Annotated in this window: 54 protein-coding genes and 2 tRNA genes (2 of these 56 running past the window's edge); 53 read left to right on the top strand and 3 right to left on the bottom strand. The window is 41.7% G+C overall.

Annotation, left to right across the window (positions count from 1 at the left end):
* From HMPREF8571_RS08010 to HMPREF8571_RS07995, 4 genes are all read left to right on the top strand, one after another.
* Nucleotides 1–481: the 3' end of a BMP family lipoprotein gene (locus tag HMPREF8571_RS08010; RefSeq protein WP_001036118.1), read on the top strand. The gene continues 575 nt to the left of window position 1, outside the view; the window shows 481 of its 1,056 coding nt (coding positions 576–1,056); the start codon falls outside the window, past its left edge; the stop codon is at nucleotides 479–481.
* Between the two features lie 136 nt (nucleotides 482–617).
* Complete coding sequence (locus HMPREF8571_RS08005; RefSeq protein ID WP_000929831.1) at nucleotides 618–2,153, top strand: ABC transporter ATP-binding protein; 1,536 nt, start codon at nucleotides 618–620, stop codon at nucleotides 2,151–2,153.
* Complete coding sequence (locus HMPREF8571_RS08000; RefSeq protein WP_000038692.1) at nucleotides 2,146–3,204, top strand: ABC transporter permease; 1,059 nt, start codon at nucleotides 2,146–2,148, stop codon at nucleotides 3,202–3,204. Before HMPREF8571_RS08005 ends, HMPREF8571_RS08000 begins: the two co-directional genes overlap by 8 nt.
* A gap of 2 nt (nucleotides 3,205–3,206) precedes the next feature.
* The gene (locus HMPREF8571_RS07995) at nucleotides 3,207–4,163 is read left to right on the top strand and encodes an ABC transporter permease (protein ID WP_000029141.1); all 957 of its coding nucleotides are present in this window, start codon (nucleotides 3,207–3,209) and stop codon (nucleotides 4,161–4,163) included.
* A 34-nt stretch (nucleotides 4,164–4,197) separates the two neighbouring features.
* Here the strand turns inward: HMPREF8571_RS07995 and plsY are convergent, their stop codons facing one another.
* Nucleotides 4,198–4,839, bottom strand: a complete 642-nt coding sequence (gene plsY / locus HMPREF8571_RS07990) for a glycerol-3-phosphate 1-O-acyltransferase PlsY (protein ID WP_004240225.1) — start codon at nucleotides 4,837–4,839, stop codon at nucleotides 4,198–4,200.
* A gap of 135 nt (nucleotides 4,840–4,974) precedes the next feature.
* On the opposite strand from plsY, the gene parE reads away from it, so the two are divergent.
* From parE to HMPREF8571_RS07885, 21 genes are all read left to right on the top strand, one after another.
* A complete protein-coding gene (gene parE / locus HMPREF8571_RS07985; protein ID WP_000037265.1) occupies nucleotides 4,975–6,918 on the top strand; it encodes a DNA topoisomerase IV subunit B in 1,944 nt (647 codons plus the stop codon).
* 137 nt (nucleotides 6,919–7,055) lie between these two features.
* Nucleotides 7,056–8,222 carry a hypothetical protein gene (locus tag HMPREF8571_RS07980; protein WP_001284524.1) on the top strand — a complete coding sequence of 389 codons (1,167 nt, stop codon included), beginning with the start codon at nucleotides 7,056–7,058 and terminating at the stop codon, nucleotides 8,220–8,222.
* 158 nt (nucleotides 8,223–8,380) lie between these two features.
* Nucleotides 8,381–9,121, top strand: coding sequence for a DUF6261 family protein (locus HMPREF8571_RS07975; RefSeq protein ID WP_000875589.1), 741 nt, complete (start codon nucleotides 8,381–8,383; stop codon nucleotides 9,119–9,121).
* Between the two features lie 37 nt (nucleotides 9,122–9,158).
* Complete coding sequence (locus HMPREF8571_RS07970) at nucleotides 9,159–10,247, top strand: hypothetical protein (RefSeq protein WP_000287881.1); 1,089 nt, start codon at nucleotides 9,159–9,161, stop codon at nucleotides 10,245–10,247.
* A 161-nt stretch (nucleotides 10,248–10,408) separates the two neighbouring features.
* Entirely contained in the window at nucleotides 10,409–11,236 is an 828-nt protein-coding gene (locus HMPREF8571_RS07965) for an aminoglycoside 6-adenylyltransferase (RefSeq protein ID WP_001258604.1), read from the top strand.
* Between the two features lie 29 nt (nucleotides 11,237–11,265).
* Nucleotides 11,266–11,826, top strand: a complete 561-nt coding sequence (locus HMPREF8571_RS07960) for a GTP pyrophosphokinase (protein ID WP_000570836.1) — start codon at nucleotides 11,266–11,268, stop codon at nucleotides 11,824–11,826.
* A 207-nt stretch (nucleotides 11,827–12,033) separates the two neighbouring features.
* Nucleotides 12,034–14,514 carry a DNA topoisomerase IV subunit A gene (parC, locus tag HMPREF8571_RS07955; RefSeq protein WP_004240224.1) on the top strand — a complete coding sequence of 827 codons (2,481 nt, stop codon included), beginning with the start codon at nucleotides 12,034–12,036 and terminating at the stop codon, nucleotides 14,512–14,514.
* A gap of 113 nt (nucleotides 14,515–14,627) precedes the next feature.
* Entirely contained in the window at nucleotides 14,628–15,665 is a 1,038-nt protein-coding gene (locus tag HMPREF8571_RS07950) for a branched-chain amino acid aminotransferase (protein WP_303742777.1), read from the top strand.
* 112 nt (nucleotides 15,666–15,777) lie between these two features.
* Nucleotides 15,778–16,008, top strand: a complete 231-nt coding sequence (locus HMPREF8571_RS07945) for a DUF2969 domain-containing protein (RefSeq protein WP_000037107.1) — start codon at nucleotides 15,778–15,780, stop codon at nucleotides 16,006–16,008.
* Nucleotides 16,009–16,057: 49 nt separating this feature from the next.
* Nucleotides 16,058–16,138: transfer RNA gene (locus HMPREF8571_RS07940), tRNA-Tyr, on the top strand.
* An 8-nt stretch (nucleotides 16,139–16,146) separates the two neighbouring features.
* Nucleotides 16,147–16,218, top strand: a tRNA-Gln gene (locus tag HMPREF8571_RS07935).
* Nucleotides 16,219–16,381: 163 nt separating this feature from the next.
* Complete coding sequence (gene rpsA, locus HMPREF8571_RS07930; protein WP_001001616.1) at nucleotides 16,382–17,584, top strand: 30S ribosomal protein S1; 1,203 nt, start codon at nucleotides 16,382–16,384, stop codon at nucleotides 17,582–17,584.
* Between the two features lie 82 nt (nucleotides 17,585–17,666).
* A complete protein-coding gene (locus HMPREF8571_RS07925; RefSeq protein WP_000887134.1) occupies nucleotides 17,667–18,164 on the top strand; it encodes a GAF domain-containing protein in 498 nt (165 codons plus the stop codon).
* Nucleotides 18,164–19,822: a DNA polymerase III subunit gamma/tau gene (gene dnaX / locus HMPREF8571_RS07920; RefSeq protein WP_000283850.1), complete on the top strand. Its 1,659-nt coding sequence runs from the start codon at nucleotides 18,164–18,166 to the stop codon at nucleotides 19,820–19,822. Before HMPREF8571_RS07925 ends, dnaX begins: the two co-directional genes overlap by 1 nt.
* 27 nt (nucleotides 19,823–19,849) lie before the next feature.
* Nucleotides 19,850–20,044: a DUF3272 family protein gene (locus HMPREF8571_RS07915; protein WP_001081604.1), complete on the top strand. Its 195-nt coding sequence runs from the start codon at nucleotides 19,850–19,852 to the stop codon at nucleotides 20,042–20,044.
* 149 nt (nucleotides 20,045–20,193) lie between these two features.
* Nucleotides 20,194–20,964: a Fe-S cluster assembly ATPase SufC gene (gene sufC / locus HMPREF8571_RS07910; RefSeq protein WP_000114489.1), complete on the top strand. Its 771-nt coding sequence runs from the start codon at nucleotides 20,194–20,196 to the stop codon at nucleotides 20,962–20,964.
* A 27-nt stretch (nucleotides 20,965–20,991) separates the two neighbouring features.
* Complete coding sequence (sufD, locus tag HMPREF8571_RS07905; RefSeq protein ID WP_000159854.1) at nucleotides 20,992–22,254, top strand: Fe-S cluster assembly protein SufD; 1,263 nt, start codon at nucleotides 20,992–20,994, stop codon at nucleotides 22,252–22,254.
* Between the two features lie 10 nt (nucleotides 22,255–22,264).
* Nucleotides 22,265–23,491, top strand: a complete 1,227-nt coding sequence (locus HMPREF8571_RS07900; protein WP_000887692.1) for a cysteine desulfurase — start codon at nucleotides 22,265–22,267, stop codon at nucleotides 23,489–23,491.
* Nucleotides 23,478–23,918 carry a Fe-S cluster assembly sulfur transfer protein SufU gene (gene sufU, locus HMPREF8571_RS07895; RefSeq protein WP_001218465.1) on the top strand — a complete coding sequence of 147 codons (441 nt, stop codon included), beginning with the start codon at nucleotides 23,478–23,480 and terminating at the stop codon, nucleotides 23,916–23,918. Before HMPREF8571_RS07900 ends, sufU begins: the two co-directional genes overlap by 14 nt.
* A gap of 35 nt (nucleotides 23,919–23,953) precedes the next feature.
* On the top strand, nucleotides 23,954–25,366 hold the full coding sequence (gene sufB / locus HMPREF8571_RS07890) for a Fe-S cluster assembly protein SufB (protein WP_000797061.1): 1,413 nt from the start codon (nucleotides 23,954–23,956) through the stop codon (nucleotides 25,364–25,366).
* A 126-nt stretch (nucleotides 25,367–25,492) separates the two neighbouring features.
* The gene (locus HMPREF8571_RS07885; RefSeq protein ID WP_001020289.1) at nucleotides 25,493–26,890 is read left to right on the top strand and encodes an APC family permease; all 1,398 of its coding nucleotides are present in this window, start codon (nucleotides 25,493–25,495) and stop codon (nucleotides 26,888–26,890) included.
* A 27-nt stretch (nucleotides 26,891–26,917) separates the two neighbouring features.
* Here the strand turns inward: HMPREF8571_RS07885 and HMPREF8571_RS07880 are convergent, their stop codons facing one another.
* Complete coding sequence (locus tag HMPREF8571_RS07880; protein WP_000619967.1) at nucleotides 26,918–27,766, bottom strand: YitT family protein; 849 nt, start codon at nucleotides 27,764–27,766, stop codon at nucleotides 26,918–26,920.
* Between the two features lie 144 nt (nucleotides 27,767–27,910).
* Between HMPREF8571_RS07880 and HMPREF8571_RS07875 the strand changes: the two genes are divergently transcribed.
* Nucleotides 27,911–28,747: a DegV family protein gene (locus HMPREF8571_RS07875; protein WP_000195459.1), complete on the top strand. Its 837-nt coding sequence runs from the start codon at nucleotides 27,911–27,913 to the stop codon at nucleotides 28,745–28,747.
* Between the two features lie 107 nt (nucleotides 28,748–28,854).
* Nucleotides 28,855–29,130, top strand: coding sequence for an HU family DNA-binding protein (locus tag HMPREF8571_RS07870; protein WP_001284636.1), 276 nt, complete (start codon nucleotides 28,855–28,857; stop codon nucleotides 29,128–29,130).
* Between the two features lie 128 nt (nucleotides 29,131–29,258).
* On the opposite strand, the gene HMPREF8571_RS07865 is transcribed toward HMPREF8571_RS07870, so the two are convergent.
* A complete protein-coding gene (locus HMPREF8571_RS07865; RefSeq protein ID WP_000204734.1) occupies nucleotides 29,259–30,245 on the bottom strand; it encodes an L-lactate dehydrogenase in 987 nt (328 codons plus the stop codon).
* A 193-nt stretch (nucleotides 30,246–30,438) separates the two neighbouring features.
* Here HMPREF8571_RS07865 and gyrA point away from each other — a divergent pair, with 193 nt between their 5' ends.
* The 26 genes from gyrA to HMPREF8571_RS07735 all read left to right on the top strand — a co-directional run.
* Nucleotides 30,439–32,907, top strand: a complete 2,469-nt coding sequence (gene gyrA, locus HMPREF8571_RS07860) for a DNA gyrase subunit A (protein ID WP_001153005.1) — start codon at nucleotides 30,439–30,441, stop codon at nucleotides 32,905–32,907.
* Nucleotides 32,907–33,653: a class A sortase gene (locus HMPREF8571_RS07855; RefSeq protein ID WP_000087628.1), complete on the top strand. Its 747-nt coding sequence runs from the start codon at nucleotides 32,907–32,909 to the stop codon at nucleotides 33,651–33,653. Before gyrA ends, HMPREF8571_RS07855 begins: the two co-directional genes overlap by 1 nt.
* Before the next feature lie 199 nt (nucleotides 33,654–33,852).
* Nucleotides 33,853–34,650 (top strand): formate/nitrite transporter family protein, encoded by a 798-nt coding sequence (locus HMPREF8571_RS07850; RefSeq protein WP_000254771.1) that lies wholly within the window; start codon nucleotides 33,853–33,855, stop codon nucleotides 34,648–34,650.
* A gap of 150 nt (nucleotides 34,651–34,800) precedes the next feature.
* Complete coding sequence (locus tag HMPREF8571_RS07845; RefSeq protein ID WP_000196305.1) at nucleotides 34,801–36,081, top strand: O-acetylhomoserine aminocarboxypropyltransferase/cysteine synthase family protein; 1,281 nt, start codon at nucleotides 34,801–34,803, stop codon at nucleotides 36,079–36,081.
* 94 nt (nucleotides 36,082–36,175) lie between these two features.
* Complete coding sequence (locus HMPREF8571_RS07840) at nucleotides 36,176–37,450, top strand: DUF2130 domain-containing protein (protein WP_001002594.1); 1,275 nt, start codon at nucleotides 36,176–36,178, stop codon at nucleotides 37,448–37,450.
* Nucleotides 37,451–37,460: 10 nt separating this feature from the next.
* A complete protein-coding gene (gene truB, locus HMPREF8571_RS07835; RefSeq protein WP_001013265.1) occupies nucleotides 37,461–38,339 on the top strand; it encodes a tRNA pseudouridine(55) synthase TruB in 879 nt (292 codons plus the stop codon).
* A 111-nt stretch (nucleotides 38,340–38,450) separates the two neighbouring features.
* On the top strand, nucleotides 38,451–39,089 hold the full coding sequence (udk, locus tag HMPREF8571_RS07830; RefSeq protein ID WP_001181362.1) for a uridine kinase: 639 nt from the start codon (nucleotides 38,451–38,453) through the stop codon (nucleotides 39,087–39,089).
* A 128-nt stretch (nucleotides 39,090–39,217) separates the two neighbouring features.
* Nucleotides 39,218–40,558, top strand: a complete 1,341-nt coding sequence (xseA, locus tag HMPREF8571_RS07825; RefSeq protein WP_000417473.1) for an exodeoxyribonuclease VII large subunit — start codon at nucleotides 39,218–39,220, stop codon at nucleotides 40,556–40,558.
* Nucleotides 40,536–40,748, top strand: a complete 213-nt coding sequence (locus tag HMPREF8571_RS07820; RefSeq protein WP_000043227.1) for an exodeoxyribonuclease VII small subunit — start codon at nucleotides 40,536–40,538, stop codon at nucleotides 40,746–40,748. The genes xseA and HMPREF8571_RS07820 overlap by 23 nt, the downstream gene beginning before the upstream one ends.
* The gene (locus tag HMPREF8571_RS07815) at nucleotides 40,745–41,620 is read left to right on the top strand and encodes a polyprenyl synthetase family protein (protein ID WP_000743833.1); all 876 of its coding nucleotides are present in this window, start codon (nucleotides 40,745–40,747) and stop codon (nucleotides 41,618–41,620) included. The genes HMPREF8571_RS07820 and HMPREF8571_RS07815 overlap by 4 nt, the downstream gene beginning before the upstream one ends.
* Nucleotides 41,613–42,428 (top strand): TlyA family RNA methyltransferase, encoded by an 816-nt coding sequence (locus tag HMPREF8571_RS07810; RefSeq protein WP_001041066.1) that lies wholly within the window; start codon nucleotides 41,613–41,615, stop codon nucleotides 42,426–42,428. Before HMPREF8571_RS07815 ends, HMPREF8571_RS07810 begins: the two co-directional genes overlap by 8 nt.
* Entirely contained in the window at nucleotides 42,421–42,852 is a 432-nt protein-coding gene (locus HMPREF8571_RS07805; RefSeq protein ID WP_001034393.1) for an arginine repressor, read from the top strand. Before HMPREF8571_RS07810 ends, HMPREF8571_RS07805 begins: the two co-directional genes overlap by 8 nt.
* 6 nt (nucleotides 42,853–42,858) lie before the next feature.
* Nucleotides 42,859–44,526, top strand: coding sequence for a DNA repair protein RecN (recN, locus tag HMPREF8571_RS07800; protein ID WP_000923561.1), 1,668 nt, complete (start codon nucleotides 42,859–42,861; stop codon nucleotides 44,524–44,526).
* A complete protein-coding gene (locus HMPREF8571_RS07795; protein WP_000133314.1) occupies nucleotides 44,527–45,255 on the top strand; it encodes a metallophosphoesterase family protein in 729 nt (242 codons plus the stop codon). It begins immediately after the preceding gene.
* 78 nt (nucleotides 45,256–45,333) lie between these two features.
* A complete protein-coding gene (gene lepA, locus HMPREF8571_RS07790; protein ID WP_001047195.1) occupies nucleotides 45,334–47,157 on the top strand; it encodes a translation elongation factor 4 in 1,824 nt (607 codons plus the stop codon).
* Nucleotides 47,158–47,319: 162 nt separating this feature from the next.
* Nucleotides 47,320–48,168 (top strand): DNA-processing protein DprA, encoded by an 849-nt coding sequence (dprA, locus tag HMPREF8571_RS07785; protein ID WP_000705343.1) that lies wholly within the window; start codon nucleotides 47,320–47,322, stop codon nucleotides 48,166–48,168.
* A gap of 116 nt (nucleotides 48,169–48,284) precedes the next feature.
* Entirely contained in the window at nucleotides 48,285–50,372 is a 2,088-nt protein-coding gene (gene topA, locus HMPREF8571_RS07780) for a type I DNA topoisomerase (RefSeq protein ID WP_000179629.1), read from the top strand.
* Nucleotides 50,373–50,478: 106 nt separating this feature from the next.
* On the top strand, nucleotides 50,479–50,838 hold the full coding sequence (locus tag HMPREF8571_RS07775) for a YbaN family protein (protein WP_001220361.1): 360 nt from the start codon (nucleotides 50,479–50,481) through the stop codon (nucleotides 50,836–50,838).
* Between the two features lie 92 nt (nucleotides 50,839–50,930).
* Complete coding sequence (locus tag HMPREF8571_RS07770; protein WP_000638765.1) at nucleotides 50,931–51,563, top strand: copper homeostasis protein CutC; 633 nt, start codon at nucleotides 50,931–50,933, stop codon at nucleotides 51,561–51,563.
* A gap of 43 nt (nucleotides 51,564–51,606) precedes the next feature.
* Entirely contained in the window at nucleotides 51,607–52,263 is a 657-nt protein-coding gene (locus HMPREF8571_RS07765; RefSeq protein WP_000461528.1) for an MmcQ/YjbR family DNA-binding protein, read from the top strand.
* Between the two features lie 314 nt (nucleotides 52,264–52,577).
* Nucleotides 52,578–54,140, top strand: a complete 1,563-nt coding sequence (locus HMPREF8571_RS07760) for a 2-isopropylmalate synthase (protein ID WP_001233212.1) — start codon at nucleotides 52,578–52,580, stop codon at nucleotides 54,138–54,140.
* 11 nt (nucleotides 54,141–54,151) lie between these two features.
* Nucleotides 54,152–55,189: a 3-isopropylmalate dehydrogenase gene (gene leuB / locus HMPREF8571_RS07755; protein ID WP_000592048.1), complete on the top strand. Its 1,038-nt coding sequence runs from the start codon at nucleotides 54,152–54,154 to the stop codon at nucleotides 55,187–55,189.
* Entirely contained in the window at nucleotides 55,186–55,455 is a 270-nt protein-coding gene (locus HMPREF8571_RS07750; protein WP_000700097.1) for a DUF1294 domain-containing protein, read from the top strand. The genes leuB and HMPREF8571_RS07750 overlap by 4 nt, the downstream gene beginning before the upstream one ends.
* A 3-nt stretch (nucleotides 55,456–55,458) precedes the next feature.
* Complete coding sequence (leuC, locus tag HMPREF8571_RS07745; protein WP_000907555.1) at nucleotides 55,459–56,841, top strand: 3-isopropylmalate dehydratase large subunit; 1,383 nt, start codon at nucleotides 55,459–55,461, stop codon at nucleotides 56,839–56,841.
* Nucleotides 56,842–56,850: 9 nt separating this feature from the next.
* Nucleotides 56,851–57,444 carry a 3-isopropylmalate dehydratase small subunit gene (gene leuD / locus HMPREF8571_RS07740; protein WP_000410632.1) on the top strand — a complete coding sequence of 198 codons (594 nt, stop codon included), beginning with the start codon at nucleotides 56,851–56,853 and terminating at the stop codon, nucleotides 57,442–57,444.
* A 27-nt stretch (nucleotides 57,445–57,471) separates the two neighbouring features.
* Nucleotides 57,472–57,671, top strand: partial view of an L-threonylcarbamoyladenylate synthase gene (locus HMPREF8571_RS07735; RefSeq protein WP_000160504.1) — the start only. It continues 580 nt past the right edge of the window; the window shows 200 of its 780 coding nt (coding positions 1–200); it begins with the start codon at nucleotides 57,472–57,474; its stop codon lies off the right edge, out of view.

The raw sequence follows: 57,671 nt of genomic DNA, 5'->3' as shown, positions 1-57,671 counted from the left end.
CTCATCTATCAAAGTACAAGTAGACTACGCTGGTTCATTCGGTGACGCTGCTAAAGGTAAAACAATCGCTGCTGCACAATACGCTGCAGGTGCTGACGTTGTATACCAAGTAGCAGGTGGTACTGGAGCAGGTGTCTTCTCTGAAGCGAAATCACTCAACGAAAGTCGTCCAGAAAATGAAAAAGTTTGGGTTATCGGTGTAGACCGTGACCAAGCAGAAGAAGGTAAATACACATCTAAAGACGGTAAAGAATCAAACTTCGTACTTGCTTCATCTTTGAAACAAGTTGGTACAGCCGTAAAAGACCTTGCCAACAAGGCTGAAAAAGGGGAATTCCCTGGTGGTCAAGTTATCGTTTACTCATTGAAGGATAAAGGTGTTGATTTGGCAGTGACAAACCTTTCTGAAGAAGGTAAAAAAGCTGTTGAAGATGCAAAAGCTAAAATCCTTGATGGTAGCATCAAAGTTCCTGAAAAATAATTGAAGGAAGTCATTTCTTAGGAAGCGGCCATCGGTCGCTTCTTTAAGAATTGAGGCAATTTTTGTCTCAATAGAGCTTGTTAATGAGATTAGCAGGTTTTATTGAAATAAAATAAACCTCTGAAAGGAAGAGCATATGGCACACGAAAATGTCATTGAGATGCGGGATATTACCAAGGTGTTTGGTGAATTTGTAGCAAACGACAAAATCAACTTGCAACTGCGAAAAGGTGAAATCCATGCACTTTTAGGAGAAAATGGAGCGGGTAAATCCACTCTGATGAACATGCTGGCAGGACTTCTTGAGCCAACGAGTGGTGAAATTGTGGTGAATGGTCAGGTTGTAAAACTAGACTCGCCATCTAAAGCCGCTGGTCTTGGAATTGGGATGGTTCACCAACATTTTATGTTGGTTGAAGCTTTTACAGTAGCTGAGAATATCATTTTAGGGAGTGAAATCACTAAGAATGGTGTGCTAGATATAGCTGGTGCTACTAAAGAAATCAAGGCTCTTTCTGAACGTTATGGTCTAGCAGTGGATCCTGCTGCCAAAGTGGCGGATATTTCCGTTGGTGCCCAACAACGTGTAGAAATTTTAAAGACACTCTATCGTGGTGCTGATATCCTTATCTTTGACGAGCCAACAGCGGTATTAACTCCTTCGGAGATTGATGAGTTGATGGCCATTATGAAAAACCTTGTTAAAGAAGGTAAATCCATCATCTTGATTACCCACAAGTTGGATGAAATCCGTGCAGTCTCTGATCGTGTTACGGTTATCCGTCGAGGAAAATCTATTGAAACTGTTGAGATTGCAGGAGCAACCAATGCAGATTTGGCAGAAATGATGGTTGGACGTTCCGTATCCTTTAAGACAGCCAAACAAGCAGCCCAGCCGAAAGATGTGGTCTTGTCTATCAAAGACCTAGTTGTCAATGAAAACCGTGGCGTACCAGCTGTTAAGAATCTTTCTTTGGATGTTCGTGCTGGTGAAATTGTTGGTATTGCGGGTATTGACGGAAATGGTCAGTCAGAACTGATTCAAGCTATCACAGGTCTTCGGAAAGTTGAGTCTGGTAGCATTGATTTGAAAGGAAAGTCAGTTGTCGGTATGCATCCTCGACAAATTACTGAGATGAGTGTCGGCCACGTTCCAGAAGACCGCCATCGTGATGGTTTGATTTTGGATATGATGATTTCGGAAAACATTGCTCTTCAAACCTATTACAAAGAACCGCTCAGTAAAAATGGTATCTTGAACTATGCCAATATTACTTCTCATGCTAAGAAATTGATGGAAGAATTTGACGTTCGTGCTGCTAGTGAGTTTGTTCCAGCAGCAGCTCTCTCAGGGGGAAATCAACAAAAGGCCATTATCGCCCGTGAGATTACCCGTGACCCAGATCTCCTCATTGTTAGCCAACCAACACGTGGTTTGGACGTTGGTGCCATTGAGTACATTCACAAACGCTTGATTGAAGCCCGTGATAATGGCAAGGCTGTCCTTGTTGTCAGCTTTGAATTGGATGAGATTTTGAATGTCTCTGACCGCATCGCTGTTATCCACGATGGGAAGATTCAAGGTGTTGTGACACCAGAAACAACCAATAAACAAGAACTTGGTGTCTTGATGGCTGGCGGAAGCTTGGGAAAGGAGAAGAGTGATGTCTAAAAAATTACAACAAATTTCGGTTCCCTTGATTTCTGTATTCTTAGGAATCCTGCTTGGAGCTATTGTCATGTGGGTTTTCGGCTACGATGCTATTTGGGGTTATGAGGAATTATTCTACACAGCCTTTGGTAGTCTTCGTGGAGTTGGTGAAATTTTCCGTGCCATGGGGCCTCTAGTCTTGATTGGACTTGGTTTTGCTGTTGCCAGTCGTGCAGGTTTCTTTAACGTCGGTTTGCCAGGTCAAGCTCTTGCAGGTTGGATCCTCAGTGGTTGGTTTGCCTTGTCAAATCCTGATATGCCACGTCTCATTTTGGTTCCATTAACAGTGATTATCGCTTTGATTGCAGGTGGAATTGTTGGTGCGATTCCAGGTATCCTCAGAGCCTATCTGGGTACGTCAGAAGTTATCGTGACCATCATGATGAACTACATTGTACTGTATGTGGGAAATGCCTTTATTCATGCCTTCCCTAAAGATATCATGCAAAGTACAGACTCAACGATTCGTGTCAGTGCAAATGCAACTTACCAGACGCAATGGTTGTCTGAGTTGACTGGAAACTCTCGTATGAATATCGGGATTTTCTTTGCAATCATTGCTGTGGGAGTCATCTGGTTCTTGCTCAAGAAAACAACTCTCGGTTTTGAAATTCGTGCAGTTGGTCTTAACCCAAATGCTTCTGAATACGCAGGTATCTCTGCAAAACGTACAATCATTCTTTCGATGATTATCTCAGGAGCTTTGGCAGGTTTAGGTGGAGCAGTTGAAGGTCTAGGAACTTTCCAAAACGTATATGTCCAAGGATCTTCATTGGCTATCGGATTTAATGGTATGGCAGTTAGTCTACTAGCTTCAAATTCACCAATTGGAATTCTATTTGCAGCCTTTCTATTTGGTGTTCTCCAAGTTGGAGCACCTGGTATGAATGCGGCGCAAGTACCATCAGAGCTTGTTAGTATCGTAACAGCATCAATTATCTTCTTTGTCAGCGTTCACTACCTAATCGAGCGCTTTGTCAAACCTAAAAAACAAGTAAAAGGAGGTAAGTAAGTATGTCTATTACAACAATGCTAACCCTCTTGGTATCATCCATGTTGATTTATTCAGCACCGCTTGTATTTACAAGTATCGGAGGCGTTTTCTCTGAACGTGCTGGTGTTGTCAATGTCGGCCTTGAAGGAATTATGGTTATGGGTGCTTTTTCTGGAGTAGTCTTTAACCTTGAATTTGCAGAACAACTTGGAGCAGTAACTCCATGGATCTCCTTATTAGTTGGGGGACTTGTTGGAGCAATCTTCTCCATCATTCACGCAGCAGCGACTGTTCACTTCCGTGCGGACCATGTTGTCAGTGGTACGGTATTGAACTTGATGGCGCCCGCTTTAGCAGTCTTTTTGGTCAAGGTTCTTTATAACAAAGGACAAACGGATAATCTAACCCAGACTTTTGGACGTTTTGATTTCCCAGTCTTGGCCAATATCCCAGTGATTGGTGATATCTTCTTCAAGTCAACAAGCCTACTTGGCTACTTAGCCATTGCCTTCTCATTCCTTGCTTGGTTTATCCTCTTCAAGACCCGCTTTGGTCTTCGCCTTCGCTCGGTTGGTGAACACCCTCAAGCAGCGGACACCTTGGGAATTAACGTCTACAAGATGCGATATCTTGGAGTTATCATTTCAGGATTCCTTGGTGGAATTGGGGGAGCGATTTATGCTCAATCAATTTCTGTCAACTTCTCAGTGACAACTATTGTCGGTCCTGGATTTATCGCTCTTGCTGCGATGATCTTTGGTAAATGGAATCCAATCGGTGCTATGCTTTCAAGTCTCTTCTTTGGACTCTCTCAAAGTTTGGCCGTTATTGGATCTCAACTTCCTTTCTTGCAAGGAGTTCCTACGGTATACCTTCAAATCGCGCCTTATGTTTTGACAATTCTTGTCTTGGCAGCCTTCTTCGGAAAAGCAGTTGCTCCTAAGGCAGATGGTATCAACTACATCAAATCAAAATAAGCATACAAAAAAACGCCAGTTTCAAACTGGCGTTTTACTTTTTAGGATTTTGATGTGTCAAGTTTAGTCCCCAAGGAACGAGGTTTTCAGTTTTGTTTTTGATGCGTGTGATATTATCCTTGTGACGAATGATAATTAAGCTAGCAAGAGCTAGGATAATCACGATAAAAAGAAGGTCATAGCTACTTAAGATAAACCCAAATAGTGGGAAAATCAGAACTCCAATTACAGCAGCAATAGAAGCAACAACGCTAGACAGTGAAATCATACTACCTAGATAGAGGCTTCCAAAGAATACGATTGCTAGATAGAGACAGAAAACAGGCGCAAATCCGAAAATCACTCCAGCACTGGTTGCGACAGCCTTACCACCTTTAAATCCTGCAAAGATAGGAAAGGTATGTCCAATTACGGCCAAAAGACCAAAGACGAGAGGTGATACACCTTGAAGGTGGAAAAGGATTGGAAGGAGAGTGGCCAAGGTTCCTTTAAAGAAGTCAATCACAAAGGTTGCCATACCCGCTTTCTTACCTAAAATTCGGAAAGTATTGGTTGTTCCGGTGTTTCCAGAGCCGTGTTCACGCAGATTTGTTTGAAAGAAGATTTGTCCAATCCAAAGACCAGACGGAATCGAACCTAGCAAATAAGCTAAAATTAATAATACAAATGTCATCATAGAACTATTATACCATGAAACGGTATAGAAAGTCAGAGAATATCCTGTGAAATTGTGACAGCTGAAAGGGAAAAGCTTTGCAAAATCGCTAGAAAACCTGTAAAATAGAAAAAATGAACAAATAGGAGGTTCCTTGTGTCAAAAAAGGAAATCAATATTAATAACTACAATGATGACGCCATTCAGGTGCTAGAAGGGTTGGATGCGGTTCGTAAACGTCCGGGGATGTATATTGGATCGACTGACGGTGCTGGTCTCCATCACCTAGTCTGGGAAATTGTGGATAATGCAGTCGATGAAGCCTTATCTGGTTTTGGTGATCGCATCGATGTGACGATTAATAAAGACGGCAGTTTAACGGTTCAAGACCATGGGCGTGGGATGCCAACTGGGATGCACGCCATGGGAATTCCAACTGTTGAAGTTATCTTTACCATTCTCCACGCTGGAGGAAAATTCGGTCAAGGTGGCTACAAGACATCAGGTGGTCTTCACGGAGTGGGATCTTCAGTCGTGAATGCCTTATCTAGCTGGTTAGAAGTGGAAATTACCCGTGATGGTGCAATATATAGACAGCGTTTTGAAAATGGTGGGAAACCCGTCACAACCTTGAAGAAAATTGGGACAGCAGCTAAGTCCAAGACAGGTACCAAGGTTACCTTCATGCCAGATGCCAGTATCTTTTCTACGACTGACTTCAAGTACAATACCATTTCAGAACGACTCAATGAGTCAGCCTTTCTCTTAAAAAATGTTACCTTGTCGCTAACTGACAAACGAACAGATGAAACGATTGAATTCCATTATGAGAACGGGGTACAAGACTTTGTTTCTTACCTCAACGAAGACAAGGAAACCTTGACGCCAGTTCTATACTTTGAAGGCGAAGACAATGGTTTCCAAGTGGAAGTAGCTCTCCAGTACAATGATGGATTTTCAGATAACATTCTGTCCTTTGTCAATAACGTTCGCACCAAGGATGGTGGAACGCATGAGACAGGACTCAAGTCAGCCATTACCAAGGTCATGAATGACTACGCTCGTAAGACAGGTCTTCTCAAGGAAAAAGATAAAAATCTTGAAGGATCAGACTATCGTGAGGGACTAGCGGCCGTTCTTTCTATCCTAGTTCCTGAAGAACACCTCCAGTTTGAAGGACAGACCAAGGACAAACTTGGAAGTCCACTAGCTCGCCCGATTGTGGATAGCATTGTTGCAGAAAAATTAACTTTCTTCCTCATGGAAAATGGAGAACTAGCTTCCAATCTTATCCGTAAGGCTATCAAGGCTCGTGACGCTCGTGAAGCAGCACGTAAGGCGCGTGATGAGAGTCGAAATGGTAAGAAAAATAAAAAAGATAAGGGCTTATTGTCTGGTAAATTAACACCAGCTCAGTCTAAAAACCCTGCCAAGAATGAACTCTATCTGGTCGAGGGGGACTCTGCTGGTGGTTCTGCCAAGCAAGGTCGTGACCGTAAGTTTCAGGCTATTTTGCCTCTTCGTGGTAAGGTTATCAATACAGCCAAGGCTAAGATGGCGGATATTCTCAAAAATGAAGAAATCAATACCATGATTTATACTATCGGAGCGGGTGTCGGAGCAGACTTCTCTATTGAAGATGCCAACTATGATAAGATCATTATCATGACCGATGCGGATACAGATGGTGCCCATATTCAGACCTTGCTCTTAACCTTTTTCTACCGTTACATGCGTCCCCTAGTTGAGGCAGGACATGTCTATATAGCCCTTCCGCCTCTTTACAAGATGTCCAAAGGCAAAGGCAAGAAAGAAGAAGTGGCCTACGCTTGGACGGACGGAGAGCTAGAAGAACTCCGCAAGCAGTTCGGTAAAGGGGCTACCCTCCAACGCTATAAAGGTCTTGGTGAGATGAACGCGGACCAGCTTTGGGAAACAACCATGAATCCAGAAACCCGTACCCTCATCCGTGTTACGATTGAAGACTTAGCACGCGCCGAACGTCGCGTCAATGTCCTCATGGGTGACAAGGTCGAACCACGCCGTAAGTGGATTGAGGACAATGTCAAGTTTACGCTTGAGGAAAGTGGGGCGTTTTAACGGAGTACTTTTCATTGGAGCAAAAGCTCCTAATGAAAAGATGCTTGCTGCTATCAGGCGGATAAGCTAACTCCCTTACTAGCTCGAAGAGCAAAAAATAACGTTTTGCTATTCTCACGTCGTAGGAGGAGAAGTGTATGGCAAATAAAAAGAAAAAACAAAAGAGTATTCCAGAAAAAGATATTAAAAAAGAATTTGTTGCGAAGGTTAATCTATCTAGTAAAACTAATCAAAAAAAGGGAAATACAAGTGATATTGAAAACAAAACGGATAACGCAAGTTTCATCATTCCTCAACCTTTACTGATAAAAAATAAGGATAATGATAAAACTGTTTTTGAAAAGATTATTCAGTTTTTGCCTTTGGTAATTTCTATAATATCGTTAGGCTTTACGATGTTTCTAGGATTTAGGACAATTGAAAATAATGAAAAGAACCAAGAGAATAATATCAAAAATCAGGAAAATAATAAAATTAATCAGGATAGAAGCAAATATCTTGATACAACAAATTTTAATATTGTTCAAAATTTCTGGCAAGAGAATCCAAGCTATACATTGTATAACGAATCTACAAAACCATTAACTATACCGCCCAAACCGTCTTACTATATGTATATCCCTGCTAAACTATTTTGGATTTTTAAAGACGGTACGCGTTTCTCGAATTTAATTTTATTACCTGTATCTTATGATAATGTTATCAGTCAATCAAGTACAGGTAAAACTATTGACGAAATTACTACCTCAGTTCTTCCGAAAAATTTTTATGGAAAACTAGGAGCCAGGGATTTAAGGTCTAGATTTTATGGTCATCCTGGTATTGATAATATCGCTTATGAGTTACGAGTGTATCCGTTTTTGGCTATAGCTACAAAATTAAATTATTCTTACAAAGATAAACCGGAAATACCTATATCAGAGAATTTTGTGACTACTCCGTGGAGTAAGGAGCCTCTTTCAGATACTAGATATAATGATTTAGAAAATTATACAAGAAATATTGCTCATTTTCCTGAGAACGAAATAAAAATTGTTGGAGATGATAATATTTATGATACTGCTTTTGCATATTTAGATTCACAATTTTCTAAATTCATTCCAATGCTAAAGGAGGGGTTTAAGAACAATGAAGAACAGCAAAGGTATTATACTCTTATGGGAAATCGCTGGGATATGAAATATGATCCCCAAAAGGATATTCTTGATTATGCGAAGCCGAGTGAGGATAACTTTCATTCTCTCGGTAGGGAACTTTCTGATAAGGTTATCCCTGCTAAAGATCCTCTTTACCCTGACTATTAGAGGAAAGAATTCACTAAAAAAGACCCCAGCCGCCTCGTCGGGAAATCCGACAAGTTAGTTTAAGTGGCAGGGAGAACAGCGGAAAATCCGACATCCATTCTGCCAAGTGGGAGACTTTCACCTAAATAAACAATTTAATGAAATTTTAGGAGAAAAAAATGAAATATAAGATTACAAATTTAGATATAACTCGATTGGAAGGACAAAGTTTCTTTCAACTGTTGAGCGACAGTCTTGCTGCTGTTGATAGTTTTGCAAAAGCGAATAAGACGGAATTAGTCTATATCAGCAAGACCTCCGTCATGGAGCCTTTATTGGAACAATTCCAATCATGCCTTCATAACATTCGTGCAGGAAAATTCACAGAAAACATGGAGAAAACAGACCGTGAGCGTGATGATGCTCTAGTGACTTTGTTATCCTTTATCAAGGCTTTTTCGCGTGTGAAAGTTCCAGCTATTCAGACTGCCTATGAACAGCTAAATCCGCTTTTCAAACAATACAAAGGCATTATGACGACCAGTTATGAAAAAGAAACGGAAAGTATTAACCACCTCTTGAAACAGTTGGCACAGAGCGACTACCAATCCTCCATACAAGTACTAAATTTGACGGAACACGTCCAAAACTTAAAAGCTGCCCAAGCAAAATTTGAGAAGGTCTACAAGGAGCGCTTGGCTGAGCAAGCTGGGAAAACACCTAGCCAAGCAAAGGCTTTGCGTGTTGAATTGACAGAGTTGTACGAGTTTCTTGTTGATTTCACAGCAATCAATGCCTACGCCTACCCAGACAAAGCCTACTTTGCCAGCCTCCGTGACCATCTCAACGCTATCCGTAGTCGCTATAAAAAACTCAAACCAGCTAAGAAGGCGAAGGAAGAAGCGACGGAGGCGAATTAAAAGTTTATCGTAAATACTTTTTTGCAAGGAGGATGTTATGTATACTGAACAAAGAATATTACAAAGACTTGGATTAGAAAATCAAGAAGAATTACTTGGTTTTTTAGACCTTAGCAATAGACTTGATAAGATTAAATACTTCTATCCCGAATTTCAATTCAGCACAAATAATTTAATTGAAATTTCATGGGAAAATGATGGATATTTTAAGCTAATCGGCTCCGATAATAAAAAAACAAAGGGAACTACTTCTTTTAGAAGAGGATGGGAAACGATTTTAAAGTTTCCTGTTAGAAACAATAATAGTGATGATTTGGGACCATTAAATGACACTCCGGATGCTTTTCCGAAAGGAAATATTCCAAAAGGGGATAGTGATGATTGGTACTTTCACAGAGGTCATGTTTTTGCTAGAAGATTCCATAAATATGTAGTTGGATATGAAATTTTAAATGCTGAACGTCAGCATACCCAAGAAAAGTGGTCTAAATTTTCTATCGATTCTCGGGATAAAAATCTTTTTACACAATTTTCTAAAGCAAATAAAGCGCAAGCAGAAATCGAAGAAAAAGTGTACCAGTTATTGCAAAGTGAAGAATCAGTCTATTATGAAGTGAAACTAGTCTTTAAAAATTCAAGTGACAAATATCCTATTGGAACTGAAATATTTTTTTTACCCATATTATCACCAGACGAGTTTGACCACTATTTTATTCCAAATGTTGATTCTGGTTTTGATTTGGAAAACTCACAAACGGACTATGCTGATTTTTATAAGAATGGATATAGTGAAGAAGATCATAGAGAGTTTTTTGCTGATAGTGATAGAAAACATAAAAATTGGCAGATTAGCGAGAATGAATCTTGTAGTATAGAGTCGAATGGTGGTAATTTTTCTATTAGAGAATTACCTAAGATAGCGGTAGATAGTCTCATTGAAAATCTGAAAACTGATCGGGAAATTAAATCGTATAAGGATGTTCAAGATGGGAAGCAATTGAAATTTTCGGGTGTAACATTAACTCATTATCCTTCTACAGGTACGCTGTTATTACAGGGGAATAAATTGCAAGAGTTTGAAGAGGTCAAACAATACCTTTTAGACTATCTGTCTAAGGAAGACTGACAGTACAATCTTGATATTAACTGATTCTAATAGACCAAATTAGAAAAGAAAGAAGAGTAATATGTAAAACAATTCGATAAAAAATCTGATTGATTATTTCTGTTATTTTATAGTCATATTCTTTTCAAAACTAATATAAATAAAAATTAGCAGGTATTCCCATGAGAACTGAAACCGAGATGTTTAATGTGATTTTGCAAACCGCAAAAGTGCTACAGGTTGACGCTGTCGCCATGTCCGGCTCACGGACAAATCCAAACGCCCCCAAGGACGAGTTCCAAGATTATGATGTGGTCTACATTATGGAGGATTTGGATGGTCTGACGGCCGACCTTGCTTGGTTGGAAGAATTTGGCAAGCGCATGATTGAGCAGCATGTCCTACTAGACCATCGCCGCCTCTATCTCATGCTCTTTGAAGATGGCAATCGGATAGATTTGACCCTCTGCCCCAAAGATCACATTCAAGAGTGGGTGGATAGTGAAGCTGATTTCACGGTGCTAGAGGACACTAAGGGCTTATTTGCGCCATATTCTCCAAATCCTCAGCGTTACTGGACAAGTCCAGCTAGTGAGATAGATTTTGAAAAAGCCTGCAATGAATTTTGGTGGGTCTCTGCCTATGTAGTGAAGGGCATTTGTCGGAATCAGCTCATCTATGCGACTGACCATCTCTACGATATTTGCCAACAAGAACTCTTGAAGGTCTTAGCTTGGCAGGTCGCAAGTGATAAGGGGACTGTCGACGTCGGCAAGAACTACAAGTATCTCTTTAACTATTTACCTCCTGAGAAAGAGAAGGGATTCTCAGCTCTACTTGATTTTTCAAGTAAAGAGAAAATCACTCAGTCTTTGTTTGCTACGATGCAACTTTTCCACCAAGAGGCTCAATCCCTTGCTCACAAGATGGGTTTTGACTACAAGAAGGACGTGGCTGAGAAGATGATTGAGTATGCTGAGGAAAGAGTGAAGAAGTTTGGGAATAACTAGAAAAATGAAAAAGCGAGAGGAGAAGACTCATGATTGAAAAAGTGGAACGCCTCATTACAGAGATTAATCGTATTCATCTAGAATATTCTAAAGATTATTTTGAAACAGGTAAAGTGGAGAAAATCAATCTCAAGCATACCTTTTCAAAAGTTCCGACTAAAGCGATTTTGGCCTACCGTCTGAATTTACATGAGTCAATTAATGACTATCTGATGAAAGCGGATGTCCAAGATATTGCCTATGTTTATCGTGTCAAAACTTCTGAGTCTATTTTAGATAAAATTACACGTTTTTCCGAGCGTCAAGAGGGCTATCCTGTGAATTCCATTCTTAATGATATTTTTGGTGCTCGTATGATTTTAAGTTCTAAAGAGATAGCTCAAGTCATGGACAAATTAGATGATTGGCAAGAGATGTACGGACTAAAAAATTGGTATTTACGTGATAAAGATGGCTATGTCGGTATTCATATCTATTTTAAAAATAAAAGTAATTTTTACTACCCATGGGAACTCCAACTTTGGGATAAGAAAGATGTAGATAGCAATATCGCCAGTCATATCAAGTATAAACGAGGATTTGTGGAGTAGATATTTCAAGTGGAAATGATGACACAGGAATTGGGTGAAACTCACTTACCATATATTTTTTCCCTTTTCCATAAAACCTATTCTATATTCTTTGAAAGGAGTTGAACACGCCCTAAATACTGTGTGAAAAAGATAAATTCTCTTGTGAGCATCGCTCGCTTTAAGAATTTCCTATTTTCACTTTGCATTTTACGGGCTTAGTATCCTATGTCTAACATTCAAAACATGTCCCTGGAGGACATCATGGGAGAGCGCTTTGGTCGCTACTCCAAGTATATTATTCAAGACCGGGCTTTACCAGACATTCGGGATGGTTTGAAGCCGGTTCAGCGCCGTATTCTTTATTCTATGAATAAGGATGGTAATACCTTTGACAAGAGCTACCGTAAGTCGGCCAAGTCTGTCGGGAACATCATGGGGAATTTCCACCCACACGGTGACAGTTCCATCTATGATGCCATGGTTCGTATGTCACAGGACTGGAAAAATCGTGAGATTCTAGTTGAAATGCACGGTAATAACGGTTCTATGGATGGGGATCCGCCTGCAGCTATGCGTTATACTGAGGCGCGTTTGTCTGAGATTGCTGGTTATCTTCTTCAGGATATCGAGAAAAAGACAGTTCCCTTTGCTTGGAACTTTGACGATACCGAGAAAGAGCCGACGGTTTTGCCAGCAGCCTTCCCCAACCTTTTAGTCAATGGCTCGACTGGGATTTCAGCTGGATATGCCACAGATATTCCACCGCATAATTTGGCTGAAGTTATCGATGCGACTGTTTACATGATTGACCACCCAACAGCCAAGGTGGACAAGCTCATGGAATTCTTGCCTGGACCAGATTTCCCGACAGGAGGGATTATTCAGGGTCGTGATGAAATCAAGAAGGCCTATGAAACTGGGAAAGGGCGAGTGGTCGTTCGATCTAAGACGGAGATTGAAAAGCTAAAAGGTGGTAAGGAACAAATCGTTATCACTGAAATTCCTTATGAAATCAATAAGGCCAATCTAGTCAAGAAAATCGATGATGTTCGTGTCAATAACAAGGTGGCAGGGATCGCTGAAGTTCGTGATGAGTCTGACCGTGACGGTCTTCGTATCGCTATTGAACTCAAGAAGGATGCTAATACCGAGCTGGTTCTCAACTATCTCTTCAAATACACTGACTTGCAAATAAACTACAACTTTAACATGGTGGCGATTGACAATTTCACACCTCGTCAGGTTGGGATTGTGCCAATCTTGTCTAGCTACATTGCCCACCGTCGCGAAGTCATCTTGGCGCGTTCACGGTTTGACAAGGAAAAGGCTGAAAAACGTCTCCATATCGTTGAAGGTTTAATTCGCGTGATTTCGATTTTGGACGAAGTCATTGCCCTTATCCGTGCTTCTGAGAATAAGGCTGACGCCAAAGAAAATCTCAAGGTCAGCTATGAGTTTACAGAAGAGCAGGCTGAGGCCATTGTAACCTTGCAACTGTATCGTTTGACCAATACAGACGTGGTTGTCTTGCAGGAAGAAGAAGCAGAGCTTCGTGAAAAAATTGCCATGCTTGCGGCCATTATCGGTGATGAACGGACCATGTACAATCTCATGAAGAAAGAGCTTCGTGAGGTCAAGAAGAAATTTGCGACTCCACGTTTGAGTGCTTTAGAAGATACAGCAAACGTCATTGAGATTGATACAGCTAGTTTGATTGCCGAGGAAGATACCTATGTCAGCGTGACCAAGGCTGGTTACATCAAGCGTACTAGCCCACGTTCCTTTGCGGCTTCTACGCTGGAAGAAATTGGCAAACGTGATGATGATCGTCTGATCTTTGTTCAATCTGCCAAGACAACCCAGCATCTTTTGATGTTTACAACTCTTGGGAATGTCATCTATCGACCAATCCACGAATTGGCAGATATTCGTTGGAAGGATATCGGAGAGCATCTGAGCCAGACTATTACAAGCTTCGAAACTAACGAAGAAATCCTTTATGCAGAAGTCGTGGATCAGTTTGAGGATGCTATAACCTACTTTGCTGCAACTCGTCTTGGTCAAATCAAACGCGTAGAACGCAAAGAATTCTCTCCATGGCGAACCTATAAGTCGAAGTCTGTCAAGTATGCCAAACTCAAAGACGAGACAGACCAGATTGTAGCCGTGGCTCCGATCAAACTGGATGATGTTCTCTTGATTAGTCAAAACGGTTATGCCCTCCGTTTCAATATCGAAGAGGTTCCTGTTGTCGGTGCCAAGGCTGCAGGTGTCAAGGCCATGAACCTGAAAGAAGATGATGTCCTCCAATCCTCCTTTATCTGTAACACTTCATCCTTCTACCTCTTGACCCAACGCGGTAGTTTAAAACGTGTTTCTATCGACGAAATTCCAGCGACTAGCCGTGCCAAACGAGGCCTACAAGTCTTGCGTGAGTTAAAAAACAAACCGCATCGTGTCTTCTTGGCAGGAGCAGTTGCAGAACAAGGCTTGATTGGTGATCTCTTTAGTACAGAAGTGGAAGAGAACGACCAAACACTTCTTGTCCAATCTAACAAGGGGACAATCTATGAAAGCCGATTGCAAGATTTGAACTTGTCAGAACGCACTAGTAACGGAAGCTTCATCTCAGACACCATTTCAGATGAAGAAGTTTTTGATGCTTACCTGAAAGAAGTCTTGAAAGAGAAAAAAGCAAATCTGTAAAGAATCAGTCCAAGTGACTGATTTCTTTTTATCGAGAAAATTTTCAGAAAATTACAAATACTACTTGAAATTTTACTAGAAAAGTGTAGAATAGAACACATAGCTTGAATAGTATAAAGGAGAAACACATGACAGTTGCAATTGATTGGGAAAATCTTGGCTTTGCTTATATGAAATTACCTTACCGTTATATCGCTCATTACAAAAATGGAAAATGGGATCAAGGAGAATTGACAGAGGATGCAACCTTGCATATTTCAGAGTCTTCTCCAAGTCTCCACTATGGACAGCAAGCATTCGAGGGCTTGAAAGCCTATCGTACCAAGGATGGCGGTGTTCAACTGTTCCGTCCTGATGAAAATGCTAAGCGTTTGCAACGCACCTGCGACCGTCTCTTGATGCCTCAAGTACCAACAAAAATGTTTGTGGAAGCCTGTAAAGCGGTTGTGCGTGCAAATGAAGAATACGTACCACCATACGGAACAGGTGGAACCCTCTATCTTCGTCCGCTTTTGATTGGTGTTGGAGACATCATCGGGGTAAAACCTGCAGAGGAGTATATTTTCACTATCTTTGCCATGCCAGTTGGCAACTACTTCAAAGGTGGCTTGGTTCCAACTAATTTCTTGATTCAAGATGAATTTGACCGAGCAGCCCCACATGGTACAGGAGCTGCCAAGGTAGGCGGTAACTACGCTGCCAGTCTTCTACCAGGTAAAATGGCAAAATCACGTAATTTTTCAGATGTTATTTACCTAGATCCTGCTACCCACACCAAGATTGAGGAAGTCGGATCAGCCAACTTCTTTGGAATTACAGCGAATAACGAATTTGTAACGCCATTAAGCCCATCTATCTTACCTTCTATTACCAAGTACTCATTGCTTTACTTGGCTGAACACCGCTTGGGCTTGACACCGATCGAAGGTGATGTTCCGATTGATAATTTGGATCGTTTTGTAGAGGCAGGTGCTTGTGGAACAGCAGCAGTCATCTCTCCAATTGGGGGCATCCAACATGATGATGAATTCCATGTTTTCTATAGTGAAACAGAAGTAGGTCCTGTTACACGAAAACTCTATGATGAATTAACTGGTATCCAATTCGGTGATGTTGAAGCGCCTGAAGGATGGATTGTCAAAGTGGACTAAAAGACATGAAGTAAAGAAGAACTCCGTAGCAGTTGTAATGGCTGAAATGGAGTTTTTTCTTGCTAGTTTGAGCATTTTCTTGTACAATAGAAAAAGTGAAAAGAGGTAGAGTATGAGTAAAAAAGATAAGAAAATTGAAATTCAATTAACGGATGCAAAAGTGACTGTTGGAAAAGACAGCTATGAAGGATACGTTTTGACGATCGGGAAAAAGGTTATTGGGGAAATTGCCGAATTAGATAGCCAATTTGCCATCATAAAGAATGGAAATGTCGATAGTTTTTATAAAAAACTTGAAAAAGCTGTGGAAATTTTGATTGAAAACTATAATTTAACAAAATAATACTTGTTTTATTGAAAATTTCATGTTATAATAGTTCTCGTTAAACATTGGAGAGATAGCGAAGAGGCTAAACGCGGCGGACTGTAAATCCGCTCCTTCGGGTTCGGGGGTTCGAATCCCTCTCTCTCCATTTATCAATGGGGTATAGCCAAGCGGTAAGGCAAGGGACTTTGACTCCCTCATGCGTTGGTTCGAATCCAGCTACCCCAGTTCTTAGGTAATAAATTCAAGATAAAAAGAAAAATATCTTAGGGTATTTTATTTTTATAATTGATAGACGTGAACGATATGAACATGTCCTTGTGGGTGCTTAGGAAAAAAATTATAAGTATGTCAAGTTTAGAAAAAACTTGATCGTTGGAGGATTTTTTAGATGAACGAATTTGAAGATTTGCTAAATAGCGTTAGCCAAGTTGAGCCTGGTGATGTTGTTAGTGCTGAAGTATTGACAGTTGATGCGACTCAAGCTAACGTTGCAATCTCTGGGACTGGTGTTGAAGGTGTCTTGACTCTTCGCGAATTGACAAACGATCGCGATGCAGATATCAATGACTTTGTTAAAGTAGGAGAAGTATTGGATGTTCTTGTACTTCGTCAAGTAGTTGGTAAAGATACTGATACAGTTACATACCTTGTATCTAAAAAACGCCTTGAAGCTCGCAAAGCATGGGACAAACTTGTAGGACGCGAAGAAGAAGTTGTTACTGTTAAAGGAACTCGTGCCGTTAAAGGTGGACTTTCAGTAGAATTTGAAGGTGTTCGTGGATTCATCCCAGCTTCAATGTTGGATACTCGTTTCGTACGTAACACTGAGCGTTTCGTAGGTCAAGAATTTGATGCTAAAATCAAAGAAGTTGACGCTAAAGAGAACCGCTTCATCCTTTCACGTCGTGAAGTTGTTGAAGCAGCTACTGCAGCAGCTCGTGCTGAAGTATTCGGTAAGTTGGCTGTTGGTGATGTCGTAACTGGTAAAGTTGCTCGTATCACAAGCTTTGGTGCTTTCATCGACCTTGGTGGTGTTGACGGATTGGTTCACTTGACTGAATTGTCACACGAACGTAACGTTTCACCTAAATCAGTTGTAACTGTTGGTGAAGAAATTGAAGTGAAAATCCTTGATCTTAACGAAGAAGAAGGACGCGTATCACTTTCACTTAAAGCAACAACACCTGGACCATGGGATGGCGTTGAGCAAAAATTGGCTAAAGGTGATGTAGTAGAAGGAACAGTTAAACGTTTGACTGACTTCGGTGCATTTGTTGAAGTATTGCCAGGTATCGATGGACTTGTTCACGTATCACAAATTTCACACAAACGTATCGAAAATCCAAAAGAAGCTCTTACTGTTGGTCAAGAAGTTACTGTTAAAGTCCTTGATGTTAATGCTGATGCAGAACGTGTATCACTTTCTATCAAAGCTCTTGAAGAGCGTCCAGCTCAAGAAGAAGGACAAAAAGAAGAAAAACGTGCTGCTCGTCCACGTCGTCCAAAACGTCAAGAAAAACGTGATTTCGAACTTCCAGAAACACAAACAGGATTCTCAATGGCTGACTTGTTCGGTGATATCGAACTTTAATCAAATTGATAATCACAAAATCCTTTGTTTAAAACAAGGGATTTTTCTTTTGTCTCTTTCCCATTTTTGATATAATAGTTCTATGTTAGATTCAGAAAAACAATCACAATATCAATTGTTAAATGAGGAACTCTCTTATTTACTTGAAGGTGAGAGCAATATTCTTGCCAATCTTTCTAATGCTAGTGCCCTTCTAAAATCTCGATTCCCCAATACTGTATTTGCAGGTTTTTACCTGTTTGATGGTAGCGAGTTGGTTTTAGGTCCTTTTCAGGGCGGCGTTTCTTGCATTCGCATCCCGCTTGGAAAAGGCGTTTGTGGGGAAGCTGCTGAGTTTCAAGAGACTGTTTTAGTTGGCGATGTGAGTACCTATCCAAACTACATTTCTTGTGATAGTATGGCCAAGAGTGAAATCGTAGTTCCCATGCTTAAGAATGGAAGATTAGTCGGTGTATTAGATCTAGACTCTTCTCTGATTGATGATTACAATGCCATTGACCGTGATTACTTGGAACAATTTGTCGCTATTTTGCTTGAGAAGACAGAATGGGACTTTACGATGTTTGAGGAGAAAGCCTAATGTATCAAGCACTTTATCGAAAATATAGAAGTCAAACTTTTTCACAACTGGTAGGTCAAGAAGTTGTGGCGAAAACCCTAAAACAAGCGGTTGAGCAGGAAAAGATTAGTCACGCTTATCTTTTCTCAGGCCCTCGTGGAACTGGGAAAACCAGTGTAGCCAAGATTTTTGCCAAGGCTATGAACTGTCCGAACCAAGTGGACGGAGAACCATGTAATAGCTGCTATATCTGCCAAGCTGTGACAGAAGGTAGTTTAGAAGATGTTATCGAAATGGATGCAGCTTCGAATAACGGAGTCGATGAAATCCGTGAAATTCGTGATAAATCTACTTACGCTCCTAGTTTAGCACGTTATAAGGTCTATATCATAGACGAGGTTCACATGTTGTCTACAGGAGCCTTTAATGCGCTTTTGAAGACCCTAGAAGAACCAACACAAAATGTGGTCTTTATTTTGGCGACCACCGAATTGCACAAGATTCCAGCAACTATTTTATCGCGTGTCCAACGTTTTGAGTTTAAGTCGATTCGAACGCAAGATATCACAGCGCATATTCATCATATTTTAGAAAAAGAAAATATCAGTTCTGAACCAGATGCTATAGAAATCATTGCCAGACGAGCTGAAGGTGGGATGCGGGATGCCTTGTCTATTCTGGACCAAGCTTTAAGTTTGACGCAAGGGAATGCTTTAACCACAGCTATCTCTGAGGAGATTACAGGCACCATTAGTCTATCAGCGCTTGATGACTATGTAGCTGCCTTATCTCAGCAGGATGTTCCAAAAGCTCTTGATTCTTTGAATCTTTTGTTTGAAAATGGTAAGAGTATGACTCGTTTTGTGACGGACCTCTTGCAGTATTTGCGTGATTTACTAGTTGTTCAGACAGGTGGCGAAAATACTCATCATAGTCCAGTTTTTATGGACAATCTAGCTCTTTCCCAAGAAAGTCTCTTTGAAATGATTCGTCTAGCGACAGTGAGTTTAGCAGATATGAAGGCCAGTTTGCAACCTAAGATTTATGCTGAAATGATGACCATTCGTTTAGCAGAAATTAAGCCTGAATCTGCGGTTTCGGGAGCTGTTGAAAGTGAAATTTCTGCACTGAGACAGGAAGTTGCCCGTCTCAAACAAGAGCTTGCTAATGTTGGAACAGCTCCTAAACAAGTTGCCCCAGTCCCTAGTCGTCCAGCCACTTCCAAGACAGTCTATCGAGTGGATCGCAACAAAGTTCAGTCTATTCTGCAAGAAGCTGTTGAAAATCCTGATTTGGCACGACAAAACTTGATTCGCCTCCAGAATGCGTGGGGAGAAGTGATTGAAAGTTTAGCTGGACCAGATAAGGCTCTTCTCGTAGGTTCTCAACCAGTTGCGGCGAATGAACACCATGCTATTTTAGCCTTTGAGTCTAATTTCAATGCAGGGCAAACCATGAAACGGGATAACCTCAATACCATGTTTGGCAATATTCTCAGCCAAGCTGCTGGATTTTCACCTGAGATTCTGGCTATTTCCCTAGAGGAATGGAAAGAGGTTCGAGCAGCATTTTCAGCTAAAAACAAGTCTCCTCAAGCTGACCAAGAGGTGGAAGAAGAGAGCTTGATTCCAGAAGGATTCGAATTTCTAGCTGATAAAGTCATGGTTGAAGAAGACTAAAAGTGGATTTCATGATACAATAATCTTATGAATAGACAACAATTTATCATAATAGCGTTATTCACGGCAGCTGAGACTTATTTTTTCAATGAATCCTTGATGACTGGTCGCTACGTTATGGCAGCTTTTTGGGCGATTCTACTCTTTCGAAACTTTAGGTTAAGTTACCTGATGGGAAAAATTGTAGACGCTATTGATCAGCACCTAAACCGCAAGGATTAGCCCCAGCTTCTAGACAAAATCAAAGCCTTTTAGGCTTTTTTTTGTTATACTAGTAGAGTATATTTATTGACCTTTTGTCCTATTTTTTAGGGATTGTAAGCAATTTCCTAAAGTATTGAGCAAAATGTTTGAAAAAGAAAGGAACTATCATGTCAGTATTAGAGATCAAAGATCTTCACGTTGAGATTGAAGGAAAAGAAATTTTGAAAGGAGTCAATCTGACTCTGAAAACAGGAGAAATCGCAGCCATTATGGGACCAAATGGTACTGGTAAATCGACTCTTTCTGCAGCTATCATGGGAAACCCTAACTATGAGGTTACCAAAGGTGAGGTCTTGTTTGATGGTGTAAATATCCTTGAATTGGAAGTGGACGAGCGCGCACGTATGGGACTTTTCCTTGCTATGCAATACCCATCTGAAATTCCAGGAATTACTAACGCAGAGTTTCTTCGTGCAGCCATGAATGCTGGTAAAGAAGATGATGAAAAGATTTCAGTTCGTGAGTTTATCACTAAACTAGACGAGAAAATGGAATTGCTCAACATGAAAGAAGAAATGGCAGAGCGTTACCTCAACGAAGGCTTCTCTGGTGGTGAGAAAAAACGTAATGAAATTCTTCAACTCTTGATGTTGGAACCAACTTTTGCCCTTTTGGATGAGATTGACTCAGGTCTTGATATTGATGCCCTTAAGGTTGTATCGAAAGGTGTGAATGCTATGCGTGGTGAAGGCTTTGGTGCCATGATCATCACTCACTACCAACGTCTTTTGAACTACATCACACCAGACGTGGTACACGTGATGATGGAAGGTCGTGTGGTTCTTTCTGGTGGTCCAGAATTGGCAGCCCGATTGGAACGTGAAGGATACGCAAAATTAGCTGAAGAACTTGGCTATGACTACAAGGAAGAATTGTAATTCCCTCGTATCTTTTAGGAGAAGTAAATGACTAAAGAAACTATTAAACTTTTTTCAGAAATGCACGCTGAACCAAGCTGGTTGTCCGAACTCCGTCAAAAAGCTTTTGATAAGATTGAGAGTTTGGAATTACCAGTTATCGAGCGTGTGAAATTTCACCGTTGGAATCTGGGAGATGGAACCATCACAGAAAGTGAGCCTTCAGCAAATGTTCCTGACTTCACAGCTCTAGACAATCATTTGAAGTTGGTTCAAGTTGGAACTCAAACAGTTTTTGAACAAATTCCAGTTGAGTTGGCAGAACAAGGGGTTGTTTTTACAGACTTCCACTCAGCTTTAGAAGAAATTCCAGAACTTATCGAGGAATTCTTCATGTCATCTGTAAAATTTGACGATGACAAGTTGGCAGCTTACCATACAGCTTACTTTAACAGTGGTGCTGTTCTCTACATTCCTGATAACGTTGAGATTACAGAGCCAATCGAAGGAATTTTCTACCAAGACAGCGATAGCGATGTGCCCTTTAACAAGCATATTCTGATTATTGCTGGTAAGAACTCTAAAATAAGCTATCTTGAACGTCTAGAGTCACGAGGTGGAAGTAGTGCAAAAGCAACTGCCAATATCACAGTTGAAGTGATTGCTCGTTCTGGTGCGCAAGTAAAATTTGCTGCTATTGACCGTTTAGGTGAAAATGTCACTGCCTACATTAGCCGTCGTGGTAAACTAGGCAACGATGCAAGCATTGACTGGGCGATTGGTGTCATGAACGAAGGAAACGTCGTTGCAGACTTTGATAGCGACTTGATTGGAAATGGTAGCCATGCTGACCTTAAAGTCGTAGCTCTTTCAAGCGGCCGCCAGGTTCAAGGGATTGATACTCGAGTGACTAACTACGGCTGCAACTCAATCGGAAATATTCTCCAACATGGGGTTATCCTTGAAAAAGCAACCTTGACCTTCAACGGTATCGGACACATCATCAAAGGCGCTAAGGGAGCAGATGCGCAACAAGAGAGTCGTGTTCTCATGCTTTCAGACCAAGCACGTTCAGATGCTAACCCAATTCTTTTGATTGATGAAAATGATGTTACTGCAGGACACGCAGCGTCTATTGGACAAGTAGATCCAGAAGACATGTACTACCTTATGAGCCGTGGCTTGGACAAAGCAACTGCAGAACGTTTGGTTGTTCGTGGTTTCCTTGGCTCTGTTATCGTAGAGATTCCAGTCAAGGAAGTTCGTGATGAAATGATTGCAACCATCGAAGAAAAATTGTCAAAACGCTAAGGGGAAGCCTATGTTAGATGTAGAAGCGATTCGCAAGGATTTTCCAATTTTAGACCAGATTGTCAACGATGAACCTCTGGTCTATCTGGACAATGCTGCGACGACACAAAAACCACTAGCAGTTCTTGAAACAATCAACCGCTACTATGAGGAGGACAATGCCAATGTTCACCGTGGTGTTCATACCTTGGCAGAACGGGCAACAGCTTCTTATGAGGCAGCTCGTGAAACCATTGGTCAGTTTATCAATGCTGGTTCTACAAAGGAAGTACTCTTTACTAGAGGAACGACGACCAGTCTTAACTGGGTAGCGCGTTATGCTGAGGAAGTCTTGACTGAGAGAGACCAGGTCTTGATTTCTGTCATGGAACACCATTCCAATATCATTCCTTGGCAGGAGGCCTGTCGCAAGACTGGAGCAGAGCTTGTCTATGTTTATATCAAGGATGGAGCTCTGGATATGGAGGATTTGCGAGCCAAATTGACTGACAAGGTCAAGTTTGTTTCCCTAGCTCACGCCTCCAATGTTCTTGGTGTGGTCAATCCTATCAAAGAAATCACTCAAATGTCCCACCAAGTTGGAGCTATCATGGTGGTGGATGGTGCTCAGTCTACGCCACATATGAAGATTGATGTCCAGGACTTGGATGTGGACTTCTTTGCCTTTTCAGGGCACAAGATGGCTGGTCCGACTGGTATTGGTGTCCTTTACGGTAAAGAAAAGTATCTGGAGCAAATGTCACCAGTAGAATTTGGCGGCGAGATGATTGATTTTGTCTATGAGCAATCTGCTAGTTGGAAGGAATTGCCTTGGAAATTTGAGGCTGGAACGCCCAATATGGCAGGTGCTATCGGACTTGCTGCAGCAGTGGATTATCTGGAAAAGATTGGTATGGATGCCATTGAATCTCATGAACAGGAATTGATAGCCTACGTCTATCCAAAACTTCAGGCAATTGAAGGACTGACTATTTATGGTTCTCAGGACCTAACTCAACGTTCAGGTGTTATTGCCTTTAACCTAGGTGATCTCCATCCTCACGACCTTGCGACCGCTTTGGATTATGAAGGAGTAGCTGTTCGTGCCGGTCACCATTGTGCCCAACCCTTACTCCAGTATTTAGAAGTTCCAGCAACAGCTCGCGCAAGTTTTTATATCTACAATACCAAGGCAGATTGCGACAAGCTAGTTGATGCCTTACAAAAGACAAAGGAGTTTTTCAATGGCACTTTCTAAACTAGATAGCCTTTATATGGCAGTGGTAGCGGACCATTCGAAAAATCCACATCACCAAGGGAAGTTAGAAGACGCTGAGCAAATCAGTCTCAACAATCCGACTTGTGGGGATGTCATCAACCTCTCTGTCAAGTTTGATGCAGCCGATCGTTTGCAAGATATCGCTTTTCTAAACTCGGGTTGTACTATCTCAACTGCCTCTGCTAGTATGATGACAGATGCCGTTTTAGGAAAAAGCAAACAAGAAATTTTAGAACTTGCGACTATTTTTTCAGAAATGGTCCAAGGTCAAAAAGATGACAGACAAGACAGTCTTGGAGATGCAGCTTTCTTATCTGGTGTAGCTAAATTCCCACAAAGAATTAAGTGTGCAACCTTAGCTTGGAATGCTCTCAAAAAAACAATTGAAAATCAAGAAGATAAATAAGAAACATAGAAATATATAATGAAAGAAAGGATATTATGGCTGAAGAAAGAGTAGAACCAAAACCAATTGACCTTGGTGAATATAAATTTGGTTTCCATGACGATGTAGAGCCTGTCCTATCGACAGGAAAAGGGCTCAACGAAGGTGTTATTCGTGAATTATCTGCTGCCAAGGGTGAGCCTGAGTGGATGCTGGAGTTCCGTTTGAAGTCTTATGAAACCTTTAAGAAAATGCCCATGCAAACTTGGGGAGCAGACTTGTCAGAGATTGACTTTGATGATTTGATCTACTACCAAAAACCATCTGACAAACCAGCCCGTTCTTGGGATGATGTACCTGAAAAGATCAAAGAAACCTTTGAACGTATTGGAATTCCAGAAGCTGAGCGTGCTTATCTAGCTGGAGCTTCTGCCCAGTACGAGTCAGAAGTGGTATACCACAACATGAAGGAAGAGTTTGAGAAGTTAGGAATTATCTTTACAGATACGGATTCTGCCCTCAAGGAATACCCAGACTTGTTTAAACAATACTTTGCGAAGTTGGTCCCGCCGACAGATAATAAGTTGGCAGCCCTTAACTCAGCAGTATGGTCTGGTGGAACCTTTATCTACGTACCGAAAGGGATCAAGGTAGATATTCCACTTCAAACTTACTTCCGTATCAACAATGAAAATACTGGTCAGTTTGAACGTACCTTAATTATCGTTGATGAGGGAGCAAGTGTACACTATGTAGAAGGATGTACAGCGCCAACTTATTCAAGCAACAGCTTACACGCAGCCATTGTAGAAATCTTTGCTTTGGACGGAGCTTATATGCGTTATACGACTATCCAAAACTGGTCTGATAACGTCTATAACTTGGTTACAAAACGTGCTAAAGCTCAAAAAGATGCTACTGTTGAGTGGATCGATGGAAACTTGGGTGCAAAAACAACCATGAAATACCCATCTGTTTACCTTGATGGAGAAGGAGCGCGTGGAACTATGCTCTCTATCGCCTTTGCCAATGCTGGGCAACACCAAGACACAGGGGCTAAGATGATCCACAACGCTCCACATACAAGCTCGTCTATCGTGTCAAAATCCATCGCTAAAGGTGGAGGTAAAGTGGACTACCGTGGACAAGTAACCTTTAACAAGAACTCTAAGAAATCTGTTTCTCACATCGAGTGTGATACCATTATCATGGATGACTTGTCAGCATCAGATACCATTCCGTTTAATGAAATTCACAACTCACAAGTCGCATTGGAACACGAAGCCAAGGTATCTAAGATTTCAGAAGAACAACTCTATTACCTCATGAGCCGTGGTTTGTCAGAAACTGAGGCAACCGAGATGATTGTCATGGGATTTGTGGAGCCCTTCACCAAAGAACTTCCAATGGAATACGCCGTTGAGCTAAACCGCTTGATTAGCTATGAAATGGAAGGATCAGTTGGGTAAGAATATGCAGAATCTGAACAGAAATCCTTTCTGTTCAGAATTTTTTTTAAAAAAGAACCTAATAAATATTCACAAAAATACTTTTATGTGGTAAAATAAAACAATTACATTTAGTGGAGATGAAGTATGAATATTTTTAGAACCAAGGATGTTAGTCTGGGACGAACGGAAATGCGTCGCCATTTGAAATTATGGGATTTGATTTTACTAGGAATTGGTGCCATGGTAGGGACAGGGATTTTCACCATTACAGGAACAGCAGCAGCAACACTAGCTGGTCCTTCACTAGTTGCTTCCATAGTGATTTCTGCCCTATGCGTTTCTTTATCAGCCCTCTTTTTTGCAGAATTTGCCTCTCGTGTGCCTGCAACAGGAGGTGCTTATAGTTATCTCTATGCGATCTTAGGAGAATTGCCAGCCTGGATTGCCGGTTGGTTGACCATCATGGAATTCATGACGGCCATATCGGGTGTGGCATCTGGCTGGGCAGCTTACTTTAAGGGCTTACTCAGTAATTATGGTATCTCCATGCCCCAAGCCTTAAATGGTACTTTTAACCCCGAACAAGGCACCTATATCGACCTTTTACCTATTTTGGTGCTTGCTTTGGTAACAGGAGTAGTTTTATTAAATTCCAAGGCAGCCTTGCGCTTTAATTCGCTACTAGTGGTCTTGAAATTCTCTGCTCTAGCCTTGTTTATCCTAGTTGGGATTTGGCACATCAAACCTGAAAATTGGTCAAATTTTGCTCCCTTTGGCTTTGGTCAACTATATGGTGGAAGTACTGGAATAATGGCAGGAGCCTCTTTGATGTTCTTTGGTTTCCTTGGTTTTGAGTCAATTTCCATGGCAGTTGATGAGATTCAAAGTCCGCAAAAGAATGTTCCTCGAGGAATTGTCCTTTCTCTGTCAATCGTCACTATTCTCTATGCTTTGGTAACCTTAGTATTAACTGGGGTTGTTCACTATAGCCAACTCAATGTGGACGATGCAGTAGCCTTCTCTTTGCGTAGTATCGGGATTGGCTGGGCAGCCAACTATGTTTCGCTTGTAGCCATTTTAACCTTGATTACTGTGTGTATTTCCATGACCTACGCTCTGTCTCGAATGATTTACAGCTTAGCACGTGATGGTCTTTTGCCTCAAAGCTTCAAACAACTAAGCAAAAGCAGCCGAGTTCCAAAGAATGCGACTATTTTAACAGGGTTTGCTTCAGCCATTGCTGCGGGCATTTTCCCCTTGGCAAGCATTGCAGCCTTTCTGAATATCTGTACACTAGCCTATCTCATCTTACTTGCCTATGGCATTATCAAACTCAGAAAAGATAAGGGGATGCCAAAAGAAGGAGAATTCAAAACTCCTTTAGTGCCGCTTTTGCCAATCCTTTCCATTCTTATCTGTCTTTCCTTTATGCTTCAGTATACCAAGGAAACATGGATTGCCTTTGGACTTGCTTTGTTGGTTGGACTAGTGATTTACTTTACTTATGGCTATCGTCATTCTACACTTTCTAAACAAAAATAAAAGCTGGGATTTCCCAGCTTTTTTGTTTTATTCTTTTATGTAGGTAAATCCTTCCCCAAGAATCTCATGAGCTTCAGTGATGGTAATAAAGGCTTGAGGATCTATATGGTGAATCATATCCTTCATTTTAACGATTTCGTTTCGACCGACGATACAATAAATGATTTTCAAATCTTTCTTACTGTAGTAGCCTTGACCAGAGATATAGGTCACGCCACGCCCTAGTTCTTCATTGATTTTATCAGCTAATTGCTCAGGATACTGAGTGATAATCATAAATCCTTTACCAGCATAGCCCCCTTCACCGATCAAGTCGATAACACGAGCGATGATAAAGTCAAACAAGAGAGTATAGGTAACGAGACGAAGATCTTGGAAGATAATTAAAATCAACATTAGGATAAAAAAGTCAATCCCAAAGAGCAATTTACCAATTGAGATATTGGTGTATTTATTGAGGATACGGGCAACAATATCTGAACCACCAGTCGTCCCACCAGCATTAAAAATAGCTCCTAAACCGACTCCCAGTAAAACACCAGAAACTAGCGAAACGATAATGAGATCCCCTTGTAGGTCAAACTGTAAAGGAATTTTTTCAAAGACAGCAAGCCAGACCGAGAGGGAGATAGTTCCCAAGAGACTGGTGTAGAGAGTTTTAGGACCAAATATTTTCCAGGCTAGGATAAATAAAGGAATATTGATCAAGAGGTTCATCAGTGAGACTGGAATTTTAAAGAGGTAGAAGGTAATGAGTGTAATACCTGTCGCACCACCCTCAAATAGATGATAGGGAACTACAAAGTAGGTGAGACCAAAGGCATAAATAGCTGTCCCTAGTATGATAGTGATAATAGGCTGAACTTTTCGAATCATGATTCTCCCTCGCTTTTTCTATAGATAGATTATACCAAATTTTCAAGCGTTTTAATTGGATCTCTTATGATTTTTTAACAAAATTTTGATATAATAAAAGTGATAAATCCCTATCTTATTGAAAAGAATAGAAAGATTGAAATTATGACACAAGTAAAAATTGTAACAGATTCTTCTGTTACCATCGAACCAGAAGTAGTAAAAGAGTTAAATATTACGGTTGTGCCGCTATCCGTTATGATCGATAGTGTGCTTTATTCAGACGCAGATTTGAAAGAAGGGGAGTTTCTTCATCTTATGCAACAAAGTAAGAATCTGCCGAAAACTAGTCAGCCTCCAGTAGGAGTGTTTGCTGAGGTTTTTGAAGAACTAGGTAAAGACGGTAGTCAGATTCTCGCGATTCACATGTCCCATGCCTTGTCAGGAACTGTTGAAGCTGCTCGTCAAGGAGCGAGTCTCTCAACTGCTGATGTGACGGTTATTGATAGTTCTTTTACAGACCAAGCTATGAAGTTTCAAGTAGTTGAAGCAGCTAAACTTGCCCAAGAAGGGAAAGATTTAGAAACCATCCTAGCTCATGTAGAAGACGTTAAGAATCATACGGAACTCTATATCGGTGTTTCAACATTAGAAAATCTAGTTAAGGGCGGACGTATTGGACGTGTGACGGGATTATTAAGCTCTCTTTTGAACATCCGAGTTGTGATGCAGATGAAGAATCATGAACTCCAGCCTATCGTTAAGGGACGAGGTGCTAAGACATTCAAAAAATGGCTTGATGAATTGACTGAGACGCTCTCGCATCAATCAGTGGCTGAGATTGGAATTTCATATGCAGGTACAAATGAATGGGCAACTGAGATGAAGAACTTGTTGCAAACTTATGTAGAAAAACCAATCTCTGTATTGGAAACAGGGTCTATTATTCAAACACATACGGGAGAAAATGCCTGGGCAATTCTAATTCGTTACAATTCCTAAAAAAATAGAGAAAAATCGTTAGAAATAGTGTTTTTGACTTGACCTATAGCCAATTTTAGGATATGATTATATTTGTTAATTAGAAATTATTTGGAGGATTTATTAACATGGCAAACAAACAAGATTTGATCGCTAAAGTAGCAGAAGCTACAGAATTGACTAAGAAAGATTCAGCAGCAGCAGTTGACGCTGTATTCGCAGCAGTAACTGAATACCTTGCAGCTGGTGAAAAAGTTCAATTGATCGGTTTTGGTAACTTTGAAGTTCGTGAGCGTGCTGCACGTAAAGGTCGCAACCCACAAACTGGTAAAGAAATCAAGATCGCAGCTTCTAAAGTTCCAGCATTCAAAGCTGGTAAAGCTCTTAAAGACGCTGTTAAATAATGACACTTTAATAAGCCTATTGTATCAAGCCTTCTAGCTTGGTCGATAGGCTTTTTTTGTTGCTTTGGGGTATTATTGGGGCAAAAAGAAAAAAGAAAAAGGTTCCCATGATGAGAACCTTCTTTTCATTAGTTTTTAGAAGCTGCTTGGAATTCAGGGTTTTTCCATGCTTCATTAATAATTGCTTGCAATTCTTTTGCAGATGCTTGCATTTTTTGTGTTTCAGCGTCGTTCAATGGGATGTTTACTGGACGAACGATACCGTGTGCACCAACGATAGCTGGTTGACCGATAAAGACGTTCTCAACACCGTATTGACCTTCTTGGAATACTGAAAGTGGAAGTACTGCATTTTCGTCATCAAGGATAGCGCGAGTGATACGAGCAAGGGCAACTGCGATACCGTAGTATGTAGCACCTTTCTTGTTGATGATTGAGTAGGCAGCATCACGAACTGAGATGAAAAGTTCAACAAGGTCAGCTTCGTTCAAGTCACGGTTTGCTTGCAACCAGTGTTCCAATTTAACACCGGCAACGTTAGCGTGAGACCAAACAGCGAATTCTGAGTCACCGTGTTCACCCATGATGTAGGCATGGACTGAACGAGCGTCAACACCGATTGTTTCAGCAAGTGCTTGACGGAAACGAGCTGAGTCAAGAGAAGTACCAGAACCGATAACGCGTTCTTTAGGGAATCCAGAGAATTTCCAAGTTGAGTAAGTCAAAACGTCAACTGGGTTAGCTGCTACAAGGAAGATACCATCGAAACCAGAAGCAACAACTTGCTCAACGATTGATTTGTTGATTGCAAGGTTTTTACCTACAAGGTCAAGACGAGTTTCACCTGGTTTTTGAGGAGCACCAGCAGTGATAACTACAAGGTCAGCGTCAGCACAGTCTTCGTATTTTGCAGCGTAGATTTTTTTAGGTGAAGTGAAGGCAAGGGCATGGCTAAGGTCTTCTGCGTCACCAACCGCTTTTTCAAACAATTGAGGAATTTCAATGATTCCAAGCTCTTGTGCAATTCCTTGGGTAACAAGCGCGAAAGCATAAGATGAACCTACGGCACCATCACCGACAAGGATCACTTTTTTGTGTTGTTTAGTAGAAGTCATTTTCTAAACATCTCCTTCAATTTTTTTTGGGAATTCCCCAGATATTTTCATTCTATCACTTTTAAAAAGCTTTGTCACGGAAATGCCCTCTTGTTCTTGATGTAAACGTTTTAGTGATTTCCAAAGACTGAAATGATCTACACTTTATGGTATAATATATCTAGTTACTAATTGTGAAATGAGGCATTTATTAATGCAGGATAAAAACTTAGTGAATGTTAATCTGACAAAGGAGATGAAGACCAGCTTTATCGACTACGCCATGAGTGTTATCGTAGCGCGTGCTCTTCCTGATGTTCGAGATGGCTTAAAACCAGTTCACCGTCGTATTCTTTACGGAATGAATGAACTAGGTGTTACTCCAGATAAACCCCATAAAAAATCAGCTCGTATTACAGGAGATGTTATGGGTAAATACCACCCCCACGGAGACTCCTCTATTTATGAAGCTATGGTTCGTATGGCCCAGTGGTGGAGCTATCGTTACATGCTCGTTGATGGGCATGGAAACTTTGGTTCTATGGACGGGGATGGTGCTGCCGCCCAGCGTTATACTGAGGCACGTATGAGCAAGATTGCTCTGGAAATGCTTCGTGATATCAATAAAAACACAGTTGATTTCGTAGACAACTACGACGCCAATGAGCGTGAACCCTTGGTCTTGCCAGCTCGTTTTCCAAACCTTTTGGTCAATGGGGCAACTGGGATTGCCGTAGGGATGGCTACCAACATTCCTCCTCACAACCTAGGTGAAACCATTGATGCTGTTAAGCTAGTTATGGACAATCCAGATGTGACTACTAAGGACTTGATGGAGGTCTTGCCTGGTCCAGACTTTCCAACTGGTGCCCTTGTTATGGGGAAATCAGGTATTCATAAGGCCTACGAGACTGGTAAAGGTTCCATTGTCCTTCGTTCTCGTACTGAAATCGAAGAAATTAAAACTGGCCGTGAGCGTATCGTTGTAACGGAATTCCCTTATATGGTTAATAAAACCAAGGTACACGAGCATATTGTTCGCTTGGTTCAGGAAAAACGAATTGAGGGCATTACAGCAGTACGAGATGAATCTAACCGTGAAGGGGTTCGTTTCGTGATTGAAGTGAAACGCGATGCCTCTGCAAATGTTATCCTCAACAATCTCTTCAAGATGACCCAGATGCAAACCAACTTTGGTTTCAATATGCTAGCAATTCAAAATGGCGTACCAAAGATCTTGTCCCTTCGTCAAATTTTGGATGCTTATATTGAACACCAAAAAGAAGTGGTCGTTCGTCGTACACGTTTTGACAAAGAAAAAGCAGAAGCGCGTGCACATATCTTAGAAGGTCTTCTAATTGCGCTAGATCATATCGACGAAGTCATTCGTATTATCCGTGCAAGTGAAACAGATGCCGAAGCACAAGCTGAGTTGATGAGCAAGTTTAAGCTTTCAGAGCGTCAAAGTCAGGCAATCCTTGATATGCGTCTTCGTCGTTTGACAGGATTGGAACGTGATAAGATTCAGTCTGAGTATGATGAATTGATTGCCTTGATTGCAGATTTGGCAGATATTCTTGCCAAACCAGAACGTGTGGCGCAAATCATCAAAGACGAGTTAGATGAAGTCAAACGCAAGTTTGGTGACAAACGTCGTACTGAGTTGATGGTCGGAGAGGTCTTGACACTTGAGGACGAAGACTTGATTGAGGAGACGGATGTCTTGATTACCCTTTCTAATAAGGGTTACATCAAACGTCTGGACCAAGGTGAGTTCACTGCCCAAAAACGTGGTGGTCGTGGGGTTCAAGGTACTGGCGTTAAGGATGATGACTTTGTGCGTGAGTTGGTTTCAACTAGCACTCATGATCATCTGCTCTTCTTTACTAATAAAGGACGTGTATACCGACTAAAAGGTTATGAAATCCCAGAATATGGTCGTACAGCCAAGGGCTTGCCAGTTGTCAATCTTTTGAAGTTGGACGAAGGCGAAAGCATTCAGACCATCATCAATGTTGATTCTGAAAGTAGTGATGATGCTTATCTCTTCTTCACAACTCGTCACGGTGTCGTGAAGAGAACCAGTGTCAAAGAATTTGCAAATATTCGTCAAAATGGACTTAAGGCCTTGAATCTCAAGGATGAGGATGAGTTAATCAATGTCTTGCTGACAGAAGAAGATACGGATATTATCATTGGTACCAAGTTTGGTTATGCAGTTCGCTTTAATCAATCAGCCGTTCGTGGAATGAGTCGTATTGCTACGGGTGTGAAAGGTGTCAATCTCCGTGAAGGGGACACAGTTGTTGGTGCTAGTGTGATTACTGACCAGGACGAGGTTCTTATCATCACAGAAAAAGGATATGGTAAGCGTACAGTTGCGACCGAATATCCAACAAAAGGTCGTGGTGGTAAAGGGATGAAGACGGCTAATGTAGCTGAGAAAAATGGTCCTCTATCAGGTCTTTTGACTGTTAAAGGTGATGAAGATTTGATGATTATCACTGATACAGGTGTCATGATTCGAACCAACGTTGCCAATATTTCACAAACAGGGCGCTCAACTATGGGAGTTAAAGTGATGCGCTTGGATCAAGATGCCAAAATTGTAACTTTTACAACGGTAGCAGCGTCAGAAAAAGAAGAAGTTGGGACTGAAATTGAAACAGAAGGTGAAGCATAATGTCTCGTAAAAAAACGAAAAATAAAAAGAATAAGAGAAGAAATCTATTTATCAATATTCTAGCCGGTTTCTTGATTCTTCTTTCCCTAGCCTTGATTTTTAATTCTAAGATTCGTGACCTCTTTTTGGTCTGGAATACCAATAAATACCAAGTCAATCAAGTGACCAAGGAAAATATAGATGAAAATCTAAAAACCGAAGGGAATTTTGATTTTGACTCTGTTAAGTCTATTTCATCTGAAGCTGTATTGGCTTCACAATGGGATGCTCAGAAACTTCCCGTTATTGGAGGTATTGCTATTCCTGAAGTAGAAATCAACCTGCCTATTTTTAAAGGATTGGATAATGTAAACTTGTTCTACGGAGCAGGGACCATGAAACGCGATCAAAAAATGGGAGAAGGCAACTATTCTCTAGCCAGTCACCATATCTTTACTGCTGAAAATGCGAGCCAGATGCTCTTCTCGCCATTGGTCAATGCCAAGGCAGGTATGAAGATTTATCTGACGGATAAGGACAAGGTTTATACCTACGAGATTACGGAAGTTAAACGTGTCACACCAGACCGAGTGGATGAAGTCGAAGACCGTGATGGAGTGAAAGAAATTACCTTGGTAACCTGTGTAGACTACGATGAAACTGAACGAATTATTGTGAAAGGTATTTTTAAAGAATCAAAAGCTTATTCGGATACATCTGAAGATATTTTGAAAGCCTTTAATAAACCATATAAACAACGTTATTAACAAATACAAGAACCAGTGAAGTGCTATTTCACTGGTTTTTTATATGAACAAATAGAATCAAAATACTTCTTATGAAAAAGGATAGGAAGGCTTAGGATAAAGATTTTTAAGATAAATATTTTAGAATTTTACAGAAAACGCTTTCTAGAAAACAAGAATTATGTTATAATTATCACAAATAAAAGTTTAGGAGTTTTTTATGGTCTCTTCAGAATTTATTTCAAAGATTGAATTTGCTTGTAAGAAGAAAGAAAGTCTTTATAGCCAAAGTAAGTTTAAATATGCGATTCGTTCCATGTTTGCAGGTGCTTTTCTAACATTTAGTACGGCTGCGGGCGCAGTTGGGGCTGATTTGATTAATAAGATCGCACCAGGCAGTGGACGCTTCCTCTTCCCATTTGTTTTTGCTTGGGGATTGGCATACATTGTTTTCTTGAATGCTGAGTTGGTCACTTCCAACATGATGTTCCTAACCGCGGGCAGTTTTTTGAAGAAAATTTCTTGGAGAAAAACAGCTGAGATTCTACTTTACTGTACCTTCTTCAACCTCATCGGAGCTTTGATAGCAGGTTGGGGCTTTGCCAACTCAGCTGCCTATGCAAATCTAACACATGATAGCTTCATTTCAGGGGTTGTAGAGATGAAGTTAGGTCGTTCAAATGAGCTAGTCTTGCTTGAAGGTATTTTAGCCAATATCTTTGTAAACATTGCCATTCTTTCATTCGTTTTGGTGAAAGACGGTGGTGCCAAACTTTGGCTTGTCTTATCAGCGATTTACATGTTTGTATTCTTAACAAACGAACACATTGCTGCGATCTTTGCTTCTTTTGCGATTGTTAAGTTTAGTGTTGCAGCTGATTCTATCGCAAACTTTGACATTCCGAACATCCTACGTCACTGGGGTGTGACCTTTGTCGGAAACTTTATCGGAGGAGGTCTCTTGATGGGCTTACCTTACGCCTTCCTCAATAAAAACGAAGATACTTATGTCGATTAAATAAATGAGCACGAGTTAATCGTGCTTTTTTGTTTGATGTGTATGACTAGTCATAGTTGTTCCTTATATCAAAATATAGAAAAACTGTATTGGAAAAGGCTGACCCAAGATGATACAATATACCTAATGAAGCTATTTGGAGGCCGTCTTATGACTCGTGATTTTAAATTTGAAACCCTACAATTGCATGCTGGGCAAGTCGTTGATCCAGCGACCAAGTCTCGTGCAGTACCGATTTATCAAACAACATCCTTCGTTTTTGATGACACGCAGGAAGGTGCAGATCTGTTTGCCTTGAGAAAACCAGGCAATATCTATACCCGTATCACAAATCCCACAACAGCAGCCTTTGAGGAAAGAATCGCTGCTCTTGAAGGTGGTGTTGGAGCGCTAGCGACAGCATCTGGTATGGCTGCACTTACTTATACAATTCTTGCCCTTGCTCATGCGGGTGACCATGTGGTGGCTGCGTCAACTATTTACGGTGGGACTTTCAATCTCTTGAAAGAAACCCTTCCTCGTTATGGAATCACAACTACCTTTGTAGATGTGGATAATTTGGAGGAAGTTGAAGCATCTATCGGTGACAATACCAAACTTGTCTTGATTGAAACCTTAGGGAATCCCTTGATTAACATTCCTGACTTAGAAAAATTGGCTGAGATTGCGCATAAACACCAGATTCCTCTCGTTTCTGACAATACTTTTGCCACACCATATTTGATTAACGTTTTCTCTCACGGTGTCGATATTTCAGTCCACTCAGCGACTAAGTTTATCGGTGGTCATGGTACGACTATTGGTGGTGTTATCGTGGACAGTGGTCGTTTTGACTGGGAAGCTTCAGGGAAATTTCCGCAGTTTGTAGAGGAAGATCCTAGCTACCATAACTTGAGCTATACTCGTGATGTGGGTGCAGCAGCCTTTATTATCGCTGTTCGTGTTCAATTGCTTCGTGATACAGGTGCTGCCTTGTCACCATTTAATGCCTTTCTATTGCTCCAAGGGCTTGAAACTCTTTCACTTCGTGTGGAACGCCATGTGCAAAATGCAGAGAAAATTGTTGATTTCCTTGTCAACCATCCTAAGGTTGAAAAAGTCAACTATCCAAAACTTGCTGACAGTCCTTATCATGCCTTGGCTGAGAAATATTTGCCAAAAGGTGTTGGTTCAATCTTTACCTTCCATGTCAAAGGTGGAGAGACAGAAGCACGCAAAGTCATTGATAATTTGGAAATCTTCTCTGACCTTGCAAACGTAGCAGATGCCAAATCGCTTGTTGTCCATCCAGCGACAACTACCCACGGTCAGTTGTCAGAAAAAGATCTAGAAGCAGCAGGTGTCACACCAAACCAAATCCGCTTGTCGATCGGTCTTGAAAATGTAGAGGATTTGATTGAAGATTTGCGCTTAGCCTTGGAAAAAATTTAGAGTAACAGATATCAACAGTGGGTTTCGACTCACTGTTTTTGATTTTCCCTCAGGCATGATATAATGGTTACAGAAGTCTAGAAAGAGGAAAGTTATGAACGAAATCAAATGCCCCAACTGTGGGGAAGTCTTTACAGTAAATGAGAGTCAGTATGCCGAACTCATTTCTCAAGTGAGAACGACAGAGTTTGATAAGGAACTGCATGATCGAATCAAGCAAGAGCTTGCCCTTGCTGAGCAGAAGGTTATGAATGAGCAACAGTCTAAACTAGCTCAGAAGGATCAAGAAATTGCGCAACTGCAGAGTCAAATCCAAAACTTTGATACAGAGAAGGAATTGGTCAAGAAAGAAGTTGAACAGACAAGTCATGAGGCCTTATTAGCAAAGGACAAGGAAGTGCAGGCCTTGGAAAACCAACTGGCTACCTTGCGTTTGGAGCATGAAAATCAACTGCAAAAGACCCTTTCTGACCTAGAAAAAGAACGGGATCAAGTTAAAAATCAGCTCCTCTTGCAAGAAAAGGAAAATGAGTTGTCTTTGGCTTCTGTTAAGCAGAATTACGAAGCCCAGCTCAAGGCTGCTAGTGAACAAGTCGAATTTTACAAGAATTTCAAAGCCCAACAATCCACAAAAGCTATCGGGGAAAGTCTGGAACAGTATGCGGAGAGTGAGTTCAATAAGGTTCGCAGTTTTGCCTTTCCAAATGCCTACTTTGAGAAGGATAACAAGGTCTCTGCGCGAGGATCTAAGGGGGACTTTATCTTCCGTGAATGTGATGAAAATGGAGTGGAAATCATTTCCATCATGTTTGAAATGAAAAATGAAGCGGACGGAACAGAGAAGAAGCACAAGAATTCGGACTTCTACAAGGAGTTGGATAAAGACCGTCGGGAAAAGAACTGCGAGTATGCGGTTTTAGTGACTATGCTTGAGGCGGATAATGACTACTTCAACACCGGTATCGTGGATGTCAGCCACGAATATGAAAAGATGTATGTCGTCCGTCCCCAGTTCTTTATCCAGTTGATTGGTCTCTTGCGCAATGCGGCGCTTAATTCTCTTAAATACAAACAGGAGTTGGCCTTGGTTCGGGAGCAGAATATCGATATTACGCATTTTGAAGAAGACTTGGATGCCTTCAAAGTAGCTTTTGCCAAAAACTACAACTCTGCTTCGACCAACTTTGGAAAAGCTATCGATGAAATCGACAAGGCCATCAAACGGATGGAAGAGGTCAAGAAATTCCTAACCACATCCGAAAACCAACTTCGTCTTGCAAATAACAAGTTGGAAGATGTTTCAGTTAAAAAATTGACCCGGAAAAATCCTACCATGAAAGCGAAATTTGAAGCATTGAAGGGGGAATAGAAAGCAACACATGAACGGTATTATCAACTTAAAAAAAGAAGCGGGGATGACCTCGCATGATGCGGTTTTTAAGCTGCGTAAGATTTTGGGAACTAAGAAAATCGGTCATGGTGGGACGCTGGATCCGGATGTGGTGGGTGTTTTGCCTATTGCGGTGGGCAAGGCAACCCGTATGGTCGAGTTCATGCAAGATGAGGGCAAGGTCTACGAGGGGGAGATTACTATCGGCTATTCAACGACGACCGAGGATTCCAGTGGGGAAGTGGTCGCAGAGACACCTGTTTTGTCGCCATTGGATGAAAAGCTTGTCGATGAAGCGATTGCGAGTCTGACTGGGCCTATTACTCAGATTCCCCCTATGTATTCGGCTGTCAAGGTTAATGGTCGCAAGCTTTATGAGTATGCGCGTGCTGGTCAGGAAGTAGAGCGCCCAGAACGTCAGGTAACAATCTATAGTTTTGAAAGAACGAGCCCCATTTTTTATGATGGGTATCTTGCACGCTTTACTTTTCGTGTAAAATGCAGTAAGGGAACCTATATCCGTACCTTGTCTGTTGACTTGGGAGAGAAGCTGGGCTATGCAGCTCATATGTCCCATTTGACACGGACGAGTGCAGCCGGTTTAGAACTGGAAGATGCTCTTACCTTGGACGAAATTACTGCAAAAGTGGAGGCAGGTCAACTGGACTTTCTCTATCCTCTAGAGATTGGAACGGGAGATCTTGTCAAAGTTTTTCTAAGTCCAGAAGAGGCTACAGAAGTGCGCTTTGGCCGTTTTATCGAGTTAGACCAAACAGACCAAGAATTGGCTGCCTTTGAGGGAGACAAATTGCTAGCTATTCTAGAAAAACGGGGCAATCTCTACAAGCCAAGGAAAGTTCTATGCTAGTCAAACTGGAGTGTGGGGATGGAATTGTTAGCCATAGTCTATCAAAATCAGACTATAAATTTGGCTAAAAATGTGATAGAATAGACGACGGATAAAAAAACGGAGGATAGCATGCAAAATAGACCAATCATTATCGGAGTGACAGGTGGTTCTGGTGGTGGTAAGACCAGTGTTTCAAAGGCTATTTTATCTCATTTTCTTGATGAAAAGATTGCCATGATTGAGCATGATTCATACTACAAGGACCAATCTCATTTGACCTTTGAAGAGCGTGTCAAAACCAACTACGACCATCCTTTTGCCTTTGATACAGATCTGATGATCGAGCAAATTAAGGAGTTGTTGGCAGGGCGTCCGGTGGATATTCCGACTTATGACTATACTGAACATACACGGAGCAACAAAACCTATCGTCAAGATCCTCAAGATGTCTTTATCGTTGAGGGAATTTTGGTCTTGGAGGACAAGCGTCTGCGCGATTTGATGGACATCAAAATTTTTGTGGATACGGATGATGATGTGCGCATTATTCGTCGGATCAAGCGGGACATGGAAGAGCGTGGCCGTAGTTTGGATAGTGTGATTGACCAATATCTAGGTGTGGTCAAACCCATGTATCACCAGTTCATCGAGCCGACCAAGCGTTATGCGGATATCATTATTCCTGAAGGTGCCAGCAATACCGTCGCTATTGACCTTTTGACAACCAAGATTTCTAAGATTTTGGAAGAAGCTCGTAATAGCAAATAATCAGATGAGGAGGCCTAGCCTCCTTTTTCTATTTTTCCTTTCGTTTCGGTATGCAAAAGGAGATTTTTAATCATATTTTTGGTATAATAATACCCATGGAAAAGCAAGAAAATGAATAGTAGGTGGAGATGGAAAAGTATTTATCAGTAACAACTTTGACCAAGTATCTGAAAATGAAATTCGATAAAGACCCTTACTTGGAACGGGTCTATTTAACTGGCCAAGTTTCCAACTTTCGTAAACGACCTACTCACCAATATTTCTCTCTAAAAGATGACCATGCGGTTATTCAAGCGACCATCTGGTCAGGGATCTATCAGAAATTAGGCTTCGACTTGGAAGAAGGGATGAAGATCAATGTAATTGGGCGTGTGCAGGTCTATGAACCGAGCGGTAGCTACTCTATCATCATTGAAAAAGCTGAGCCTGATGGGGTTGGGGCGCTTGCGATTCAGTTTGAACAACTCAAGAAGAAACTGACAGAAGAAGGTTTATTTCAAGAACGCTTCAAGCAACCTATTCCCCAGTTTGCTAAGCGAATCGGTGTGGTAACCAGTCGCAGTGGAGCTGTTATTCGAGATATTATCACGACCGTCAGCAGACGTTTTCCTGGTGTCGATCTCCTTCTCTATCCGACCAAGGTACAAGGTGATGGAGCTGCGGAAGAAATTGCTCGAAATATTGCGCGTGCCAATCAACGTGAGGACCTAGATGTTCTCATCATTGGTCGTGGTGGGGGTTCCATCGAGGATCTCTGGGCTTTTAACGAAGAGATCGTGGTACGGGCTATTTTTGAATCCCGTTTGCCAATCATCTCTAGTGTTGGTCATGAGACAGATGTGACCTTGGCAGACTTTGTGGCTGATCGTCGTGCTGCGACGCCAACAGCTGCAGCTGAACTGGCAACACCTGTCACTAAGTTGGATCTCTTGACCCATTTGCAAAATCAAGAAAAACGGATGACAACAGCGGTTCAGAATGTCCTGTCAAGGAAAAAAGAGGTTTTGAAAAAATGCAGTCAGTCAGTCATCTTTAGACAACCAGAGCGCTTGTATGATGGTTATTTGCAACGGTTGGATCAGCTGCAACTGCGATTAAAACAAAGTTTGCGAACACGGATTTCTGATAGCAAACATTTAGTCCAAGTAAGGACGCACCAACTGGTGCAATTATCACCTGTTCCCAAAATCCAACGCTATCAGGATCGGCTTGCTCAGTTGGACAAGCTCCTTCGTAGCCAAATGGCTTTGGTTTATGATGCCAAGGTTGCTGAGGTTAAGCGACTTTCGGAAGCCTTGCTGATGTTGGATACGAGCCGAATTGTGGCGCGTGGTTATGCTATTGTAAAAAAAGAAGAGACAGTTGTGGATTCGGTTGAGAAGTTGAAGAAAAAAGACCAAGTGACGCTTTTGATGCGAGACGGTCAAGTAGAATTAGAGGTTAAAGATGTCAAAACAAAAGAAATTTGAGGAAAATCTAGCAGAATTAGAGACCATCGTCCAAAGTTTGGAAAATGGTGAAATTGCTCTGGAAGATGCGATTGCTGCCTTTCAAAAGGGCATGGTCTTGTCAAAAGAACTCCAAGAGACCTTGGACAAGGCTGAAAAGACCTTGGTCAAGGTCATGCAAGAAGACGGAACAGAAAGTGATTTTGAATGAAGAAGCAAGAAAAATTAGCTCTTGTGGAGTCGGCTTTGGAAGACTTTTATGGAGATCAGCAGTTTGCTTCTAGTTTACGAGAGTCTGTTCTCTACTCCATTCATGCTGGCGGCAAGCGTATTCGTCCTTTTCTCTTGTTAGAAGTTCTGGAATCCCTGCAAGTAGTTATCCAACCAGCACATGCTCAAGTGGCAGCGGCCTTGGAAATGATTCACACAGGAAGCTTGATTCATGATGACCTTCCTGCCATGGATGATGACGATTACCGTCGGGGGCGCTTGACAAATCACAAGAAATTTGGCGAAGCGATGGCCATTTTGGCTGGAGATGCCTTGTTCCTAGATCCCTATGCCTTGATAGCGCAGGCAGATTTGCCAAGTCAGATCAAGGTGGATTTGATTGCCAACTTATCCCTTGCTTCAGGAAGTCTGGGAATGGTGGCAGGGCAGGTTTTAGATATGGAAGGCGAACACCAACATTTGTCTTTGGAAGAACTTCAGACCATTCATGCCAATAAAACAGGTAAGTTACTAGCCTATCCCTTCCAAGCAGCTGCTATCATAACTGAATTAGCGCCTGAAATCCAAGCAAAATTGAAAACTGTGGGTGAATTGATTGGACTGGCTTTTCAAGTCAGAGATGATGTGCTGGATGTGTCAGCTAGTTTTGAGGAAATCGGCAAGACTCCACAAAAGGATTTGCAGGCTGAAAAATCAACCTATCCAGCCTTGTTGGGCTTGGAGGAGGCCATTACCTTTTGTAACCAAACCCTTGATCAAGCCAAGGTAAAATTAGATGAAATTTCCCAGCAAGTCAGCTTTGAAACAGAACCGATTGTGAAAGTAGTAGAAAGTTTGAGAATCAATGGCTAAGGAAAGAGTGGATGTACTAGCTTATAAACAGGGTTTGTTTGAGACACGAGAACAAGCCAAGCGGGGTGTTATGGCAGGGCTTGTTGTGGCTGTTCTTAATGGAGAGCGTTTTGACAAGCCAGGAGAGAAAATCCCAGATGATACTGAGTTAAAACTCAAAGGTGAAAAACTCAAGTATGTCAGCCGGGGTGGCTTGAAACTGGAAAAGGCCTTGCAGGTCTTTGATTTGTCAGTGGATGGGGCGACCACGATTGATATTGGGGCTTCTACTGGTGGCTTTACCGATGTCATGTTGCAAAATGGTGCTGAGCTTGTCTACGCGGTGGATGTTGGGACCAATCAGTTAGCCTGGAAATTGCGCCAAGATTCTCGGGTTGTCAGCATGGAGCAGTTTAATTTTCGTTATGCTGAAAAGACTGATTTCGAAAAGGAGCCGAGCTTTGCCAGTATTGATGTGAGTTTCATTTCCCTCAGTCTGATTTTGCCTGCCTTGCACCGTGTCTTGGTTGATCAAGGTCAGGTGGTAGCTCTGGTTAAGCCCCAATTTGAAGCAGGTCGTGAGCAAATCGGGAAAAATGGAATCATTCGCGATGCCAAGGTTCATCAAACTGTCCTTGAATCTGTCACTGCTATGGCGGTTGAGCAAGGCTTTTCTGTGCTTGGATTAGACTATTCACCAATCCAAGGAGGACATGGAAACATCGAATTTCTGGCATATTTGAAAAAGGAAGAGGGAGCAAGCAATCAAGTTGCCCCCGAAATAGAAAAAGTTGTAGAGAGAGCACATAGAGAATTTAAAGATGAATAAAAAAGAGAGACTTGAAAAAATTAGAAGATTTGTAACAGATTACCAAATCGGAACACAGGAAGAAATCGTTGAGCATTTAAAGGAAGCAGGTATCTCTGCCACTCAAGCTACTGTATCGAGAGATATCAAAGAGCTTGGTATTGTTAAAATTCCTTTGAAAAACAACACTTATATCTATGAGTTGCCAAAATCAATTGTGAAGAGTTTGCAGTTGGCTGAGAATAACATCGAAGGTTCTCAAGTAATGGGTAACATGCTTAACCTCAATGTCATTCCTGGGAACACAGTATTTGTGAAAGGTCAGCTGGTTGCAGCATTTTCTGATAAGATTTTTAGCTGCATTGCGGATGACAATTCAATCTTGATTGTGGCAAAAACAGAGGAAGCAGCTAAGGAAATATCTGAACAAGTTAAAAAATGGTAGGTCGATATGTTACTTGAAATTTCGATTAAAAATTTTGCCATTATAGAGGCGATTTCGCTAAATTTTGAAAAAGGCATGACAGTCTTAACTGGTGAAACAGGTGCCGGTAAATCAATCATTATCGATGCCATGAACATGATGTTAGGAGCTAGAGCGGCTACGGATGTCATTCGTCATGGTGCTCCCAAGGCTGAGATTGAAGGGCTTTTCTCTGTTGAGAATAGTCATTCTTTACAAGAACTCTTTGACGAGCAAGGATTGGAATTGGGGGATGAGATTATCATCCGTCGTGAAATTCTTCAAAATGGGCGAAGTGTAAGTCGCGTCAATGGACAGATGGTCAATCTTTCTGTCCTGCGTGCAATCGGCCAGCATCTTGTCGATATCCATGGGCAACATGACCAAGAAGAGTTAATGCGTCCACAACTTCATATCCAAATGTTGGATGAATTTGGTGATGCAGCATTTTTTGAGTTGAAACAAGCCTATCAGACAAGCTTTGACGCCTATCGCAAAATGCGTAAACAAGTTCTTGAAGTCAAGAAAAATCAGCAGGAACACAAGTCTCGCATTGAGATGTTGGAATTTCAAATGGCAGAGATTGAGGCGGTAAATTTGCAAGCGGGTGAAGATGTTAGTCTCAACAAAGAACGAGATAAACTCCTCAACCACAAAAATATAGCAGATACCTTGACAAATGCCTACACTATGTTGGACAATGAGGAGTTCTCCAGCCTAGCAAATGTCCGTTCCGCTATGAATGACATGGAAAGTATCGAAGAATACGACCCTGAATACCGTGAAATTTCAAGTTCTCTATCAGAGACCTACTATGTTTTAGAAGATATTACAAAGCGTTTGGAAGATATCATCGAAGATCTAGATTTTGATGGCAATCGACTCATGCAGGTTGAAAATCGCTTAGATTTGCTCAACACGATCACACGTAAGTATGGTGGGACAGTTGATGAGGTCTTGCTTTACTTTGCCAAGATTACGGATGAGTACAATCTCTTGACAGGGAATAACCTTTCTTCCGAAGATATGGAAGCAGAGCTTAAAAAATTGGAAGTCAATCTTGTTGCGTTGGCAAATCAGCTAGCTTCAGCCCGCCATGACTTGGCCCAGCAGCTAGAAGCAGAGATTAAACAAGAACTGCAAGATCTTTATATGGAGAAGGCTCAATTTCAAGTTCGCTTTAGCAAGGGCAAATTCAGCCGTGAAGGAAATGAAGCAGTTGAGTTTTACATTTCAACCAATCCTGGTGAAGACTTTAAACCTTTGGTTAAGGTTGCATCTGGTGGGGAATTGTCTCGTCTCATGCTAGCTATTAAGTCTGCTTTTTCTCGTAAGGAAGGTAAGACCAGTATTGTCTTTGATGAGGTGGATACGGGAGTTTCAGGTCGTGTTGCTCAAGCTATTGCTCAGAAGATTCACAAGATTGGCCAACATGGTCAGGTTTTAGCAATCTCTCACCTTCCTCAAGTGATCGCGATTGCGGATTATCAATTCTTTATTGAAAAGATTAGTGATGAGCACTCAACGGTGTCGACGGTTCGCCTCTTGACTTTAGAAGAGCGAGTAGAGGAAGTTGCTAAGATGTTAGCAGGAGAGAATGTAACAGAAGCAGCTCTTACCCAAGCGAGAGAATTATTGCAAACGAGGGAGAAATAAATGACAGACTATTATGTAATTGGAGATGTCCATGGAAAAGCAGGTATGCTGGAAGACCTTCTCAAAACATGGGATGGTCACACCCAGTTGCTCTTTCTAGGGGATTTGATTGACCGAGGTGAAGATAGTCGACGTGTTCTAGAAATGGTTAAGGACTTGGTGGACGATCGAGGGGCTATCTGTCTATCAGGAAACCACGAGTATATGTTTCTGACTTGGTTGGACAATCCTGAAGGAAGCTATGACCACTATCGTCGAAATGGTGGTGATACAACTATTAACTCTATCCTAGGTCGTCCCTTGGATGCACCTGTGGATGCAGTTGAAGACGCTAAATGCGTCGAGACGGAAGCGGCAGACTTGGTCGAATTTATTCGTCAGATGCCTTTTGTTGTTGAGACAGACAAGTATATCTTTGTACATGCTGGTATTGATTTGACCTTGGATGATTGGCATGAAACGACTGATTACAAGAAAGTCTGGCTCAGAAAACCATTCCACGAAGCCGAAAATCATACTGGGAAAATGATTGTCTTTGGGCATACACCAGTCTATGGTCTACTAGATCAGAAACCAGGTACTGCTGACCTTTGGGTGACAGAAGATGGCAAAGTTGGGATGGATGGAGGAGCCGTTTACGGAGGTGTCCTTCATGGTATTGTCTTTACTGACCAAGGCATGACCGAACACTATTTTATTGAAAATGACGGCTTTATCGCCGAAGATTAGTACTCCTTACAGGGTATGGTCTTGTCAAAATGTTAAAAACAATTTATAATAAATAGATACCCTGAAAGGAAGAGAATCATGAATTTAGAAGAATTAAAGAAACGACAGGAGAAGATTCGGAACTTTTCTATCATCGCCCATATTGACCACGGGAAATCAACCCTAGCAGACCGCATTTTGGAAAAGACGGAGACCGTTTCTAGTCGTGAAATGCAAGCCCAGCTTCTGGATAGTATGGATCTAGAACGAGAGCGCGGAATTACCATCAAACTTAATGCCATCGAGCTGAATTATACTGCTAAAGATGGGGAGACCTATATTTTTCACTTGATAGACACACCTGGGCATGTGGACTTTACCTATGAAGTGTCGCGTTCGCTAGCAGCCTGTGAAGGGGCGATTTTGGTGGTCGATGCAGCCCAAGGGATTGAGGCGCAGACCCTTGCCAATGTTTATCTAGCCTTGGATAATGATTTGGAAATTCTTCCTGTTATTAACAAGATTGACCTACCAGCAGCCGATCCTGAGCGAGTTCGTACAGAGATTGAGGATGTCATCGGACTAGATGCCAGCGAAGCAGTTTTAGCTTCTGCCAAAGCTGGTATTGGTATTGAAGAAATTCTCGAGCAAATCGTAGAGAAAGTTCCCGCACCAACTGGTGATGTTTCAGCTCCACTCAAAGCCTTGATTTTCGACTCAGTTTATGATGCTTATCGTGGGGTTATCCTCCAAGTTCGTGTCATGGACGGAGTTGTTAAACCTGGCGATAAGATTCAACTCATGAGCAATGGAAAGACCTTTGATGTGACGGAGGTCGGAATTTTCACTCCGAAAGCAGTAGGACGTGATTTCCTAGCGACAGGTGACGTTGGTTATATTGCGGCTTCTATCAAGACGGTTCAAGACACGCGTGTCGGAGATACAGTGACCCTGGCAAGCAATCCTGCCACAGAGCCTCTAGATGGCTACAAGCAAATGAACCCTATGGTCTTTGCAGGACTTTACCCAATCGAATCGAACAAGTACAATGACCTTCGTGAAGCACTTGAGAAACTACAGCTCAACGATGCTAGCTTGCAGTTTGAACCAGAAACATCTCAGGCTCTTGGATTTGGTTTCCGTTGTGGATTCCTTGGACTCCTCCATATGGATGTTATCCAAGAGCGTTTAGAGCGTGAGTTTAACATTGACCTCATTATGACAGCTCCTTCTGTTATCTACAAGGTTAACCAAACTGACGGTGAGTCTATGGATGTGTCAAATCCATCAGAATTCCCAGACCCAACTAAGATTGCGACCATTGAAGAACCGTATGTCAAGGCTCAGATTATGGTGCCGCAGGAGTTCGTTGGAGCAGTGATGGAACTGGCTCAACGCAAGCGTGGGGACTTTGTGACTATGGATTATATTGATGATAATCGTGTCAATGTCATCTATCAAATTCCACTTGCTGAAATCGTATTTGACTTTTTTGATAAGCTCAAGTCTTCGACGCGTGGTTATGCAAGCTTTGACTATGAATTGTCAGAGTACCGTCCATCTAAGCTGGTCAAAATGGACATCCTTCTCAATGGTGATAAGGTCGATGCTCTCAGCTTTATCGTCCACAAGGACTTTGCCTACGAGCGTGGTAAACTCATCGTTGATAAGCTTAAGAAAATCATCCCTCGTCAACAGTTTGAGGTGCCAATTCAAGCAGCTATTGGACACAAAATTGTGGCTCGTACGGATATCAAGGCCCTTCGTAAAAACGTACTTGCCAAGTGTTATGGTGGTGACGTTTCGCGTAAACGTAAACTCCTTGAAAAACAAAAAGCTGGTAAGAAGCGTATGAAAGCCATTGGTTCTGTCGAAGTTCCACAAGAAGCCTTCCTTAGCGTCTTGAGCATGGATGAAGAATAGAAATAGAAAACTCTTGAATTTTTCTCAAGGGTTTTTTCTATTTTTGATAAACGAAAGCTATCAAATACGAAAGTTGACTAAAATCAAAATTTAGATTTTCGTGTCTTCTTTTTATGTTTTTTACGAATAGACAGATGAGTAGCAAAAGAAATGGAGTTGTATATGAAGATCACAAACTATGAGATTTACAAATTGAGAAAAGCTGGCTTGACCAATCAACAGATTTTAACTGTCCTTGAATATGACGAGACTGTGGAGCAGGAACTTTTGTTAGGAGATATTGCTGAAATCTCTGGTTGCCGCAATCCTGCTGTCTTTATGGAACGCTATTTCCAGATTGATGATGCGCAGTTGGAGAAGGAGTTTCAAAAATTTCCATCCTTCTCGATTCTAGACGACTGTTATCCTTGGGATCTGAGTGAGATTTATGATGCTCCAGCTCTTTTGTTTTACAAAGGGAATCTGGATTTACTGAAGTTTCCAAAGGTTGCTCTTGTAGGGAGTCGTTCTTGTTCGAGCCAAGGTGCTAAGTCAATCCAGAAAATTATCCAAGGTTTAGAAAACGAGTTAATCGTGGTTAGTGGCTTGGCAAAAGGAATCGATACCGCTGCCCATATGGCTGCGCTCCAGAATGGAGGGAGAACGATTGCTGTCATTGGAACAGGATTGGATGTTTTTTATCCACGTGCTAATAAACGCTTGCAGGACTACATTGGAAATCATCATCTGGTGCTAAGTGAGTACGGTCCAGGTGAAGAACCCTTGAAATTTCACTTTCCAGCTCGTAATCGTATCATTGCAGGATTGTGTCGTGGAGTTATAGTAGCAGAGGCAAGGATGCGCTCTGGGAGTCTCATTACCTGTGAACGCGCGATGGAGGAAGGACGCGATGTCTTTGCTATTCCAGGGAACATTCTTGATGGCCATTCAGATGGTTGCCACCACTTGATCCAAGAAGGAGCAAAACTGGTCACAAGTGGTCAAGATGTGTTGGCAGAGTTTGAATTTTAAGGAGAAATTGTTCATTCAGATAAACTTTTCTTCTATATATATGACTTAGGTCTTGACAGCTATAGAAAAATGGTTTACACTTTATAAAGTTTATTACTTTGAAAAGGTGTGATAGTGTGGCTACGGCAACAAAGAAGAAAAAATCAACAGTTAAAAAAAATCTAGTCATCGTAGAGTCTCCTGCCAAGGCGAAAACGATTGAGAAGTATCTAGGCAGAAATTACAAGGTTTTAGCTAGTGTCGGACATATCCGTGATTTGAAAAAATCCAGTATGTCGGTCGACATTGAAAATAACTATGAACCCCAGTATATCAATATCCGAGGCAAAGGTCCTCTGATCAATGATTTGAAAAAGGAAGCCAAAAAGGCCAATAAAGTCTTTCTGGCAAGTGACCCGGACCGTGAAGGAGAAGCAATTTCCTGGCATTTGGCTCATATCCTTGACTTGGATGAGAATGATGCCAACCGTGTGGTCTTTAATGAAATCACCAAGGACGCAGTGAAAAATGCCTTTAAAGAACCTCGCAAGATTGATATGGACTTGGTCGATGCCCAACAAGCTCGTCGTGTCTTGGACCGCTTGGTAGGCTATTCGATTTCACCAATTTTGTGGAAAAAGGTCAAGAAGGGCTTATCAGCAGGGCGCGTGCAGTCTGTTGCCCTTAAGCTCATCATTGATCGTGAAAATGAAATCAATGCCTTCCAACCAGAAGAATACTGGACAATTGATGGTGTCTTTAAGAAGGGAACCAAGCAATTTCAAGCTTCTTTCTATGGTATGAATGGTAAAAAGATGAAATTGACCACCAATGAAGAGGTCAAAGAAGTCTTGTCCCATCTAACGAGTAAAGATTTTACAGTGGATCAGGTAGATAAGAAAGAACGCAAACGCAATGCGCCCCTACCTTATACGACCTCAACCATGCAAATGGATGCTGCCAACAAAATCAATTTCCGTACTCGTAAGACCATGATGGTTGCTCAACAGCTTTATGAAGGGATTAATATCGGTACAGGCGTACAAGGTTTGATTACCTATATGCGTACAGACTCGACCCGTATCAGTCCAGTAGCTCAGAATGAAGCGGCAAGCTACATTAACGACCGTTTTGGTAGCAAGTATTCCAAGCATGGTAGCAAGGTCAAGAATGCCTCAGGTGCTCAAGATGCCCACGAAGCCATTCGTCCATCTAGCGTCTTTAACACACCAGAAAGCATCGCTAAGTACTTGGACAAAGACCAGCTCAAGCTCTATACCCTTATCTGGAACCGTTTTGTGGCTAGCCAGATGACGGGAGCTATCTTTGATACCATGGCTGTCAAGCTCTCTCAAAATGGAGTCCAATTCGCGGCAAATGGTAGTCAAGTTAAGTTTGATGGTTATCTTGCTATCTACAATGACTCAGATAAGAATAAGATGTTGCCAGATATGGCTGTTGGAGATGTGGTCAAGCAGATCAATAGCAAGCCAGAACAACATTTCACCCAACCGCCAGCTCGCTATTCGGAAGCGACCCTTATCAAAACCTTGGAAGAAAATGGAGTTGGTCGTCCTTCAACTTATGCTCCGACCATTGAAACTATCCAAAAACGTTACTACGTTCGTCTGGCAGCTAAACGTTTTGAACCAACAGAGTTGGGGGAAATTGTTAATAAACTCATTGTTGAATATTTCCCAGATATCGTAAATGTGACCTTCACAGCTGAGATGGAAGGAAAACTGGATGATGTCGAAGTTGGTAAAGAGCAGTGGCAACGGGTCATTGACGAATTTTACAAACCATTCTCCAAAGATGTAGCCAAGGCTGAAGCTGAAATGGAAAAAATCCAGATCAAGGATGAGCCAGCTGGATTTGACTGTGAGGTCTGTGGAAGTCCAATGGTGATTAAGCTAGGCCGTTTTGGTAAATTCTATGCTTGTAGCAATTTCCCAGACTGTCGTCATACACAAGCAATTGTTAAGGAGATTGGAGTCGAGTGTCCAAGCTGTCATCAAGGACAAATTATTGAACGTAAAACCAAGCGCAATCGTATCTTCTATGGTTGCAATCGCTACCCAGAATGTGAATTTACTTCCTGGGATAAACCAATTGGACGTGATTGTCCAAAATGTGGTCACTTCCTTATGGAGAAGAAAGTCCGTGGTGGTGGCAAACAGATTGTGTGTAGCAATGGCGACTACGAAGAAGAGAAAATTAAATAACACGAAGAGTCCTGAAAATAAATTTCAGGCTCTTTTTACTTGAAGCTTGACAAATTTCCTCACTTTGTGGGAAACTAGTATAAGATTATTTCAATTAGGAGAAGACATGCGTATTATTTACCTAGTTATTGGTTTTATTTCTTTAGCCTTGGCTCTTGTAGGTGTTGTCCTGCCGCTCTTGCCAACAACGCCCTTCCTTTTGCTATCAATTGCTTGCTTTTCCAAGTCTTCAAAGAGATTTGAAGACTGGCTTTATCACACCAAGCTCTATCAGACTTATGTAGCTGACTTTCGCGAGACCAAGTCTATTGCGCGAGAACGTAAGAAAAAAATCATTGTATCCATCTATATCTTGATGGGGATTTCTATTTATTTTGCCCCTCTTTTGCCAGTCAAAATTGGTCTGGGAGCCTTGACTATCTTTATCACCTACTATCTCTTTAAAGTCATTCCTGACAAAGAATAGATAAAAATAGTAGTTATTTGCCTTGATAAAAATGAAAGCATATTTAAATAATATGATATAATAAATTAAAAGTAATCTTCAAGGAGAATCAAATGATTTACGAATTTTGTGCTGAAAATGTGACCTTGCTTGAAAAAGCGATACAGGCTGGGGCTCGTCGAATCGAACTTTGTGATAATTTAGCTGTTGGCGGGACAACACCAAGCTATGGAGTAACCAAGGCAGCTGTTGAATTGGCAGCTAACTACGATACGACCATCATGACCATGATTCGTCCACGTGGTGGCGACTTTGTCTATCATGATTTGGAAATTGCCATCATGCTAGAAGACATTCGTTTAACTGCTCAAGCAGGTAGCCAAGGGGTTGTCTTTGGTTCTCTAACTGCTGATAAGAAGTTGGATAAGGCTAATCTTGAAAAATTAATCGCCGCATCTAAAGGAATGGAAATTGTCTTTCACATGGCCTTTGATGAATTGAGTGATGAAGACCAGTTGGAAGCCATTGACTGGCTCAGCCAAGCTGGTGTTACCCGTATCCTAACTCGTGCTGGAGTTTCTGGGGACTCACTAGAAAAACGTTTTGCCCACTATCACAGAATTTTGGAACATGCAAAAGGTAAAATTGAAATCTTACCAGGCGGAGGGATTGACTTGGACAACCGTCAAACCTTTATCGACCAACTGGGCGTGACGCAACTTCATGGTACTAAGGTTGTCTTTTAAAAAATAGAAAGGAACTGCTAGCTTTGGGTAGCAGTTTTCACTTATGTTTGAAATTTTTGAATCCTATCAGTTTAATCAAGAAAAAGCCAGTGCCTACGGTTTTATAGAAAATGAGGGAGTCTGGGCCTACAGTTTCCAGATCTTGGATGGCGACTTTGTCATGACTGTGTCCATCACAACGGATAATGTGAGCTTTCAAGTTTTTGATCAGGAGACTGGTGACCTTTATCCTCAAGTCCATATGGAAAGCATGAGAGGGTCTTTTGTTGGAAGTGTCCGTGAGGCTTGTTTGGAGATTCTTTACCAGATTCGGAAGGCTTGCTTTGACGTGCAGGATTTTATCTGTCCTCAGACTAAGCGCATCATGGCTCAAGTTCTGGAAAAGTATGGCAATCAGTTGGAATATCTATGGGAAAAGTCTCCTGATACAGCTGTATTGCGCCATGAAGACAATCAAAAGTGGTATGCTGTTTTAATGAGAATTCCTTGGGATAGGTTTGATAAGGCAAGAGAAGGGCAAGTGGAAGCAGTCAATCTCAAACATGACTGCGTTGCTGACTTACTCTCACAAAAGGGCATTTATCCTGCCTTTCATATGAATAAACGTTACTGGATTAGTCTTGCTCTTGATGATAGTTTATCCGATAACGAAGTTCTAGATTTGCTAGAAATCAGTTGGAATTTGACATTGAAAAAGTAAGGAAATTTCCTTGAGTTTTCAAATACTTTCAATTAGCAAAATATTCTTTACTGAAGAAATTTTCAGAAAATATTGGATTTTTTCTTGACAAGAGATATTTCCTATGCTAAAATACTTAACAAGACATCAAACGAAGGAGAAAGTCAAACATGAAAACAGCTAAGTTTAATCAATTTGCTTTGTTGTTGAGGTACTCGGGCTAGTGCAAAAGCATTAGTCCTGTTTGGCTTACCAAGCGGGAGTAAATCAACATCTCGCTTGGGCTTCTAAGCGAGATGTTTTTTTAAAACCACATTTGGAAAAGGGGAAATCTTATGCGTAAAGTTGAATTTTTTGATACAAGCCTTCGTGATGGGGAACAAACACCTGGTGTTAACTTCTCAATAAAGGAAAAAGTTTCCATTGCAAGACAGCTGGAGAAATGGGGAATTTCTGTAATTGAAGCTGGTTTTCCGGCTGCTAGTCCAGATTCATTTATAGCCGTTCAAGAAATTGCTAGAGCCATGAAAAAAACAGCAGTGACAGGATTAGCTCGTTCTGTAAAATCTGATATTGATGCTTGTTATGAGGCTCTTAAGGATGCCAAGTATCCTCAAATTCATGTCTTTATCGCTACCAGTCCGATTCACCGCAAGTATAAGCTCAATAAGAGCAAGGAAGAGATTTTAGAAGCTATCAAGGAACATGTTTCTTATGCACGTTCTAAGTTTGAAATCGTCGAATTCTCTCCTGAAGATGCGACTAGAACAGAGTTGGATTTCCTCTTACAAGTCGTTCAAACAGCGGTTGATGCAGGTGCATCTTATATCAATATCCCTGACACAGTTGGCTTTACGACTCCAGAAGAGTTTGCACGTATCTTTGATCACTTGACTGAAAATATTAAATCAGATCATAAAGTTGTCTTTGGTGTCCACTGTCACGATGATCTCGGTATGGCAACTGCAAATACTTTGACAGCAATTAAACACGGTGCTGGACGTGTCCAGGGAACTATTAATGGTATCGGTGAACGCGCAGGTAATGTTGCTCTTGAAGAAGTAGCTGTTGCTTTGAAGATTCGTGAGGATTTCTTCCAAGCCACTAGTGATATTGTTTTGGATGAAACAATGAATACGTCTGAAATGGTTTCTCGCTTTTCTGGTATTCCAGTTCCTAAAAATAAGGCTGTCGTTGGTGGTAATGCCTTTTCTCACGAGTCTGGCATTCACCAAGATGGAGTCCTTAAAAATCCTCTTACTTATGAGATCATTACACCTGAATTGGTCGGTGTTAAGAGTAATAGTCTTCCGCTTGGAAAATTGTCCGGTCGCCACGCTTTTGTAGAAAAACTAAGAGATTTGGCTCTAGACTTTACAGAAGAGGATATCAAACCACTCTTCGCTAAGTTCAAGGCACTGGCTGACAAGAAACAAGAAATCACAGATGCAGATATTCGAGCTCTGGTAGCTGGAACCATGGTTGAAAATCCAGAAGGCTTCCACTTTGATGATTTGCAACTTCAAACCCATGCAGACAATGACATTGAAGCGCTCGTTAGCCTAGCCAATATGGATGGTGAGAAAGTCGAATTTAATGCAACAGGGCAAGGTTCCGTTGAAGCGATCTTTAACGCTATCGATAAGTTCTTTAACCAATCTGTCCGCTTGGTGTCTTACACAATTGATGCGGTGACAGATGGGATCGATGCTCAGGCTCGAGTATTGGTCACTGTTGAAAATAGAGATACAGAAACCATCTTTAATGCAGCAGGGCTTGATTTCGATGTACTGAAGGCTTCAGCTATTGCCTACATCAATGCCAATACCTTTGTTCAAAAAGAGAATGCTGGTGAGATGGGACGCAGCGTCTCCTACCGTGACATACCTAGTGTGTAAAGGAGAAGGCTATGATAAAAAAAATAGTAGCTCTAGCAGGAGATGGAATCGGCCCAGAAATCATGGAAGCTGGTTTGGAAGTTTTGGAGGCCCTAGCTGAAAAAACGGGCTTTGACTATGAGATAGATGGGCGACCTTTTGGAGGGGCAGGTATTGATGCTGAGGGGCATCCCTTACCTAATGAGACCCTCAAGGCATGTAGAGGAGCAGATGCTATTCTCCTAGCGGCTATTGGTAGTCCCCAGTATGATGGGGCAGCGATTCGGCCTGAACAAGGACTGCTGGCCCTCCGTAAGGAACTCAATCTTTATGCCAATATTCGTCCTGTAAAAATCTTTGAAAGTCTCAAACATTTGTCACCTCTCAAACCTGAACGAATTGCTGGTGTGGACTTTGTCGTGGTGCGTGAGTTGACAGGAGGTATTTACTTTGGGGATCATATTCTTGAAGATCGAAAAGCGCGTGATATCAACGACTATAGCTACAAAGAAGTAGAGCGGATTATTCGTAAGGCCTTTGAAATTGCAAGCAATCGCAGAAAAATCCTTACCAGCATTGATAAGCAGAATGTTTTAGCAACTTCAAAACTCTGGCGCAGAGTGGCTGAGGAGGTTGCCAAGGATTTCCCAGATGTGACCTTGGAACACCAGTTGGTGGACTCAGCTGCCATGCTTATGATTACCAATCCTGCTAAATTTGATGTTATCGTGACAGAAAATCTTTTCGGAGATATCTTATCTGATGAATCAAGCGTTCTATCAGGTACACTTGGCGTCATGCCATCTGCTAGTCACTCTGAAAATGGCCTAAGTCTCTATGAGCCCATTCACGGTTCGGCACCTGATATTGCAGGTCAAGGAATTGCCAATCCTATTTCCATGATTTTCTCAGTTGCCATGATGTTGAGAGATAGCTTTGGACGTTATGAGGATGCGGAGCGTATCGAACATGCTGTAGAAGCCAGTTTGGCAGCAGGAATTTTAACGAGAGATATAGGAGGAAAGGCTTCTACCAAGGAAATGACGGAAGCCATCATTGAAAGACTATGAAGATAAATGAAGGAATCACGCTTACCCTCTTGATTTGGAATGTCATAATTTTCATCATTTATGGAATCGACAAATCCAAGGCAAGGAGAGGTGCTTGGCGGATCCCAGAGAAGATTCTCTTGACGATAGCACTTGTCTGTGGTGGTTTTGGTGCATGGCTAGCAGGAATGACCTTTCACCACAAGACTCGAAAATGGTATTTTAAAACGGTCTGGTTCCTTGGCATGGTAACCACACTAGTAGCCCTATATTTCATTTGGAGGTAATGGATGGCAGGAAAATCGATTTTTGATAAACTATGGGACTGCCATGTCATCACAGGAGAAGAGGGGCAGCCCCAACTCATGTACGTGGACCAGCACTATATTCATGAAGTGACCAGTCCCCAAGCTTTTCAAGGATTACGAGATGCAGGACGCAGATTGAGACGACCAGATTTGACATTTGGAACTTTTGACCACAATGTCCCGACAGTTAATATCTACGATATACGAGATGTCATTTCTAAGGCTCAAATTGATAAGCTTGCTGAAAATGTTGAGGAATTTGGGATTGAACATGCGGCCCACGGTTCTGAAAAGCAGGGAATCGTTCACATGGTAGGTCCAGAAACAGGACGGACGCAACCAGGAAAATTCATCGTCTGTGGAGATAGCCACACAGCTACTCACGGAGCTTTCGGAGCTATCGCTTTTGGGATTGGAACCAGTGAGGTCGAGCATGTCTTTGCTACCCAGACCCTCTGGCAGGTCAAACCCAAGAAAATGCTGGTAGAATTCACTGGTGTTCCTCAAAAAGGAGTTTATTCTAAGGATTACATTTTAGCCTTGATTGCCAAGTACGGCGTTGCTTGTGGTGTAGGCTATGTGGTGGAATATCGTGGGCAAGCGATTGATGCTCTGACCATGGAAGAGCGAATGACCATCTGCAATATGTCCATCGAGTTTGGCTCTAAGATGGGCATCATGAATCCAGATCAGACGACTTATGACTATCTCAAGGGACGGGAATGTATTCCAGAAGATTTCGAAGAGGCGGTTGCTGACTGGAAGACGCTTGTCAGCGATGAGGATGCTGTCTATGATAAGGTTATCCGGATGGATGTCTCGGACTTGGCTCCTATGGTGACCTGGGGAACCAATCCTGCTATGGGCGTTGACTTTGACAGTAGCTTCCCAGAAATTAAGGATATGAATGATGAGCGAGCCTACAATTACATGAATTTGGAGCCTGGTCAGAAGCCAGCAGATATTGAACTAGGCTATATCTTTATCGGGTCTTGTACCAATGCTCGTCTCAGCGATTTACAACTGGCCGCGCGATTTGTCAAAGGAAAGAAAATAGCTCCCAATCTAACAGCAATCGTAGTTCCAGGTTCTCGTCCTGTCAAACGAGCTGCGGAGAAGTTGGGCTTGGATAAGGTCTTCTTAGATGCTGGCTTTGAATGGAGAGACCCAGGTTGTTCTATGTGCCTAGGGATGAATCCTGACAAGGTCCCTGATGGGGTCCACTGTGCCTCAACCAGTAACCGCAACTTTGAAGACAGACAAGGATTTGGTGCTAAAACCCATCTCTGCAGTCCAGCCATGGCAGCGGCGGCAGCTATTGCAGGGCGTTTCGTAGATGTTCGGCAAATGCCAGAGGCCCAGTAAGGAGAGGATATGGAGAAATTTACAGTTTATACGGGAACGACCGTTCCTCTCATGAATGATAACATTGACACTGACCAAATACTCCCCAAGCAGTTTCTCAAGTTAATTGATAAGAAAGGCTTTGGTAAGTACCTCATGTATGCTTGGCGTTATTTGGACGATAAGTATACTGAGGATCCAGACTTTGTCTTTAATCGACCTGAATATCGCAATGCCAGTATTCTCATTTCAGGTGATAACTTTGGGGCGGGTTCTTCGAGAGAACACGCAGCTTGGGCACTAGCTGACTATGGTTTTAAGGTCGTGATTGCAGGATCTTTTGGGGACATTCATTACAATAATGAACTCAATAATGGCATGTTGCCTATTGTTCAGCCTAGGGAGGTTAGAGAAAAACTAGCTCAGCTACAACCAACTGACCAGGTAACTGTGGACTTGGAACAACAAAAAATTATCTCACCAGTTGGAGAATTCACTTTCGAAATCGATAGCGAGTGGAAGCACAAGCTTTTAAATGGTTTGGATGATATCGGAATTACTTTGCAGTATGAAGACTTGATTGCTGCCTATGAAAAACAACGTCCAGCCTACTGGCAGGATTAGAAAAAATAGAAAAGGAACTATAGAATTATGACAAAACACATTCAATGGAACGGAACACTTTCACAAGAAGGCTATGACATTTTGAAAGGTGAGGGCGGGTGCATTGTATGCCCTACAAAAGTCGGCTATATCATCATGACGAGCGATAAGGCAGGACTTGAACGCAAGTTTGAAGCTAAAGAGCGTAACCGTAACAAACCAGGTGTTGTCCTCTGCGGTAGCATGGA

It is taken from the genome of Streptococcus mitis ATCC 6249 (assembly GCF_000146585.1).
GTDB lineage: Bacteria > Bacillota > Bacilli > Lactobacillales > Streptococcaceae > Streptococcus > Streptococcus mitis_AZ.
The sequence above is the reverse complement of the archived record's forward strand: the minus strand, read 5'-3'. Positions and strand labels throughout refer to the sequence as shown.

Coding starts and splice junctions, on each gene's coding strand:
- HMPREF8571_RS08005 (WP_000929831.1), top strand. CDS start 618: ATGGCACACGAAAATGTCATTGAGATGCGGGATATTACCAAGGTGTTT.
- HMPREF8571_RS08000 (WP_000038692.1), top strand. CDS start 2,146: ATGTCTAAAAAATTACAACAAATTTCGGTTCCCTTGATTTCTGTATTC.
- HMPREF8571_RS07995 (WP_000029141.1), top strand. CDS start 3,207: ATGTCTATTACAACAATGCTAACCCTCTTGGTATCATCCATGTTGATT.
- plsY (WP_004240225.1), bottom strand. CDS start 4,839: ATGATGACATTTGTATTATTAATTTTAGCTTATTTGCTAGGTTCGATT.
- HMPREF8571_RS07980 (WP_001284524.1), top strand. CDS start 7,056: ATGGCAAATAAAAAGAAAAAACAAAAGAGTATTCCAGAAAAAGATATT.
- HMPREF8571_RS07975 (WP_000875589.1), top strand. CDS start 8,381: ATGAAATATAAGATTACAAATTTAGATATAACTCGATTGGAAGGACAA.
- HMPREF8571_RS07970 (WP_000287881.1), top strand. CDS start 9,159: ATGTATACTGAACAAAGAATATTACAAAGACTTGGATTAGAAAATCAA.
- HMPREF8571_RS07965 (WP_001258604.1), top strand. CDS start 10,409: ATGAGAACTGAAACCGAGATGTTTAATGTGATTTTGCAAACCGCAAAA.
- HMPREF8571_RS07960 (WP_000570836.1), top strand. CDS start 11,266: ATGATTGAAAAAGTGGAACGCCTCATTACAGAGATTAATCGTATTCAT.
- parC (WP_004240224.1), top strand. CDS start 12,034: ATGTCTAACATTCAAAACATGTCCCTGGAGGACATCATGGGAGAGCGC.
- HMPREF8571_RS07945 (WP_000037107.1), top strand. CDS start 15,778: ATGAGTAAAAAAGATAAGAAAATTGAAATTCAATTAACGGATGCAAAA.
- rpsA (WP_001001616.1), top strand. CDS start 16,382: ATGAACGAATTTGAAGATTTGCTAAATAGCGTTAGCCAAGTTGAGCCT.
- HMPREF8571_RS07925 (WP_000887134.1), top strand. CDS start 17,667: ATGTTAGATTCAGAAAAACAATCACAATATCAATTGTTAAATGAGGAA.
- dnaX (WP_000283850.1), top strand. CDS start 18,164: ATGTATCAAGCACTTTATCGAAAATATAGAAGTCAAACTTTTTCACAA.
- HMPREF8571_RS07915 (WP_001081604.1), top strand. CDS start 19,850: ATGAATAGACAACAATTTATCATAATAGCGTTATTCACGGCAGCTGAG.
- sufC (WP_000114489.1), top strand. CDS start 20,194: ATGTCAGTATTAGAGATCAAAGATCTTCACGTTGAGATTGAAGGAAAA.
- sufD (WP_000159854.1), top strand. CDS start 20,992: ATGACTAAAGAAACTATTAAACTTTTTTCAGAAATGCACGCTGAACCA.
- HMPREF8571_RS07900 (WP_000887692.1), top strand. CDS start 22,265: ATGTTAGATGTAGAAGCGATTCGCAAGGATTTTCCAATTTTAGACCAG.
- sufU (WP_001218465.1), top strand. CDS start 23,478: ATGGCACTTTCTAAACTAGATAGCCTTTATATGGCAGTGGTAGCGGAC.
- sufB (WP_000797061.1), top strand. CDS start 23,954: ATGGCTGAAGAAAGAGTAGAACCAAAACCAATTGACCTTGGTGAATAT.
- HMPREF8571_RS07885 (WP_001020289.1), top strand. CDS start 25,493: ATGAATATTTTTAGAACCAAGGATGTTAGTCTGGGACGAACGGAAATG.
- HMPREF8571_RS07880 (WP_000619967.1), bottom strand. CDS start 27,766: ATGATTCGAAAAGTTCAGCCTATTATCACTATCATACTAGGGACAGCT.
- HMPREF8571_RS07875 (WP_000195459.1), top strand. CDS start 27,911: ATGACACAAGTAAAAATTGTAACAGATTCTTCTGTTACCATCGAACCA.
- HMPREF8571_RS07870 (WP_001284636.1), top strand. CDS start 28,855: ATGGCAAACAAACAAGATTTGATCGCTAAAGTAGCAGAAGCTACAGAA.
- HMPREF8571_RS07865 (WP_000204734.1), bottom strand. CDS start 30,245: ATGACTTCTACTAAACAACACAAAAAAGTGATCCTTGTCGGTGATGGT.
- gyrA (WP_001153005.1), top strand. CDS start 30,439: ATGCAGGATAAAAACTTAGTGAATGTTAATCTGACAAAGGAGATGAAG.
- HMPREF8571_RS07855 (WP_000087628.1), top strand. CDS start 32,907: ATGTCTCGTAAAAAAACGAAAAATAAAAAGAATAAGAGAAGAAATCTA.
- HMPREF8571_RS07850 (WP_000254771.1), top strand. CDS start 33,853: ATGGTCTCTTCAGAATTTATTTCAAAGATTGAATTTGCTTGTAAGAAG.
- HMPREF8571_RS07845 (WP_000196305.1), top strand. CDS start 34,801: ATGACTCGTGATTTTAAATTTGAAACCCTACAATTGCATGCTGGGCAA.
- HMPREF8571_RS07840 (WP_001002594.1), top strand. CDS start 36,176: ATGAACGAAATCAAATGCCCCAACTGTGGGGAAGTCTTTACAGTAAAT.
- truB (WP_001013265.1), top strand. CDS start 37,461: ATGAACGGTATTATCAACTTAAAAAAAGAAGCGGGGATGACCTCGCAT.
- udk (WP_001181362.1), top strand. CDS start 38,451: ATGCAAAATAGACCAATCATTATCGGAGTGACAGGTGGTTCTGGTGGT.
- xseA (WP_000417473.1), top strand. CDS start 39,218: ATGGAAAAGTATTTATCAGTAACAACTTTGACCAAGTATCTGAAAATG.
- HMPREF8571_RS07820 (WP_000043227.1), top strand. CDS start 40,536: ATGTCAAAACAAAAGAAATTTGAGGAAAATCTAGCAGAATTAGAGACC.
- HMPREF8571_RS07815 (WP_000743833.1), top strand. CDS start 40,745: ATGAAGAAGCAAGAAAAATTAGCTCTTGTGGAGTCGGCTTTGGAAGAC.
- HMPREF8571_RS07810 (WP_001041066.1), top strand. CDS start 41,613: ATGGCTAAGGAAAGAGTGGATGTACTAGCTTATAAACAGGGTTTGTTT.
- HMPREF8571_RS07805 (WP_001034393.1), top strand. CDS start 42,421: ATGAATAAAAAAGAGAGACTTGAAAAAATTAGAAGATTTGTAACAGAT.
- recN (WP_000923561.1), top strand. CDS start 42,859: ATGTTACTTGAAATTTCGATTAAAAATTTTGCCATTATAGAGGCGATT.
- HMPREF8571_RS07795 (WP_000133314.1), top strand. CDS start 44,527: ATGACAGACTATTATGTAATTGGAGATGTCCATGGAAAAGCAGGTATG.
- lepA (WP_001047195.1), top strand. CDS start 45,334: ATGAATTTAGAAGAATTAAAGAAACGACAGGAGAAGATTCGGAACTTT.
- dprA (WP_000705343.1), top strand. CDS start 47,320: ATGAAGATCACAAACTATGAGATTTACAAATTGAGAAAAGCTGGCTTG.
- HMPREF8571_RS07775 (WP_001220361.1), top strand. CDS start 50,479: ATGCGTATTATTTACCTAGTTATTGGTTTTATTTCTTTAGCCTTGGCT.
- HMPREF8571_RS07770 (WP_000638765.1), top strand. CDS start 50,931: ATGATTTACGAATTTTGTGCTGAAAATGTGACCTTGCTTGAAAAAGCG.
- HMPREF8571_RS07765 (WP_000461528.1), top strand. CDS start 51,607: ATGTTTGAAATTTTTGAATCCTATCAGTTTAATCAAGAAAAAGCCAGT.
- HMPREF8571_RS07760 (WP_001233212.1), top strand. CDS start 52,578: ATGCGTAAAGTTGAATTTTTTGATACAAGCCTTCGTGATGGGGAACAA.
- leuB (WP_000592048.1), top strand. CDS start 54,152: ATGATAAAAAAAATAGTAGCTCTAGCAGGAGATGGAATCGGCCCAGAA.
- HMPREF8571_RS07750 (WP_000700097.1), top strand. CDS start 55,186: ATGAAGATAAATGAAGGAATCACGCTTACCCTCTTGATTTGGAATGTC.
- leuC (WP_000907555.1), top strand. CDS start 55,459: ATGGCAGGAAAATCGATTTTTGATAAACTATGGGACTGCCATGTCATC.
- leuD (WP_000410632.1), top strand. CDS start 56,851: ATGGAGAAATTTACAGTTTATACGGGAACGACCGTTCCTCTCATGAAT.